Source organism: Gynurincola endophyticus, assembly GCF_003991195.1.
In the GTDB taxonomy this organism is placed as follows: Bacteria; Bacteroidota; Bacteroidia; order Chitinophagales; family Chitinophagaceae; genus Gynurincola; species Gynurincola endophyticus.
In genome coordinates, this window is record NZ_RCWL01000005.1 from 57,672 (window position 1) to 115,342 (window position 57,671).

Consider the following 57,671-nt stretch of genomic DNA (forward strand, 5'->3'; position numbering starts at 1 on the left):
AATACTCTTTTAGTAGTATTAATTTTGAGTAGTAGGTTTACGAAAAATTTCCAAGTTGAAGAAACGTAGTTTTACAAATATTGAGTTTACTTTTTATATAAAAATAATATAATATGTCGTGGAGTTTGGTAGATACACATAGCCACTTATACGTGGATGCGTTTAATGAAGATCGTTATGATATGCTGAAAAGATGTCTTGATGAAAAAGTTGAAATAGTATATCTACCGGCAATTGATAGCGAAACGCATCAGGCCATGTTTGACCTGGCGCATGAATATCCCGGATTTATGATTCCGATGATTGGCTTGCACCCCTGTTCGGTAAAAGAAAATTTTGCAGATGAGCTTAAAATTGTTGAAGACTGGCTCGAAAAGGAAAAAGTAGCGGCTATCGGAGAAATCGGATTAGATTTTTACTGGGATCGTTCTTTTGATGAACTGCAGTTGAAAGCTTTCCATTATCAATGTGCGCTGGCGTTACAGCATCAATTACCGATTGTGATTCATTCACGCGAAAGCACGCAGGAATGTATTGAAGCCGTGAAACAATATGCCATTCAGGGATTGACCGGTATTTTCCATTGTTTCAGTGGTTCGCTGGAACAGGCTCAGGAGATTACTGATATGGGCTTTTTGCTGGGTATCGGTGGGGTAGTGACTTATAAGAAGTCGAATTTGCCGGAAATCGTAGAAAAAATCGACCTGAAATATATTGTTTTGGAAACTGACAGCCCTTATCTGAGCCCGGTTCCTTACCGTGGAAAGCGTAATGAATCGGCGTATTTGAAGTATGTGGCGGAGAAAGTGGCTGAAATCAAGCAGTTAAGTATTGAAGAGGTGGCAAATATTACTTCACAGAATGCAAAAAATATTTTCGTAATCTAGGAATCGTTTTCCTATTTTTGCAACCCCTTGGGAGGGATGCAGGAGTGGTTGAACTGGCACGCCTGGAAAGTGTGTATAGGAGAAATCCTATCAAGGGTTCGAATCCCTTTCCCTCCGCAACAAAAAAAGACACCATTTGGTGTCTTTTTTTGTTCTAGCGCCAATTGTATACGTTGCTGATGAACCCCTTCTGGCGCCGGATTGCATCCGGTGCTAATGATAAATGTTTGGTATTAAAAAACTGCATAGAGGTGCTTCTTTTATGGATAAATAATTTAAAAAGAACCGCTCACAGCAGCGCCGGCAGGTAACGATATTTTGAAATATCAACTTTTTTTCGTATCTTAATAAGATAGGCATTTTATATTTTGCTCTTAAGATTAAGAAGCTCCTGCCGCTTCGCTTTGCATCATTCTATCTGATAATCACCATTTAAATTTGAAGATAATGAAGCTGAAAAGCGAATGAAGAATTCAAACCATCACTGAACAATCAGCGAATTTTTTGCTGAAGTAACAAAGTTACCTCCTCTTCATTTCCTTCATGTTTCAAATTGTATTTTCAAACACAGGAGAACCCTCGGTATTAAAGCTTCTGTTCCTGAATTCCTTAATAGTTACCACGCTATCACTATAATCAAACAACCACTTTCCTGAACTTCTTTTGTAACCTGCTCTCTTCAGCTTTGAAACCCATAATATGGCTCTCTATCGATTCTTCAATCGTAGAAGTGAGCAAGGATGCATTCTGCTGTGCTACTGCCTGTACAAAATCACGCATCATCAACCAGTCTCCACCACCATGTCCGCTTTTTTCATAACCCGCCACATCAGTGTATTTAGGCTGAAGTCTGGTTACTTTACCGGTGATAAAGTCTGTTACTACCAGTTCTTTCATGTCTCCCACCATATCACCCATTGAACCCATTACGCGGGTTCTTCTACCGGCATAGGAGGTAAATGCTTCCATGGAAAAACTGGCTGTTATATTGTCTTCAAACTGAATATTGGAGATATAATGATCCGGTTGGTCGTTTTCCATACGGTATACGCATCGGCCGTAGTTGGTTGTGTACATCCGCTGTTTAATTTCGGCTTCGTGTTTGGTTTTGTCTTCTGACAAGTCTAAGACCCTGTTTCTGCTGGTGCTTTTCGGCGTATAGATTTTTAATGCAGAGTAAGGACAGGTTTTTTCTACTTTACAACCATTAATACATCTGTCGGTACTTCCTTCCGGTGCATTTTCTTTTCTGAACCATTTCAGGTCACCCATCGCTGAAATTTCTGTACAACGTTTGTTGATTACCCATTTAATGATATCCAGGTCGTGGCACGACTTTGCCAGAATGATCGGCGTTGTTTGTTTCGAGTTGTGCCAGTTACCGCGAACATAGGAATGTGCCATGTGCTGAAACTCGATCGGCTCCAGATGTTGTACACTGATTACTTCACCGACTGCTCCTTCGGCAATCATTTCGCGCATCTTTACAAAATACGGCGCATAACGCAATACATGACAAACGGCTACGATCCTGCCTTTTTGCTGTGCCTTTTTTAAAATTGCACGGCATTCTTTTTCGGTTGGAGCGATGGGCTTTTCTAATAGAATGTCATACCCCATTTCCAAAGCCTGCATGCAGGGGCCGTAATGCAGATTGTCTGGAGTTGAAATGATAATCGCATCTGCAAATTTCGGACGTTTAAATACGTCTTCCCAGGTATTGAAACGGTTATCGTGCGGAATGTTATGTGAGGTTGTGTATTTCTGATTCCGGAAGGCAACGGGTTCTGCTACACCAACAATTTTCATATTTTGAGGAAATTGTAAAGCATAGTTACCATATACGGTTCCGCGTCCGCCTGCTCCTAATGTAATAGCAGTAACCGGTTTTTCAAGCACTATGTGGAAAGGGTTGTCAGGAAGTGTGTATTGCTGCACATCCGTGGTAATGGCAGCAATTGCTTCATTGGTGAGAATGGTTCCTCCCAGCCCCAGCCCCAGATTTTTTAATAATGTTCTTCTTCTCATGTGATGATAATTTATACGGTCAAAGACTACTTTTTGATTTCAAAACCGGCTAATACCGGAAGATGATCTGAACCGTAATGGTGCTCGGTGAGTACGCGACTGCTGATTAGCGAAACACGTGCATGTTTTTTATAAAAAATATAATCTATTTTTTTAGTAGGTTTTTTCACCGGTATGGTATACTCTTTTTCATTGCCGGCATCAACCAGTAATGAACTCATTTGTGTGATACTCTCGTCGTTTGGTGCCGCATTGAAATCACCGCCTATGATAATAATATCATTGGAGAATTCTTTTACTTTATTTATCAGGTCAGCGGTTTGACTGATTTTGATCGCTTTTGTTTTGTAATCGATGTGTGTACAGCCAACAACGATCTCTTCATTTTGATAAGCTATTGTGGCGAATAAGACTTTTCTGGGTTCCGTTCCTTCGGTATGTGGTAAACGGTAAGCACTGATTTTTTTAATGGGATGTTTCGATAAAATGCCGATACCGTATGATCCGCCTTCGTAAGGAATGGTTTGTTCGAAGTGATAAAACATATTCAATTTTTCAGCGAGTACTTTTAGCTGATAGGTTTTATGACTTCTGATGGTAACACTGTCCAGTTCCTGTATAGCCACTACATCTGCTCCGGAAAGTTGAATGGCTGCTGCAATACTGTCGAGATCAATATATCCCTTTGGCTGGGTAGGAGGGTTACCATGATGAATATTGTAAGTCAGCACGCTGAAGTTGCCGGTACCGGCCGTAGTCAGCTTTTTGGGCTGACTACATCCGATACATAACAAGGTTAAAATTGATATTGATAATAATTTTACCATTATGATTACTGTTATGGATAATTAAATAATGATTCAGGGTTGTATTTGGTACGCTGATCTTCCATCGGTACTTTAATATCGAGGGTAATTGTTCCGATACCATTTTCATTTTTGTAATCACGAACAATCACGATACCAAATGACTGATTCAGAATCGGTTCCCATCTTCCCCATCCGATATAGAAACCCTGACCTGGGTTAAATACGTTATTGGTACGTCTGTTGGTTTCGTAGATATTATAGTTCTCACCACCTTGTGCAGTAGGAGCGGCTACTCTCTTTTCAACGTGTTCCATTAACTGAGTGTCCCAATGAAGCGTATCATAAGATGTACTGTTAGCACTTGCCCTGTTGGCTGTAACAAGAGTATAAGGTGCTTTGTCAAAACCGACCATATAAGGAGCCAGTGCGTTGGCATAGGCGGCACCTGCCATAAATACGCCCGGAGGCATAATGTTGTTGCTGGTAGCGGTGTATTTGAAAAATCCTAAGTCGATCATTTCATCATACGGAGCTGCATTTTCAATACTGAAAAGGTGAGGAGCCTGATAAGCTGCAAAGAAGTTATTTTTACCCGGTCCGATTTCAGTGGTTAATACGACGTTTTTAAATTCCTTTAATGGATTATATACTTTACTAACTTTAAACTCGGCCATTCCTTTTTTACCACCTTCGTTTTCACCCTGTATGCGTATGGCTTCAATACTTCCTTCGCCCAGAATGTCGAATGAGAAGTTGAATTCATCGGCAGGGGTGCCGATATTTAAGGGTTGCTCTGCACCATAAATACCGTTGCGCTTAACCGCATAAGTGAAAGAGTTTATATAGGTTCCTGAGAAAACTGCTCCGCTGAAAGTATTGTTTACTGTAGTGTACAGCTTTTCGATCGGATTTTTATTATCTGCGATAGCAATTACAACTGCGTCTTCCTGTACGGATCCGATTTTAAAAGTATCAGTTACAAAAGCATCGTAGATGTTTTTTGTGTTAATGATAATTGCAGTGAGATCTTCCACTACATCTACATTAAACTGAAACGGCGTATTCTTTTTATTTTCGAAACTGATGGCTGTTTCAGCAGAAGTTACTCCGTTGATGGTTATCTGATATGTTAATGAACTCAGATCATACTCTGATACGATGTTTCCTTCAATTGATAATCTTTTACCGGCAAACACAGACGCTCTTTCTTTAATATTATCTTTAAAGTTTATTTTTTGAATCGCTCTGATATTATCAGTATCTATATGTATTTCGCTGTTATTGTGATTGATGTCGAATGCAATAATCACTAATTCTTTAAAATTGCTTTGCACGGTTACGCTAATGGTTTCTTCCATATTGTTAGGTGCATCGGTTCTGTCGAAGAAAACCGGATCTCCTGATGAAGTGCCATTCGATGTAGCGCTGATTACGTAGTAAGCCAGTCTCTTTAAGCCAATCGGTGAACTTACTTTTACCGGTACTACCAATTGCTGTCCTTCATTCAATCCTTCAATATTCTTGTAACTGTCATCAACGGTAATAACAGGAGCCGGGGCGTTTATTTCTGTTTTCTTACATCCTGTAATGATTACACCGAAGCATAATAATGCACAGGAGATATATAGAATGAACTTTTTCATTGTTAAAATTTATTAGAGTTATCTGTTTCTTTTTAGTTCGCTGACCACCGGAAAGTGATCAGAGGCATACGTTTCAACCACTACATTGTGCGATTGTATGGTGAATGCATCTGACGGGCGAAATGCCAGATAGTCAATTATTGAAGTGGCATTTCTTGAAGGGAATGTATTCGGACAGCCTCCGCCTGCACAGGTTCTGGTTAATGCACCATCAAACACATTAAAGAAATTGATGACTTCAGGCTTCTCGTTTAAATCAGCGCCAAGTACCATCGGTATATTGTTTGAAGAAACCAGGCGTGCCACTTCTCTTACCTGTAAAAGTCGTGAAACATCACTGTTATGTTGTAAGTGAGTAACGGTAGCTATTACAGAATCAACTCCGGGTAAATCAACCAGTGCCATACCGATTACACGTTGTTCTTCATCACTGTTTCCTTTTGGCAACAAATATTTTTGAATACTTCCTAAAGGATACTTCGATAAGATAGCTGTTCCGTAAAATCCTCTTCCTATGTTAGTAGCTGAAAAGAAAGCTACATTTCTTTGAGTGAGGTTTCCCAGTTCTGCTGCCTGGTCGCCATTGTACCCGTTTCTGGCAGTGTTTTTATCTACTTCCTGAAGAAATACAATATCAGGGTTTGCATCATTAATCACTCTTGCAATAGCAGCAAGGTCTACTGTTCCGGGTGATAAAGGCGGAACACCACCATGAATGTTATAAGTCATTATTTTAATGGTTGGTAATACCTGCTGACCATCATTGTCAAGACCATATTTATTTTCTGCCGTACCCAGCTCTATGTAAGTAGGCGGGTTATCGGGCATATAAGGTTTTTTATTGCAGGCGCTAACTGTTAACAGTAGCGCAGGAATAATTATATTTTTAATTGCTCGCATTTTCATTTAGAGTTTTAATCCCAGTGCGGATTTTGTTTTAAATTTTTGTTCAACTGAATGTCTTCGATGGGTAAAGGCCATAAGTAGTCTCTGTCTTCTCTGAAAGTTTTTCTGATATTGATATTGGTTACAATATTTCCTTTTCCTGCTCCGGATAGTTCGCTGCTGGGAATCTGATAAGGGCCAGTAGCCGGTGGTTTGGCTCCGTCATAAATTTCAACGTCGTTTCTTCCGTCTCTGTTGAGGTCAAACATTCCGGTTTTAGGGAAATACATTCCTCTGAAGGCACGGGTTAATAAATGGCCTTCTTTCCAGCGCATTAAATCATCCCAGCGGAAATTATTTTCCATTACCAGTTCAATTCGTCTTTCTCTTCTGATTTCAAGGATCACGCCTGTATTCGATCCGCTTACATTTTTATATTGCTCAGCGAGGTATTGATCGGGAGATGCATTGGCTGCTGCTAAATCCAGAGAAGGCATTCCTGCACGTGCTCTGAGTCTGTTCAATGAAATGTCAAGGTCTGTTTGAGAAAGCGTACCAAGTTCTGCTTTGGCTTCTGCGTAGTTTAAGAATACTTCACCGGTTCTGAATATTACCATATCGTGGTAAGATTGATTGTTACCGTCCATGGCTACGATATTCATCCATTTAATAGGTTGATAACCTGTCATGGTCGCTTCAAAGTCAGGAGCAAGGGAAGCGGTTTGTCCGATTCTGGTATATCCCGGTACGCGAATGGTTTGTGCCAGGCGCGGATCACGGTTTTGTACTTCCTCAAAATATTGTATGGTATCATAACCCTGTATATCGGTGAATCTGCTGCCGTCGGCCATGAGGTAACTGTTTACCAAAGATTTTTCAAGACCGGGTTTTCCCTGTGTTCTGGCAGTGATGTAGAATTGCAGGTTATGTCTTAATGCCAGTTCGTTTGAATAACGTCTGGTCAAAATTACTTCCTCTGCTACACCATCGGCGTTTAGTGTGGCGAACAGGTCCTGATAAGCTTTTCCTGAAGGACCGTTGGTTTGTGTGTATAACGTGTAACCGCTTTCATTAATGAAGCGCAGGGCTGCTTCCGCACTTAAATTCAGAAACTTTTCTGCATCGGGAAGATTAAATTCAGTATGATATTTACGCCAGGTTCCTTCATATAATGCGACTCTCGCTTTTAAAGCAAGTGCCGTCCATCTGGTTACTCTTTCTACATTTTTCTGGTTATCCAGGTGTTCAATAGCAAAATCCAGATCAGCCATGATAGAATCCATGATCAATACTCTTGAGTCGCGCGGCTTCATCAGATTTTCTATATCATTCGTTTCAATTACCACATTGTACCATGGAACGTCGCCGTACCATCTCACTTTTTCAAAGTAAAAAAACGCTCTGAAAAACTTAGCTAAGCCAAAGTATTTATTTCGAACGTTTTGGTCAGTATAGTTAATTGCAGTGGGGCTGTTCAGTAAAAAGTTGATATTTCTTAAAGCACTCCAGTTCCAGCGGCTGTCGGTGGTAGGAACGATTCTGGTACCACTTACTTCAGCTGCAACAGATGATTTTACAATGTTATCGGCTGATTCTCCGAATACATAGTTTGCATCTGGTAGTGCGGCGTAAAAAGAGTTAGTGTAAGCGGCAAAGTCATTTTCAGATTTAAAAAATGTTTGCGGAGAGATATCAGCTGTTGGGTATCTCTCTAAGAAATCTTTTGTACAACCTGTGAGCATCAATGCTACTGCGGGTATGATAATATGTTTGAGTTTCATAAAAATCTTTTTCGAATAAAATGATCGTAACTAGAAAGACATGTCGATACCAAATGAAATTGTTTTGCTGAACGGATAAACACGGCCATCGATTTGTGACATTGCCTGTTCAGGATCGATGTACTTACTTCTTAATTTAGTGAACGTAAACAGGTTTTCACCACTTACATATACACGCAGACCTTTTAATAAGGCTCTTTTAGTAATGTTGTTTGGAACTGTATAACCAATTGTCAGATTCTTTAACCTTAAATAAGCAAGGTCTTGTAAGTAACGGTTATTGGTAGCTCTCAACTCATTGTTTGCATTCAGGGCTACATATGCTAACAAATTCGGGAAGTAAGCATTGGTGTTATCCGGTGAATAAACGTCTTTTTCAAAATCATTCGGAATGAATGAAAAATAAGGACGGGAGTAAGGCCCCCAGAACCGGTCGGCGTTATTACCCGGATACCAGTCCATTTTTCCTAAACCCTGAAAGAAGAAGCTGATGTCGAAATTGTTCCAGTTTGCATTACCACCGAATGAATACATGTAACGCGGAGTACTGTTTCCGATTACTCTTTGATCACCCGGATCGTCGATCGTGTTTTTTCCCGCACTGATCACATTGTCACCATCTAAATCTAACCAACGTAAATCGCCTGCACGAATCGGAATGTTGTTGTCTCTTCTTACCCTGTTTAAGAATACCTGATCAACCGGGTATGTTCGGGCTTCTGCATCGGTCTGGAAGAAACCGTCTGTGATATATCCCCAGATTTCTCCTATTTCTTTTCCTTCGTAAAGAGAGTAGGTGAGTTTCGTTGGGTTGTTTATTTTTTTAACTACAGAATGGTTATCACTTAGAGCAACATTGAAACTGTATTTGAAAGGTTTGTTGAGTAACATGAAATGATCACGATAATTTACGGCTAACTCAAAACCTTTTGTTTGAATAGTAGCTACGTTTACAATCGGCTCACTGGCACCATACACACTTGGTAATTTAACATCGCTTGCTAAAATGTCTTCGGTGTTTCGGATATATTTATCAAAACTGATGTTTAATCTGTTTCTGAAGAAGGATACATCTATACCACCATTATAGGTAATCGCTGTTTCCCATGTAAAAGAACCGGAAACGGGGTTTGGTACGGAATAACTTCTGGCTTTTTCTCCACCCAGAATATAGTTCATTACAGAAGCTCTCATCGTCGGAATGTATGGATAGGCACTGGAAATCTGCTGGTTACCCAATGATCCGATAGATCCTCTGAATTTTAAATCGCTGATTACATTATTAAGAGGAAGGAAGAAGTTTTCTTCGCTGATTCTCCAGGCTGCTGATACAGAAGGGAAAAATCCTCTTCTTCTTCCGCTGGGAAAACGTGATGAACCATCGTAACGTCCGCTTGTTTCAAGAATATATTTTCCGGCGAAGTCATAGTTGAAACGATAGAATAAACCTGCTAATGCCACTTCACTTGAATTGCCGGATACGGTTTGTAAGCCTGTTCCGAGATTTAAACTGTTGAGCTCTTCTGAAGATAAATCGTCAATGGTAGCTCCGATTCTTTTTGCTTTGCTTAACTCCTGATTTAAACCTGCAAGAATTTTAAAATTATGATTATTGAATGATCTGGTATAATCAGAATAGAGATTCATTACGTGTACCTGATTGAACTGTTGTGATTCGCTGAGTTTGTCGATTGCATATTTAGGTGCTACTTCAACAGTTCCGGGATATAATGAATAAGTAGCCGCTGTTTGTCTGTAAAAGCTGGGGTCTGTATATAAATTGTAACTGTAGTTAGCTGTGATATTCCAGTTTTTAAGCGGTGTGATGCCTATTTCATTAATGGTAGTGAGTTCATATTTTCTATCTAAACCTCTGGTATTACCACTGATCAGCATTGCGAAAATACCGTCGCCGATATCATAGTTGTTTAAACCGGTTCTGTAACTGGCAGTTCCGTCCGGGTTGATCGGTGCATAGGCAGGAGATGCGTGTACGTTCACGTGGGTAAAGTTTGCAGAACCGCCACCATCTCTACCAAAGTAATCATAACTCATGTGGTAGAAGTTGGTGTTGTTTGAAATTCTTAACCACGGATTGATCTGTGCATTTACTTTTGTTCTCAATGTTTTTGAACCGTATTTGTCAGTGTTCATTCGCATAATCCCATCTTTCGATTTCAGGTTACCATTGATCATGTAGTTAACTGTTTCACTTCCTCCGCTGATAAATACGTTATGATTCTGAGATGCCTGCCATTTGGTAAACATGATATCCCACCAGTCGTAGTTGCCGTAATAAACATATTGGTCTCTGCCGTTTCTGTTTTGTACGGTTACCCATGGTCTGGAAGGGTCTTCTACTTTATCATTTCTTCTGGCGTATAATTCTTCATAGTCTCTTTCTGTGTAACCTGAATAACCACCTACGTGTGCCAGCGCTGCATCATTCAGTCGCATCCAGTCATAAGCGGTAGTCATGAAATCTGTGCTTACTGTTGGTGTTGAAGCACCCCAGTTATTGTTATATCTGATGGCTGTTTTTCCGGCTGTTCCATTTTTGGTAGTTACAAGAATTACCCCGAAAGCACCACGTGCACCATAGATGGCAGCGGCTGAAGCGTCTTTTAATACAGAAATAGTTTGTACTTCTTCCGGATTCAGGCGGTCTAAGGTTCCGGGTACTCCGTCAATGATCACCAGAGGGGCACCATTTACGGCATTGCTTCCGCTGATAGAAGTAATACCTCTGATATTGAGACTTCCCATTTGTCCGGGCATACCGCTGCTGACGCGGATATTAAGGTTGGGAATCGCTCCCTGTAAAAGAGACGTAATATTAGTAGCAGGACGGTCTCTTAATTCGTCGCCTTCTATTTGCTGAACGGCACCAGAAAGGTTCATTTTCTTTTGTGTACCATAACCAACAACTATCACTTCTTCAATTTCTCTGACATCAATTTTCATTTTAATCATCAGAGAATTGTTTTCTCCATCTTTAATGACAAAACGGTTGATTTGCTGTGTTTCGTAGCCAATGAATGAGGCTCTGAAGTTATAAGCAACACCGGGTGTCAGGTTAAGTCTGAAAATACCCTGAGAGTTCGTCATTGTTGACAATACTGCCGCAGTATCGTTTATTTTAAAAGCTTCTACGGTTACTCCCGACATTACTTTTGAGTTCTCATCGAGAATGGTTCCGATAAGCGGACGGGTCTGTGCCAATGCCTGTAACGACAAAATAGAGCACAGCAAGATACAGGCGCTCAATCGGCTTGAACGCTTCAGTTTTAATTTCATGATAATAAACGGTTTTTGCGTATGCGTTTATCGAATGGATAAATGCCTATGCATAATCATTGAATAAAATAAAGTTTTTGTATAAAGAACTAAATCTTGAATCAAGAGCCTGATTCGGATAAGGCAAGTGTGTCTGATAAGAAACTTCTACCGGTTGATTACCAGCAGATGAATCTTTATTTTTTTCATTCAGGATTGGTGAAGGGGTTTCCTTCGATGTATGTTGTTTGATTATTTTATAATTTCCATTCTCTTGTATAATATTCAGGTCGTTCATGTTGGCAATTACCTGTAATACCTGTGTAAGAGAGTCTTCTGTTGCAAAGGTTCCGGTGAAAAGCATTCCTCTTACGTCTTCTTCTTTATAAGCAATCGTGCAACTGTAGATATATTCGAGTCGTTTGAATACATTCGGTAAAGAAGTTTTATCGAAATCAAGTGATCGTGACAGTTCTTCATATTCTATTACAGGAATGTCAATTGTTTTAACGTCAGGAATAGCAGGTTTGGTGATTGGTTTTACAGGTATTAAAGTTACATATGCTTTTTCCTCAGCTGTATTGATAAAACATTGTTCACCGGCATTCAGGTATAACTCTTTAATTTTTTTCTTTTTGTCGCTGGCCGTTACCATTACTTTTCCTTCAAATAACTGAACATTGACTTTGTGTGCTGCCGTTTCTCCGTCAACGCTGAAGATGGTTCCCAAGGCTGTAGTAATAATGCCATTAGCTTCAACACTAAAAGGTCGGTTCTTATCTTTTTTAACATCAAATCTGGCCTTTCCTTTTAAAAGGATGTGGCGGCTGGTGGTCGACGACATTTCTACGTAGATACTGGATCCGGGCGATAATGTAATAACAGAACTGTCGGTTGTAATAATTTTTTTGGGCTTGTGAGAAGTATTGGTTTGCCATTCACCGGTTGATTGCTGTTGTACAATTTGTAACTCAGGTTGAAATATTGGGGTGGGTTGTTTGTTGAGTTGGTAGAACGACCAGGTACCGGCCAGTAACAGAATACCTGCCGCTACAGCCCATTTAACGCGTAAATGAATGAGTCTTTTCGCCGGTTGACGGTCGATGATTTTTTTGTTGGTAAGAATTCTATCCTGAATAGAAGCGAAGATTTTTGCTTCTCTGGCTATTTCCTGTGGAGTAGACTGCTGTTCTTCGAGGTTCTTTTGAAAATCCTGGTATAATGAAATACGCCAGTCATTTTCATTTTGCTGAAAATCACGCAAAAATGCTCTTAACTCTTCCGAGGTTAACCGGTCATTCCAAATTCCATTAATCCTGCTTTCAATATTCTTCATGTATGGTGTTTCTACGCCCTAAATACACGAGAATTGTAAAATGGGGATTCGGTTTAATGTTACGAAATTATTACCGATCCGGTTAAGCGGAAAAATAGCTCATTAAAAGTAGAAAAGAGGTTCCGTGCATTTCAGGATAACGTGCCTGAATATATTTTTTAATGAAACGTGTAGATTGTTTCAGGTAGTCTCTGACAGAGTTTTCAGAAATGTTCAGAATGCCTGCTACTTCGTTGGTGGTGCGCCCTTCAAAGCGGCACATCATCAGTACATCTTTTTTCCGTTTGGGAAGGTGATCAATGGCTTCTTCTAAAACCGAGAGGCGGAGGTCGAAAATAAACTCTTCTTCTTGCGGCGATTTGACCTCTTTATGTTGATTTTCTATATACGACTGTTCCTGATAAGCGACCTGTGCTTTGACTTTGTTTTTGAGATAATTAATTGATTTATTATAGCTTACAACAAATAGCCAACGATCAACTTTGTCGGCTTTCACATGATCTCTGTTATCCCAAAGAGCGATAAAAACTTCCTGCAACAGATCTTCTGCGGCATTTCCATCTTTCACCATTTTGATGATGTTCAGATAAACAGCACGGTTGTACTTATAATAAGTCTCATTAAATGCATCTAATTCATCCTGATAAATGAATACGTCATCCCTGTTAGCTTTATTCATTCTCTTGTGAATTTTCTGTCAATTACAATACCTGGTTTTATATGGTACTGAAATCAACACTTTCATTCGTAAATAGATCACAAAAGTAAATACCTTCTCAGAAGGTTCTATGTTATAAAATTGTAAACAAACTAATACAAATACAAAGCGCTGCTCAGAGAGCAGCGCCAGCAGGTAATGATATTTTGAAATCTCAACTTTTTTTCGTATCTTAATAGATAGACCTTTCTTTTAATTACTATATTTCTAATAGGTTAGAAAATTGGAAATCGAAAGTGTACAAAAACGTTTTGTAATTGAACACAGCAAATGATATTCAGATTAAGAACTGCGTACCCATTTTTAATTTTTAATTCTCAATTTATCTACGTAGCCGTTTTCAATCTTCCATTTTCACCTTTCAATTGCCCTCGTTATTCTTATGCTTTGTTATTGAATAATTAACCATTAAAGCGCGCGGCAAACTCTTTTGCAAACTCTTCCAATTTTGTTTTTCCCTCTACAGGTGCATTGTTTTTAATAAAATCTGCCTGTATGTTGCCTTTTCGTAAACCAGCACCCATATCAGTGTATAAACCTGCTATTTCAGCCGGCACACCTGCGTTGGTCATTCCTTCTAAAGCCTGTTCGTCTGTGAATTCAACCCAGGGTAATTCCGGTTTTCCCACAGCGGTTCCCAATGCTTTTGCAACCTCTTCCGCACTGCGGAAATCGCTTACGATGTAATGTATCTTTTCTCCTGCAGATGTTTTTTGTAAGAATGCTGCCGCTGCACTCGCAATATCACGTGGATGAACTAAAGGAATCCGGGTGGAGGCAGGTAAATTTGAACCTACAATTCCTGCACCTTTGATAACAGGAATATCATTGTAGTAGTTTGTATAAAAATAACCGGCTCTTAAAAAAGTGAAGTCAACATTTTTCACTTCGTTATAAATGTTTTCGATGTGGTATAAACTTTCGATCGGTCCATTCCCATTCGGTAAATCAGCACCGATACTGCTTAATAATACCACTCTTTGAATGCCTGCGTCAGTAAATGCTTTGGCAAAAGCTTTTCCGGCGGCAACCGTATTTTCTACAACATTTGAACCACCTAAATTGGGTGGAGTCATGGCAAAAACCGCGTCGGCATCCTTAAACGTTTCAGTTAAAAAAACGGCATCATTGACTGATCCGATGGCGGGTATCGCGCCGGTTGCTTCAATGGCGGCTTTTCTGTTAGAAGAACTGGTTACAACAATAACTTTATTACCAGCTTTAACTAATTGATTGGTAAGCTCTTTTCCGATATTTCCTAACGAACCTGTAACAACTATTTTCATTTGATTTGTTTTATTTGAAACACAAAGGTATTTTTGTACATACTTTTTAACAAGTACTTACCCTAAAGTATGTATTATGGCAGCCATTAAACCAAGCTCCACGATTCAGGAGAATAAACAATATGCATTAGAGCTGTGTCCGGTTACCTATGTAATGGAAAAAATTGGTAATTACTGGAAGCCGATTATTTTATTTCATGTTGCAAAAGGGCCTTTGCGTTACAGTGAAATCAAACGGGCTATTCCGGCGATTACCGAAAAAGTATTGATTCAGCATTTGAAGCAGTTAGAAGCAGACGGCCTGGTTATTCGCGAATCAAAACCTGTTGTTCCTCCTCATGTTACTTACCGTTTAAGTGCCTCGGGAAAGGGTCTTTATCCGGTGATAGAGGCGATGGCTGCGTGGGCATTCGAAGAAAGGGCAGGAAGGTTTGCATAAAATAAAAAGAGGTGATAGAAAATAAAGAATCAGAACGATTGTGATTAAAATCGCTTATATGGAAATAACTACTATTCAACCGTTTTTAGATTATTACAAAAGAATACGCCAGAGAACACTTCGTCTGCTGTCGGTGATTCCTGAAGAGTCGATGAACTGGTCATATAAACCTGGTAAATTTACCATTGCAGATCAGGTTCGTCATATTGCTGCTATTGAAAGATATATGTATGCGGAGACGGTTCAGGGAAAGCCATGTACTTACAGCGGTTGTGGAAAAGAGCTGGCAGACGGATATGAAAATGTGATGAAGTTTTTTAATGATATGCACGAAGAGTCGATCAGTATATTTAGCAGGCTCTCTGATACCGACCTGCAAGGGAAATGCAGTACTCCCGGAAATGTTGACATAACTATATGGAAATGGTTAAGAGCGATGACTGAACATGAAGTACATCATCGCGGAGAGCTTTATATTTATCTTAATTTACTGGATATAAAAACGCCGCCGATGTTTGAGTTGAGTTCGGAGGATATTATTCTGAATAGCAGAAAAGGTAAATAGTTATTGACACAGTATTTTTAAATTGTCAGATACTCAGCGTATGAAAGTTTTCGTTCAGATAATTGCACTCGAGAATGATTTTACCGCAAATGATTCCGATAGCTATTTCCTCTACTTCCTGCAGCCAGCTATGATTTATTAAAAAAGCGTTCTTAGGAGAATTTTTTTTTCTGTCAACATAAGCTGTGCTCATTATGCGTTGTTGTGCTTCACTGCGTTTTAGTTCAATTCTTCTGATCATATAAGCATCCATAACAAACCGTTGATTGTTTTCGCCGGCAGTTTGGTCTGATACGATTTCGTCTAATAATTTATCTATGTCAGGCTGTTTAAGTAATTCTTTTGCCTGAATAAGTTCGGCTTCGGAACAGCTTCCTTCAAGAAATTTTTGCAATAACAGTTTGTGTGGGTGATGCATATAGCGGTTATAGTGCTTTAATTCCGTATGAATGAGATAACAAGAATTTATGATTGTACCGGAACCTGGTTAATCGGTAGACAAATCCCGTTAGTACAAGATTATTGTATAAATAAAGTGTGAATGTTATGCGAGTATTAAGTTTTGATGAACTGACTGTTGAACTACAGCCGGCGGCAGAAACCGGGTAAGACCAGCAAAAGAGGTAATGTAGTACCTTATACGGATCGATTCGTCACAAAAATGGTGGCTTACATCACATTTGCCGGCTTTTAAAGCAACAGTTCAGTAATATTGTCTTCGAATTATCTCTTTATGACTGAATTACGAAAAAAAGAACTCTGGGGCTACTCCATTGTATCCTTTGCCTATCTGTTGTCATTACTATACATCCTGTTAGACAATCCATTTCATGTGGATGAAGCGATGTATTATCACCCGCGGTACCCGATTACACCATATACACCGGTCATTCATCTCTTCACATCCTTAATTTGTGTACTGGTGATCGGTCTGGTCTATTTTTATTTTTTGCCAAAAGTGATCAACGAAGTAATCACCAGCAGGTTTTTTTTAATTATAATACCGGCAGCGTTGATTATTCTGGCTGCTGCTACTTTCTATAACTTCGTCGCTTTCTCATCTTATGAGCCTCATGAATATTATCCGCGCAGGAGATTATTCTCGCTGGCTTTTAAAGAAGGCCTCACCGTAACGTTCATTATCAGTTTTATATTTGGTTTGTATGTGCTGGTAAGATACCTGCTTACCAGCCTTCACGACCGTGTATCGGGTGGCAGTAAAATAAAACAGGAGTTATTAGAGAGAACATTGATGGTATCGATTGGTAGTATACTGGCAGTAATCATTTTATTATTCTTTCAACAGTATATTCACCGGGTTTGGAGATTTTCATTAATCTTTCTGGTACCGCAATACATTATCCTGTTTATATTAGGTATCAATTATGTATATCCCGCTTTCAGTAAAGAAAAGAGTTTACTTAAACTATTCTTGAGGATCATTATTATTACTTTAGTGATCACATTGCCACTATATACACTCTTTCATGAAGCTGCCGGTATCAGAGATGGAGAAACGAGTGTTACATTTTTCTTAATATTTGCAGCGAGTATACCATTATTCTGGTTTTTTTTACGAATTTACTACAACGATATTGTAAGGAAATTTGGAGCAATGGATGCGCTTCAATTGCAGGTAGATACCAAAACGGCCAATATTGATTTTTTAAGGTCACAGATAAACCCACATTTCCTTTTCAACGCACTGAATACACTATACGGACTGTCCCTAACAGAAAAGGCTGAAAGAACAGCGGAAGGAATACAGAAGCTGGGAGATATGATGCGATTTGTCTTAACAGAGAATCAGCAGCAAACGGTTTCTATTGATAAGGAGCTAAACTATATATCACATTTTATTGATTTACAGAAATTAAGGACTCAGGCATCGGATAAGATTGTTATTACATTTAAGAAGTATAGCCATGATTGTAATCACTCTATCGCGCCGATGCTTTTGATTCCTTTAATAGAAAATGCCTTTAAGCACGGTATTAGTTTAACCCAGCCTTCCTGGATTACTATTCATCTCACTTGTGACGAAAAAAAGGTTTACCTGGATGTATACAATAGTGTACACCAGAAAACGGAAGGTGATACGGAGAAGTTTAGTAGTGGTATCGGTTTAAAAAATGTACAGCAACGACTTTCATTATTATATCCCAACAAGCATGAGTTACAAATCAGAAATACCCCCAATGAATACATCGTACACCTCACCATCGAACCTTGAGCCGGATGAGTATTCAGGCTGGCAAAAATTTTTATGGTGGCTGGCCGCGGCTGATCCTAAAATAATCGTTCATTGCGGACCGGATAAATTCCGCTTCTCAGTGATCGGTTATACGGTAATGGTGACCTGGATTTTTGCAACCCTTGCATGGGGATATTTTTTCTCGACCATTGCTGATGATCCTGTTGTTTATATTCCTGCAGCCTTGTTTTTCGGGTTTGTGATTTTGTCTATCGACCGTGCTCTGATTGCCGGTATTAACAGCAATGGAAAAGCAAAGTGGTTATCGGTCGTATTTCGTATGTCGCTTGCATTAACAATTGGTTTCTTTCTTTCGCAACCTGTTGTATTGATGCTGTTTAAGAAAGATATCGATGGTCATTTACCGCTGGTACAATCTAAACAGGCAGCTGCTTTTAATGAACAACTGCGCGAAGCACATAGCATAACATTGCAAAATGCAAAAACGGATATTGAAAGAATCAGAAATATTCAGAATGCCAAAGGGCAGGAAATTGCTGATCTGAAGAGTGCGTACATCAAGGAAACCGACGGAACCGGCGGCTCAGGAAAAATAGGAGAGTCAACGATCGCAAGAGTAAAGAAAAGCGAATACCTGAAAGCAGAGGAAGATTTAAAAACCTGGAAACGTAATATCCAGGCAGAGATGGACACTGCAGTAGCGCAGGAAAAAAGAACCGAAGCTTTGATTGCAGCAAAACAAGCAGAATTTCAAAAAAATCAAAGTGATGGTTTTTTAACGCGTATCGAAACGCTCGATGATTTAATGCTTCAACATCCACCTGTAAAATACCGATATAGAATTATACTGGTACTGATTCTGCTAATAGAATTGATGCCGTTACTCACAAAATTAATGATGCCTTCAGGGTTGTACGAAGAGCTGTTAAATGCTGCTTCGCAGGATGAAAAAGAACTTATAAAGCTTAGAAAACAATACGCTTCCGCAGTGGAGAAAGAATATTATCAACAGGCATTGGCTGCTGACAGAGAATTGCAGGAATCTATGCTTAAAGAAATTCATCAGGCAAGAAAAGAAATGGCTGAAGAATCATTGCAGGAATGGAAACAACAGAAGGGAACGGTGAGTGGTTTCTGGGACGGATTAAAGAAAAAAATATTGTACTTTACAAAGTAATAAAGTAGAATTGAAAGTTAAAAATGGAGAATTGAAATGAACGGTTGAATTCTTCAGTTTTAATTAAGGCCAGAAATATTATAACTGCATAGCTCGTTTTCCATTTGAACTTTCTATTTTCAATTCACTACGTATAATGATACACGCTATAGCAATAGATGACGAACCGTTTGCGCTGGAAGTAATAAAATCTTTATCAGAAAAAGTACCCTTTCTGAAAATGGAAGCGTACTTTACTGATGCGTTTCAGGCATTGGAATACCTGCGTTCCAAACCGGTAGACCTGGTTTTTCTGGATATTAAAATGCCCGATATCACCGGTATCGAATGGCTGAAGTCATTACCCGACCCGCCAATGATTATTTTTACTACTGCTTATAGCGAGCACGCTGTTGAGAGCTTTGAATTGAATGCACTGGATTATCTGTTGAAGCCTTTCTCATTGGCCAGATTTCTCAAAGCTGCTAACAAAGCAGAAGAAATGAAATCGATGAAATCTTACAGAACAGAAATCGGCTCTACACAATTCCTTTTTGTAAAAAGTGGAACCGAACAGATAAAATTATTATTGTCAGAAATATTATATGTACAGAGTGCGGGCAACTATGTACACTTTATCGATAAAGATAAAAAGATAACTACCCGCCTTACGATGGGCGAGGTAGAAGAATTGCTGCCCCTACCACAATTTACCAGAGTTCATCGTTCTTATATCATCGCCGATCATGCCGTTCGTAAAATAGATAAGAACTTTATCTATGTGGCAGATGAACAAATTCCTATTGGTACAGCGTATTTGCAAATCGTAGAGAAAAAATTCTTTTCTTAATTCCCTTCTTTTGGTACAAAACCTCATTTGTATAAGCCGGTTGAATAGTATTCCCGGATATTGTACACACATGCCTTAATTTTAACGATTATAAAACGATTAATTTCAATAAATTGCAATACAAATTATAAGCTTCTACAAATTTTTTATACTCCATAAGGTTAAATTGCGTTATAAAAACTGATAGCCACAATTTTATACCATATGAACAGGCGAAAACTTCTTAAAAATTTAGGCATCACCATTGGTGCTGCCGTTATCAGTGGAGATACACTTGCAGGTATCGGAAAAGACCGGTATCGTTATTCCATTTCTCCTAATCCATTGCATAAGTCTTTAGATAAACCAATCACAGCCATTGTGTTAGGAGCTGGTAGCAGAGGTAATACGTATGCAAACTATGGTATTCAATTTCCGGATCAGTTAGATATTGTAGGAGTTGCTGAGCCGATTCGTTTGCGAAAAGAACGTTTTGCCGAAAAACATTCTATTGCTGCCGAAAACTGTTTTGACACCTGGGAACAGGTTTTTACCCGACCGAAATTTGCCGACGCAATTATCATTTCAACCCCCGATGATGTACACTACAAACCTTGTATGAAAGCATTGGAAATGGGTTATGATATTTTGTTGGAAAAGCCCATTTCACCCAGTGAGCAGGAATGCCGGGATATTCTGAAAATGTCAAAGAAAACAGGCAAAATTGTAGCCGTTTGCCACGTGCTCCGGTATGCCCCGTATTTTGTAAAAATGCGCGAACTGATCAAAGACGGTGCTATCGGTGAGGTAGTGAGTGTTCAACATTTTGAACCAATAGAGCATATGCATATGGCGCATTCGTATGTACGCGGAAACTGGCATAACAGTGTCAAAACCACTCCGATTTTGCTGGCAAAGTCCTGCCACGATCTTGATATTATAAAATGGGTAGTTAACAAGCCCTCTAAACAAATTACCGCTATGGGTAATTTGAAATGGTTTAAAAAAGAAAATGCTCCTCAGAATAGTGCTGACCGTTGTATTGATTGTAAAGTAGCGAACGATTGTCCTTATGATGCGGTAAGATATTATCATGATCGCCGTCAGCGGAACTATGTTTTTGATTTGCCCGAAGATAAAACGCAGCAAGGTGCATTTATCATGGAGCAGTTAAAAACAACCAATTATGGCCGTTGTGTTTACCGGATGGAAAATGATCAGCCAGATCATTATATCTCCAACATTCTTTTTCAGGATGATGTAACAGCCAGCTTCTCAATGGAAGCTTTCACTTCTTATCATGGCCGCAGAACACGAATCATGGGTTCAATGGGTGATATGGTAGGAGATATGAATGAACTCGTAGTTACAGATTTTAAAACCGGTAAGTCTATAACATTAGTTCCCAAGGCAGAAGACGTAGGAGATTACAAAAACTCAGGACACGGTGGTGGTGACTGGTTATTGGTTCGCGACTTTGTACAAGCTGTCGGACAACAAAACCCTGCTATACTTACTTCTACGATAGAAGAATCGATAGAATCACACCTCATGGGCTTCATGGCCGAAAAAAGCAGAAAAACATCAAAATTTATGGCGATCAAAATGTAATGTAACACATATTTGACCGACTTATAATAAGGATTACTTAATTTTAAAAGTCTCAGAAAAAATCTGAGGCTTTTTCTTATTCAAAACTATCTCATGAGATATCTATCAATCACACTTTTAACACTTTTCTTTGGTAGCGCTCTTTTTGCACAAAAGAAGACCCTCACCGAAGATGATTATGGTAAGTTCCAGCTAATGGGTTATCCAAGTCTGGCGAAAGACGGAAATTGGTCAGCCTATGCTGTAATTACTACCACTTTTGACGATTCTGCATTTTTCAAGAATCTCTCTTCCGGAAAAGAATATGCTTTCGGAAAAGCAATGTCTCCACAGGTTGCTCCTTTAGGAAATTGGGGTGCCTATATTACGACTGTTTCTTTTACTGAAAAAGAAAAGCTGACAGAAAGTAAAAAACCTGTTCCGAGAGGCGTTGCAATAGTAGACCTTTCTACCGGTAACAAATCGGAAATTAAAGATGCTAACAGTTTTAGATTTTCTGATAACGGAAAATTTATTGTTATTGAGCTGGATGCTCAAAAAGAAAAATCACCCAACAAAGTTATCTTGTTAAGAAACCTTTCTACCGGTGAAACAAGAACGATTGGTAACGTAAAAGAATATGCTTTTAATAAGAAAGGAGACTTCCTGGCTTATATAGTAGGGGGAGAAAACACTTATGCAAATACGATTGAGTTGTTTGATCTCAGATCTTACGCTACTAAAGTAATTAACAGTGATACTTTAGGATATTCTTCTTTAACATGGAGCCCTAACGGTGAATCACTGGCTTTCTACAAAGAACTCAAAGATACTTTGTACGAAGACAAAGAAAAAGCAGCCAGTGTTCATTATTATTCAGGAATCTATAAAACACCTGTGTTGTATTCGTATACAGCAGCTCAGTTGAAACCTGGTTTTAGAATTCTGCCTGCTTCAAGAATTATGATTTCTGAAGATTTACAGATTGTATATTTCGGTATTAAGGAGTGGACAAAAAAACCTGAGAAAAAATCTCCTGCTAAAGATACTGCTGCAAAAGACTCTGCAAAAACAGCAGCTCCTGCAGCTCCTAAAAAAGAGAATGTGGCAGATGTAGATGTATGGCATTGGAAGGATAAGGATATTCAGCCTTACCAGAAGTTAATGCAAAATACTATTGCCAATGCTCATTACCTGGTAAGCTGGGTTCCGGCTCAGTCGAAAGCATTTCAGTTAACTGAAAAGTTAACAGATCGTGCAATGTCAAATTTTGAGAAAAATGCTGTAGTAGTACAGTCTGACGAAAAATACAAACCGGCAATGGTAGAAGATTTCGCAGATGTATATTATGTGGATGCATTGACCGGTAATAAAGTATCAGTTGCTGAAAAATTAGACCTTACAAGAAGAGGGTTAGCAATCAGCCGTTTAGGTAAGTATATTATTTACTTCAAAGATAAACATTGGTGGTCGTTTAATACACAAACAAAAAAGGTTACCAATATCACTGAGAAAATTGATGAACCGGTATGGGATACCAGAGATGATCATCCGGGGCCATTATTCTATTTCGGTGCTTCTATGTTCAGTAAAGATGAAGAAACCGTATTTATCAATACCGAATATGATGTGTACTCAGTTCGTTTAGACGGCAAATCACAACAACGTTTAACAAAAGGTAAAGAAGAAGGTAATATTTACAGAGTGTATGCTCAGTTCTCTAACAAAAGTTATTATGACCCGGCTTTACCGATTTATTTCAGAAAGTTCGGCGATTTAACTAAGAAAGCCGGACTGGTAAGTTATCAGAATGGAAAGTTTGATGAATTATTCTTTGAGGATATTCTTTTCGGCAACGTTGTTAAAGCTGAAGATGCCAATATGTTCTTAATTAGTAAAGAAACCAATCAGACTCCGATAGCGCTTTACAGTGGTACATCATTAAAAGCGTTAAAAAGCATTCACCAATCAAACAAATTTGCAAGTGAGTATGCTAACGGAAAAGTTGAGTTAATTAACTATACCAATAAGAACGGTAAAAAATTACAAGGTACTTTGTACTATCCGGTGAACTATACACCCGGAAAACAATATCCGTTGGTCGTTTATATTTATGAGAAATTAAGCGACGGGATAAACAGATTCCCGATGCCATCTCCAACCAGTGCATATAATACCGTAAACTTTACGAATGCAGGTTACTTTATCTTCCAGCCGGATATCGTTTATGATATGAATGATCCGGGTATCAGCGCAGTTAACTGTGTGGTGCCGGCGGTAGAAGAAGTATTAAAAACCGGTATGGTGAATAAAGATCAGCTCGGAATTATGGGCCACTCATGGGGTGCTTATCAAACCAGCTTCATCGTTACACAAACAGACCTGTTTAAGGCAGGTGTAGCCGGAGCTCCTTTGACAAACATGATTTCAATGTCATTGTCTATTTATTGGAACAGCGGTGTACCTGATCAGAAAATCTTTGAAACTTCTCAAGGTCGCTTTGACGGTCCATGGTATGAGCGTATGGAAGAGCATATGAGAAACTCTCCGATCTATGCTGCTAAGAATCTGAAAACGCCTTTGCTGGTAGCTTTCGGTGATAAAGATGGCGCAGTAGACTGGCATCAGGGTATCGAGTTGTACGGAACACTGAGAAGAATGCAAAAACCCCACGTTTTGTTGGTATATGCTAATGAAAACCATGGTTTAGCTAAAAAAGAAAATCGTATAGATTATATGAATCGTCAACGCCAGTGGTTCGATCACTTCTTATTGAAGAAAGAAGCACCAAAATGGATTGAAGAAGGTATGACTTACGACGAACGTGTGAAATTTGAAGAAAAGAATAAAAAATAGATCCTGTTCAATCAAAGCCCCGCTGTTTTAAAGCGGGGCTTTGTTATTTTATGCGATTTACTTTTTGTTCAGATAATACGAACAGATAGTTTTCTTATGTAAGCCGTAACTTCACAAACCAGGCGGCAAATGTATCCCACAACGGAAAGCTGACCTGGAAAATCATGAGACAATGAAATAATATGTAGAAAGCCAGCACCAAAGGAAAAATCCATCTTCCCCGTTGCTGTTTTCTTTCTCTGATAATAAGTGTAATCAACAACAGGTATATTATTAAGATGGTAACCATGAATGCCGCTAAAAAATATTCTTCAGTAAAAACCGATCTGATCAGAAAGCGGCCGAGCGTTGGTTCTATAAATACAATTCCAGTTGCAATCATTGCTCTGGCATGAACAGGTGTATTGTGTTTGTTGACAAGTGCTATAACATACATCACGCCGATAATAATAATATCTTTAGTTTGTAGCCACAGACCGGCTCCCAGATCTTCCGTTACAATTCCTCCAAGCGTATGGTGTTTTAATAGAATAACCGAGATAAGAAATAATGGAAGAATGATATAGCTGAATTTTCCGATCGTACGGTGTAATTGAATTTTCTTTTTTCTGATTAAGATAGGTTGTACAATCAGCAGAAATATCCAAAGCGTTGCTATCGCTCCATGAAAATGGAAATAGTAATTAAAGTTGGCGGTTCCGTCTATATACTTTGAAAAGAAAGAAGGCCAGAAGCCAAGAAGAGTGAGTACAATTAATCCAATAGCATAATAACCTGCATTTTCGAAGGTTAGTTTTGACGGTTGACTTTTACCGATAGATTCCATTATCTTCCAGATTAATTTTATCAAAACAAACCTTAGTGTTTCAGTCTTTTTAGGAAACAAAAAATAGAACACTACTTCTGTTCCGGTTTCTTTGAGCCTAAACTAATCATTATTTCTGATAGTGGATAGACGGGTACTATACCCTAAAAGAGGTAAATGTAGATCCGATTTTTACAAAACACTGATATACAATTGTATGTTTGTGAAAGAGCTGTCGAATGGTTACACATATGATAAATACCCGACAGCTACCTTAATATTGTTGAGTTAATCAGCAAAACTTCGTTCACTGAAAAACAGTTTATAATTATTCAAACAGGTCATTTCTGTTCAATCCGTTAATAGATTTTTTTCGGGCGTAGAGATAAAAGAAGAAGTGAATTAATAAGAATACCAGCCATATTAAAGCGGTGATATGAATTACCTGTACTTTTTCAAAGCGCGATTGAAATCCTGCTGCAAACCATAATTCAGAAATACCAACATGAATAAGAAAGGTCGTAAGATGGAAACGAAATCCAACATCAAAAATCGGCAGGTATTCTCCATCCTGTTTTCCGAAATGCCAGCCGGCTAATGCCATTAAACCTCCATAAAGTGCGGCGCTGATAATAATCATAGCAACTAAGCCGTGCTCTATGGTATAACTCAAACAGAATCTGAAAATTGTGGTGAGTATGATTGCTGCAGCGGCAAACTTCAGTAAATAAGGAGTAATCGATTTCATGGCATTAAGTGTTTAAAAGATTTTTAATAGAGGGAGAAAAAAACAGGTGAATGTTACGGCTTACAAACCGGTTAAATAAATCCTGCCCCAGACCGGTAAGGAAATAATACTTCCTGTCAGGCCCTTTGTTTCCCTTTTGTAACTCATGATCTACTATACCTACATGCTCAAATTTTCGAAGCACACGATAAAGACTTTGTTCTTCACAGGTCATTGTATGATTCGATTGTTCTTCAACAAATCGTTTGATCTCATCTACGTATTTCTGCTCTTCTTTGAGCGCCAGGAAGATCCATAGAGTTAGTTGCCCCTTTTTGTAGGTTTCCTCCCAGGAGGACAATAATTCCTGTAGTTTTTCTTCAGTCGTCATTATTGCATTACTTGTATTATACAATTTGTATAATACAAATGTAGTAAATTGTTTTTAATCTCCAAATTATTATGAATGAAAGAGGAATTTACCCGAAAAGTTCACCATATTCATTTATACTGAATTCAGTAAATTGTGTTGAGCAATAGTTACTAAAACGCTGAAAATCAAAATGAGTAAAAGAAGTGTAGAGATAACCAGTCAATATTTTGACTTTTTAGACCGGCATATTAGTGATGTGGTAAATGGTCGCGCTGCTGATTTTCTGGAGCTGAATCAGATTGCCGGTGAATTGTTTGTATCGCACAAACATCTGACAGATACGGTGCAAAAAGAAACCGGTAATCATCCTTGTCATTTTTATGATCTCAAAATAATTGATCAGGCAAAACGGATGCTGACAGATACCAGCAGATCCATCGCAGATATTGCTACAATACTCACTTATGATCCTTCCAACTTCTCTAAGTTTTTCAAAAAATTTGTTGGACAAACACCCGGTCAGTACCGGCAGAAAAATAAAAGTTCCGAAAAGTTCACCACAAAATAAATATACATACCAGCCATCTTTGTAATGTTCATTTTATAACATTTAAAAGAAAACAAAATGGCGAGAAACAATCTAAACGGAAAAGTGGTGCTTATTGCAGGTGGTGCTAAAAACTTAGGCGGTTTGTTAAGCCGGGATTTTGCAGCCAAAGGTGCAAAAGTAGTGATTCACTACAATAGTGACAGTACAAAAGCTGAAGCTGAAAAAACGTTGACTGCTATTAAAGAAGCAGGTGGAGAAGCGTTTTTGTTTCAGGCAGATCTGACTGACGTAAAAAATATTACTAAACTTTTTGATGCCGCAATAGAAAAATTCGGCGGTATTGATATTGCTATCAATACAGTAGGTAAAGTACTGAAAAAACCTTTTAAAGATACCACAGAAGAAGAGTACGATAGTATGAGTGATATCAATTCTAAAGTGGCTTATTTTTTTATTCAGGAGGCTGGAAAAAAGCTAAATGATAACGGGAAGATCAACACCATCGTCACATCATTACTGGCTGCTTTCACAGGATATTATTCTACCTACGCGGGTGCAAAAGCTCCCGTAGAACATTTTACACGTGCAGCTTCCAAAGAATTCGGCTCAAGAGGTATTTCTGTAACGGCAGTTGCTCCGGGACCAATGGATACACCTTTCTTTTACGGACAGGAAAGTGATGATGCGGTAGCTTATCACAAATCTGCATCTGATCTGGGAGGTTTAACTGATATTAAAGATATCGCTCCACTTGTTGAATTTTTAGTAACAGATGGCTGGTGGATTACCGGACAAACCATTTTTGCCAATGGTGGGTATACTACCAGATAGAAAATAAAAAATGGGTAATGAAAAGAAAATTTTCAATTACCCATTTTAAAATTCAATCACGAAAATCAAAAGATTATAATGGATTTATCAGTCATACCGAATGAAACCGTAAGAAGTGCTGTGGCGGCCCTGCAAAAAAATGACAAGAATACCTGGTTTTCTTATTTTGCTAAAGACATAGTGTTTACTGATGACGGAAATACGCTCAACTTCAAATCATTCTTTGAGAACGCCTTTGCTAAAAAGGAAAAATTTCTGCAAATTGAACGCATAGAAAACAACGGAAAAGATATCTATGGTGTTTTTTATGCCGGGCAATGGGGTACTTTCAAAGTGTATTTTAAGTTTCAATTGAATGATGAAGAAAAAATCATCAGATTGGATATCGGACAGATCAGGTAAAACATAGCATCTTCTGTATCCTTACAGACAACGGTTATTATCATATTATTGTGTGCTACCTCAAAATCGAAATGATATAGCCTCTTCAAACAGACAGGCCAGAAGGTTTTTCGAAAAAGACCAGGTTTTTGGCCGAAAACGCTCTTTTAAGCAGAAATAATTCAAAAAAAAGGAAAAATTTTTGTTAAACCGCATTAGTCTACCAAATAAGTAGAAAAATATTTTTGTAGTTTAATTTGAACACCTATTTTTGTTCTAACAAATCTGCTATGGTTTATTTTTCTTCCATATTCCCCATGTCTAAGATGATGGCAACCTGCTGTTGCTGTTAATCATCTTATTGTTGCCTGCCTGATTTTCAATCTTTTAAAAACATTACATGGAGCATCTGGAAACTTTTACTGAATTATCCTATCAAATTGATAGACTATCAATGAGTGAAGCATTGAAGCTTTTGTCGGACAAGTTTCCCGGCGAAGTGGTATTTTCTACCAGTTTCAGTTATGAAGATCAGGTAATCACGTATCATATTTTTTCGCAACAGTTATCTGTAAAAGTATTTACACTTGATACGGGGCGACTGTTTCCAGAAACCTATTCGGTATGGAGCAGTACGCTGGAAAGATATCAGCAACCTATTGCAGTATACTATCCCGATGCAAAAGATATTGAAAGTTTTGTAACTCAGAACGGACCGAATGCCTTCTATGAATCCACTGAACTCAGACAAAGTTGTTGTCAGATCAGAAAAGTGCAGCCCTTAAAGCGAGCGCTAAATGGTCAGTCTGTCTGGATCACAGGTCTGCGCGCCGAACATTCTCCCAACCGGTCGAACCTGCAGGTGCTGGAATGGGATGATACCAATCAGATTATTAAGTTTAATCCACTGCTGCATTGGACTACAGAAGAAGTGAAAGAGTGTATCAATAAATATAATATTCCTTACAACTCATTACATGATCGCGGTTTTATCAGCATTGGTTGTGCGCCGTGTACCAGGGCTGTTCGGGAAGGAGAAGATTTCAGAGCCGGGCGCTGGTGGTGGGAAGATAAGAGTAAAAAAGAGTGCGGATTGCACGTGCATCGTTAATCAATCAGGTAGATTTTATGGAAACATATTCATTGGATTATTTAGATCAGTTAGAATCAGAGGCCATACATATATTCAGAGAAGTAGCCGGGCAATTTGAACGGCCTGCTTTATTATTCTCCGGAGGTAAAGATTCAATTTGTTTGGTACATCTGGCATTGAAAGCTTTTCGTCCCGGTAAATTCCCTTTTCCGCTGGTGCATATAGATACCGGCCATAACTTTCCTGAAGCACTGGTGTTTCGTGACCGTTTAGCCGAGCAGCTGGGTGAAAAACTGATTGTCAGGAAGGTGGAAGATACTATAAAGGCAAAAGGGTTAACTGAACCCAAAGGAAAATTTGCCAGTAGAAATGCATTACAAACCTATACTTTATTAGATACGATTGAAGAGTTTGAGTTTGATGCCTGTATTGGTGGTGCAAGGCGCGATGAAGAAAAAGCACGTGCTAAAGAAAGAATTTTTAGTGTGAGAGATGAGTTCGGGCAATGGGATCCAAAACTTCAGCGTCCCGAATTGTGGAATATCTATAATGGGAAAATTCATAAAGGAGAGAATGTGCGCGTATTTCCGATCAGTAACTGGACGGAGCTGGATGTATGGAATTACATCAAACGTGAAAACATAGCATTACCCAATATCTATTTTTCTCACGAAAGAGAAGTCATCTGTCATCAGGGACAATTGGTAGCTGTATCAGATTTTATTCAATTAGAGGAGTCGGATACAGTGTTAAAGAAAACCGTACGATACAGAACGGTAGGAGATATGACTTGTACCGCAGCAGTTGAATCAACTGCCAGTCATATTGATGATATCATAAATGAAATTATTGCAACGAAAACCAGTGAAAGGGGAGAAACAAGAATTGACGATAAGGTTTCAGAAGCAGCGATGGAAGACCGCAAGAAAAACGGTTATTTCTAATTAACTATTACTATTACAAAATTAAGCTATGGATATTTTGCGTTTCATAACAGCAGGAAGTGTGGATGATGGAAAGAGTACACTAATCGGTCGCTTATTATACGATTCGAAAAGTATAATGATCGATCAGTTGGAAGCTATTGAAAAGCAAACGAGGAATAAGTTGGCTGGAGAAATAGATCTGGCATTGCTCACCGATGGTTTAAGGGCAGAGCGTGAACAGGGTATTACCATTGATGTTGCTTATAAATATTTTTCTACCAATAAACGGAAATTTATTATAGCAGATGCACCCGGTCACATTCAGTATACGCGAAACATGGTTACCGGTGCTTCTAATACAGACCTCGCGATTATTCTGATTGACGCCCGTAACGGTGTAGTTGAACAAACAAGAAGACACTCCATTATTACTTCGTTACTGAAAATACCGAAAGTGGTAGTAGCTGTTAATAAAATGGATCTGGTAGACTATTCGGAAGATATCTATAATAATATTGTAATTGATTATCAAAAAGTAGCGACATCTCTTGGTATTAAGGAAATAACTTTTATTCCGCTTTCCGCTTTAAATGGTGATAATATAGTGGAAAAGTCTGAACGTTTATCATGGTATGATGGAGATTCATTACTTACGTTTCTTGAGAATGTGGAAACACATCAGTCGGTAAATCTGGATATCGCACGTTTTCCCGTTCAATATGTAATCCGCCCTCAAACAGAACACTTACATGATTACAGAGGATATGCCGGAAAAATAATTTCGGGTATATACCGGAAAGGTGACCAGGTTATTATTCAACCCAGCGGAACTACTTCTACGGTTGAAAAAATTGAACTTGGAGGCAAAGAAGTAGAAGTAGCAGTTGCTCCACAAAGTATAGTGCTGCATTTAGCTGATGACGTTGACGTAAGCAGAGGGGATATTATCGTACCTGCCGGTCAACCTTGTAAAACAGCGCAGGAATTAGACGTGCTTTTGTGTTGGATGGATAGCAAAAAATTACAAACCGGTAATAAATATATTTTACAGATAAACAGTAAAACCGTTAGATGTGCAGTTAAGCATATTGCTTATCGATTAGATGTAAATACATTACAGAAAGATGAGCAGGTTAGCACAGCCGCTCTGAATGACATTGTCAGAGCAACCATTAAAACAGCCGCGCCTTTGCCACATGATGCGTATGAAACGCTTCGGTCGAATGGAGGTGCAATCCTGATTGATGAAACAAGTTGCGTAACGGTCGGAGCTTGTATGATTCAATAATTTATCATTCACCTGTTAATCTGATTTATCATGAGTTTTTATGAACAATTGTACAAAGAAAAAAGTAACACGAAAACAATTTATCCAGACAAAGAAAGTGTTACCCAGTTTGTTGACCAGTTAATTGGTTTTCTCTTTTCGCCGCAACAAAACAAAATTGAAAGTTTGGCAGAATATCAGTACGCATACGAAGGCCTTGAAAGCCAGTTGACGAATCTGGTATATGAGATTACTAAAGACGAGTTTTTGTCTCAGCAAATAACCAGTCATTTTTTTGAGCAACTTCCGGCTGTTCATCAATTGTTATTGAAAGACGCTGATACTATTTTGCAGCATGATCCGGCAGCAGATAGTATTGAAGAAGTAACGCTCACATATCCCGGATTTTATGCTATTTCGGTTTACCGTTTTGCGCATGTACTATGGAAAAAGTCAGTAAAAGGATTACCCCGTTTGCTGACTGAATACGCCCATAGTAAAACCGGTATAGATATTCATCCCGGTGCTATTATCGGAGAATCTTTTTTTATTGATCACGGTACAGGTATTGTAATTGGTGAAACAGCAGTGATCGGTGATCACGTGAAATTATACCAGGGGGTAACTTTAGGCGCTATTCACAGCGATGCAGGCAGAAAAAAAATACACCGCCATCCCAGTATCGGTAATAATGTTATTATATACTCCGGCGCAACACTTTTAGGAAATATTCATATCGGCGAAAATTCCATTATCGGCGGAAATGTCTGGATTACTTACAGTGTTCCGGGTGGTTCTTTAGTCTATCATAAATCGGAAGTTATAGCACGAAAAGACTTCGATTTTGATTCTGCTGTTCATGAAATTTTGTTCAGACAGTAGGGAGACATTTTTTTAATTTATTAATCTACTAAAACGGTAGACAAATATGCAAAAAAGAATAGAACCATTCGGTAAAGTCGTATTCATTGGGGCTGGTCCCGGTGATCCGGAACTGATTACCGTCAAAGCAATAAAATATCTGCAGAAAGCAGATATTATTTTAACCGACAGATTGGTGAGCAGGGCGATCCTGGAAGAATATGTACATCCGGGTGCAGAAATCATTTACGTAGGAAAACAATGCAGAAAAAAACAATCAACTCCTCAGATATCTATTAATGAACTACTGGTAGAGAAAGCCAAACAATTTCCACTGGTGGTACGCTTAAAAGGGGGAGATGTTTCTATTTTTTCAAATATACTGGATGAGCTGGAAACACTCGTAGAGCATCATGTTGATTATGAAATTATTCCGGGAGTAACTGCAGCGCTCGGTGCGGCAGCTTATGCCGGTATTCCTTTAACCGCACGTAATTACGCTAACGGTGTTAGATTCATTACTTATTATAAAGCTGATGTAATTAATCAGCATTACTGGAATGAACTCGCGTCTACGAGTGATACATTGGTATTCTATATGTCAAGTGAAACATTACCTGAAGTGGTAAAACATCTGAAGGATGCAGGTATTGATGAGGAAAAAGAAATTGCTGTAATAGAACAGGGTACAACACCTTATCAAAATGTTTATACTTCAACATTTAACGATTACAATAGAATTCTCGGCACCAGACAGTTTGTAAGTCCATCTATTATTATTATCGGTAAAGTGGTACAGTTGCACGATGAATTTATCTGGATGACGAATGCCGGTTCTACAGAGTCATACTTTCCGGAAGTAAATCTTTCACCAGAAAAAGAAGTGAACAATGTTACCAGAGCCTAAACTAAATATATTAAACGATCTGTTGCGTTCGGCCAGTAAAGAAGAGCTGATCTGGATGAATGGGTACATGAGCGGCTTACTGGCTCAACAGCCGGCTGTTCCGGTAAATACAGTTGTACAAACAGCTGTAAAGAAAATTACCATCGTTTATGGTACAGAAACAGGTAATGCTAAAAAGGTAGCCACTGAGTTTGCCTCTTTTGCCAAAAAGAAAGGTGTTGTGGCAAAACTACAAGGTTTAGATCAATACAAGTTGAATGACCTGCAGAAAGAAGAATATCTCTTTGCAGTAATCAGTACACAAGGAGATGGGGAAGCTCCGGCAGGTGCTAAAAAATTTTACGATTTTATTCACGCACAACCACTTCAGTTGAACAGCCTGAAATTCGGCATTCTGGCATTAGGAGATTCTTCCTATCCTCTTTTTTGTAAAGCCGGTGAAGATGTAGATCAACGGTTATCCCAATTAGGCGCAACAGCTATTTTGCCACTTGAAAGGTCAGATGTTGATTTTTCAGCAGTAGCTCAAAAATGGTTTGATGAAGTATTGAATGTACTATCGAAACAACACGTAGTTAATACACCAGTAAATACTGCAACAAGTATCAAACCTAAAAGCGGTAAACAGTTTTACAAAGGAACAATACAACAGATTATTAATCTGAACGACCGGGGTTCTGCAAAGTCAACTTTTCATATTGAAATAGCAGTAACTAACAGTAATATATATGAAGTGGGTGATTCGTTAGGCGTTATTCCTAAAAATTCGGTTGCATTAGTACGTGAAATTATTTCATTGATTGGTGTCAATGAAGAAGAGTTACTTGATTTCAGAGGAGAACAGTTTACTGTTGGCGCATTCTTAAAAGAAAAGGCCAATATTGTTTATTTGTCTTCCAGGGTAATACGTCAGTATGCTGCGATTACTAAACAGGAAATTCCTGATACAAGAATGGGGTTGTTAGAGTTGTTGAAAATATATCCTTCAAACGATTTGTCGCATTATTGTGAATTGATAAAGTGTCTCGAACCGAATGCTCCCAGACTGTATTCGATATCCTCGTCTCCTGAAGCTCATTCAGGAGAAATTCATCTGACAGTTGCCTTAGATACTTTTAAAGTAAACGGAGAACTGAAGAAGGGGTTATGTAGCGCACAATTAAGTGATTGGAAAATTGATGAAACGGTAGAGTTTTATATCCAACCTAACCATCATTTTAAACTACCCGATAATAACCGACCGGTGATAATGATCGGCCCCGGAACTGGCATTGCTCCGTTCAGAGCCTTTCTCTCACACCGTGACGCTATTGGTGCTGAAGGTAAAAACTGGTTGTTTTTTGGTGAGCAACATTTTGTTTCAGACTTCTTGTATCAAACCGAAATTCAAAACTGGTTTGATACGGGGCTATTGCAAAGCGTGAGTGTTGCTTTTTCAAGAGACCAGTCGTACAAGATATATGTTCAGCACCGTATACTGGAGCATGCAAAAGAATTCTGGCAGTGGATAGAAGAGGGTGCAATTATTTATATCTGTGGTGCTAAAAATCCGATGAGTACTGATGTATTAGAAGCAATTGCAAAAGTAATTGAACGTTTCGGCGGCAAAGCTGAAGCCGAATCTATACAATATCTCGATGAATTGAAATCATCCGGTAGATTATTACTGGATGTTTATTAATAAAGAAACCTCATTCTATGAGTAAAGATAAATTATCACCCGTAGAAGGAATTAAAACCTCCAGTGACGGATTAAGAGGAACCTTGAAAAAAAGTTTACAAGACGGGTTAACCGGAGCATTGCACACGGATGATCAGTCTTTGATAAAGTTTCACGGAATGTATCAGCAAGACGACAGAGACCGTCGTCAGGAAAGAACTGATAAAAAGCTCGAATGGTTGTATTCATATATGGTACGTTTACGCCTGCCAGGTGGAAAACTTAGTTCTGATCAATGGGTTGGACTAAACCATGTAGCCGGAGACTACTCTACCGGAATTATTAAAATCACTACCCGGCAAACAGTGCAGTTACACGGAATTATCAAAAACCACGTAAAACCTACACTGAAAGCCTTTAATACTTTTGCTCTGGATGCAATAGCTGCTTGTGGTGACGTGAATAGAAATGTAGTGTGTTCCGCACACCCACAGCATTCGGCGATACACGAAGAAATATTTCAATACGCTGATAAAATATCTCAATTGGCACTACCTAAAACCAGAGCTTATTATGAGATATGGTTAGATGATGCTCCGCTTACCACTGAAAAGAAAGAAGAAGTTGAAAAAGACCCTTTGTATGAAGATAGATATCTCCCCAGAAAATTCAAAATTGGCATAGCCATACCACCTGATAACGATGTGGATGTATTTTCAAATGATATCGGATTAATTGCCATGGTGGAAAACAATCAGCTTAAAGGGTTTAACATCGCTGCCGGAGGTGGGCTGAGTACTACACATGGTAATGAAAATACGTATGCAAGATTAGCGTCCTTGTTAGGATTTGTAGATACGGAAGAAAAATTGTTGAAAGCTGTTTATGAAATCATCACCATTCAAAGAGACTATGGTAACCGGTCGGATAGGAAACAAGCCCGTTTAAAATATACGATTGACAGAATGGGTTTAGATGTATTTAAGAAAGAGTTGCAAAACAGATGTGGTTTCGCATTGTCGCCAGTTGAGGCATTCGAATTTAAATATCGTTCGGATCATTACGGTTGGCACCAGAACCATGAAGGATTGTGGTATTATACTGTATTTGTAGAAAACGGCCGGGTGTTGGATGTTGGTGAAACGAAGATAAAAACCGGGTTGCTTAAAATAGCAGAAACAGGTAAGGCCAGTTTCAGGTTCACCTGTAATCAGAATCTGATTGTGGGTGACGTTCCGGATAAAGATAAAAATACTGTAGAACGGTTATTGAAGGAATATGGAATTTACCAGCATACAGAACAACAATCTCCTTTCAGAAAAACAGCTATTGCTTGTGTAGCATTCAATACATGTCCTTTAGCATTAGCAGAAGCACAACGATACTTACCTGAATTGATAACTAAGATTGAACCGCTGTTGAAGAAATATGCATTAGAGGAAGAAGATATTTCTATCCGGATGACAGGTTGCCCGAATGGTTGCGGAAGGCCTTATGTGGCTGAAATCGGTTTAATCGGAACGGCTTATGGTGAATACAACCTGCATATTGGCGGAGACAGGCTTGGTTTCAGACTGAATACAAAATATCAATCGGGGCTGAAAGAAGATGAGATTCTGCACACACTTGATGATTTGTTCAATGATTATTCAAAAGAGAAAACTGAAGGAGAAACTTTCGGAGATTATTGTAATAGAGTAAAAATTGCAAAACCAGTATAAGAATGTCGTCGGTAGAAACTTTAAGTATAAAAGATAAAAATCAGTTGTTCCCGGTTTTTCTCAAAATAGAACGGTTAAATATATTAATCGTTGGTGGAGGAAAAGTGGGAGCAGAAAAGTTAAATGCATTATTACAGAATTGCGACACCTGTCAGATAACTGTTGTGTCTGAGTTTTTTACACAGCAAACAGAAAGCCTGATCAATACGCATGAAAATGTAAAAGGCATACAGAAAGTATTTGATACCGGCGACTTGTTGAATGCACATCTGGTGATTGTAGCTGTGAGTAATCAGTTACAAAGTACAGCGATTGCAGAAGAAGCAAGAAACTACGGATTGCTGGTAAATGTTGCAGATCAACCTGAACTTTGTGATTTTTATCTTGGTTCGATTGTACAGAAGGGTCAATTGAAAATTGCTATTTCTACTAATGGAAAATCGCCAACAGTTTCAAAAAGATTAAAAGAGATTTTAAATCAGTCAATTCCTGAACATATCAATATTTCACTGGATAATATCCATAAAATAAGACATCATCTCAATGGAAATTTTGAGGATAAGGTTCGGCAGTTAAATAAAATTACGAGTGTGCTGGTAGAAGAGGAGGAGGCGAGAAAAGAACGCAGGTGGAGAAAGATTGCTTCTTATTCAGTGATTGCTTTTGCACTGATGTTGATAGGTCATTTTATTTTCTCTTACATACCGCTGGATGTAGTTGGTCATTCTCTGACGGAATTTTATCATTCATTAGATCAGAATTTCGGAATCATGTTGCTGGCCGGCTTTCTGGCACAATTGATAGATGGTGCATTGGGAATGGGATATGGCGTTACATCCGCTACCGTTTTATTAAGTGCGGGTGTGCCTCCGGCTGCTATCAGTGGTAGTATACATACCGCCGAAATGTTTGCCAGCGGTGCTTCGGGATATTCACATTACAAGTTTGGAAATGTAAATAAAAAGCTATTCAAAGTATTGGTTATTCCAGGTGTGATCGGTGCTATTGCGGGTGCCATATTGTTGGTGAAGCTGGGAGAAAAACATGTTGATTATATACGGCCCCTTTTAGCTTGTTACACATTATTTCTGGGTATAAAAATACTTTGGGGCGTATTTTATAAACGAACTTTTCAAAAGAAGTTCAAAAACTACAAAACACTCGCCGGAGTGGGTGGTTTTCTGGATTCTTTTGGCGGTGGTGGCTGGGGACCTATTGTTACAACTACGCTGATTAATAAGGGTAGGCATCCTCGTTATGTTATAGGTTCTGTTAGTTTAACTGAATTTTTTGTAACCCTTGCCAGCGCCGTTACTTTTTTCATTTTTTTAGGAGTTCAACACTGGCAAACTATTACCGGTTTGATTGTGGGTGGTCTTATTGCCGCTCCGATAGCAGCAAAACTTGTGGGTAAACTTCCTAAAAAAACGGCTATGATACTTTTAGGAATTCTGGTAATTTTCTGGAGTATCCGTATACTGGTTAAACTGTTTTAAAAACCCGAAAGGGTTTTTTATTAATCATATAGTCTACTAAAATTGTAGACAATTAAATTATGAGAAAATGAAACATTACCGTTTTCATCAACCAAAAATAACATTCACTTTTATTCTTGTTTTATTTACAGTGCTGGCATATGCTCAGGAAACCCGGATTATTGAAGTGAGTGGAAAAGTACTCGACGAATTCAGAAACCCTTTAACGGATGTATCGGTTCAGGTAAAGAATTCAGTTTCCGGTACAACCACTAACAAAGAAGGTAATTTTCAGTTACGAACACGTTTAAAACTTCCTTTCACTTTAGTCTTTAGCTCTATCGGCTTTAGGTCACAGGAGTTTGTGGTAGAGCGACTGGGTGCTCATCTTGAAGTACAATTAGAAACTCAATCTGTGTTGGGCGATGCAGTTGTTGTAACCGCATCGCGGGTAGCAGAGAGTATCTTAAAATCACCGGTGGCTATTGAAAAACTTGATATCCGTGCAATACGTGAAACACCCGCTCCGGGTTTTTATGATGCGCTTGCTAATGTAAAAGGCGTGCAAATGACAACTTCCAGTTTAACATTCAAAGTACCTAATACGAGAGGGTTTAATATACCCAATAACTTTCGTTTCATGCAAATGGTTGATGGAGTAGATATGCAGGCGGCTACTTTAGGTGTGCCTTTGGGAAATGCTATCGGCCCCACCGAACTGGACATCGCTTCTGTTGAAATTACTCCCGGAGCCGCCAGTGCTTTATATGGCATGAATGCTATTAATGGTATGGCCAACCTGCTTACAAAAAGCCCGTTTACCAGTCAGGGTTTAAGTGTTTATCATAAATCAGGTGTCAATCATGTTGATAATAAAGACAGAAATGCCAGTATTCTGACGGAAACGGCTATCAGATATGCTAAAGCCTTTAATAATAAATGGGCCTTTAAAGTAAATGCCAGCTTCTTACGTGGAACGGATTGGGTTTCTAATACAGGTACTGATCAGAATTCTAACAATCTCAATACAGCTAATCCGGCTTATCCTGAATTAAATGGAACGGGTAATGTTGCGGCTGATCTATGGAATAAATATGGAGATGAAAATAATAATGCTGTAACAATCACCGGTGTTAATTATCAGGGTAGAAGTAATACATTTATTTTAAGAAGAACAGGATATTGGGAAAAAGATCTTGTTAATCCCATTGTTGAGAATGTTAAGTTTGATGCAGCCCTGCATTATAGAATACATAGTAATGCCGAAGTGAGTTATAGTTATCGCTTCGGAAAAATGGATGGTGTTTTTCAACGTGGAAATAAAATTCAGTTAGATGATGTAAAAGTTCAGAACCATAAATTTGAAGTAAAGGGAAACAATTATATTTTCAGAACTTATTTAAGTGTTGAGAATACCGGTAATTCTTATAATATAAAACCGCTGTCAGATAATCTTCAATTAACACATTTATCCAATAACGCCTGGGGTACCCGTTTTAAAGCTGCTTTACAGGAAGCATTAGACAATCAGATTGATCTTTCTACTGCAATGCAATCGGCCCGTCTGATTGCTGATCAGGGAAGAGTTGAGCCTGGTACCGCAGCATTTGATCAGCTAAAACAAACGATCATCGGTATTAATAACTGGGATCATGTGAATGCCGGTATTGCAGATGCTCCTGCTACGGGCGGTGCCTGGCTGTTACAGAAAAGCAGAATGTACCACTCCGACTTTCAATGGGATTTCTCTAATGATATTAAATGGTTTGATTTACTGGTGGGGGCAGATTTACGAATTTATGAAGTGATTCCTGATGGAAATAATTTCGTTGACTTTTCGCGTCCGGTTGCCGAAAGAAATAAACCTATTGGTAACAGTACAACTGATTTTGGCAAAAATGTTCTTTATAAAAAGTACGGTGCTTTTGCACAGGTAACCAAAACATTCTTCGATGAGAAATTAAAAACTTTTTTTTCATTGCGGTTCGATCATAATCTTGAGTTTACCCCGAAAGTAAATCCCCGTATTGCAGTGGTATATACTTTAGCAGAGAAACATAACCTGCGTTTGTCATATCAGAATGGATTCAGATTTCCGGCTTTATTTGAAGCGATTTCTTTTGTGAATAACGGAAATGTAAGGAGAGTAGGAGGGTTGTCTTATATTAATGAAGGATTGGGATACCTGGATAACTCTTATACACTGTCTTCAGTAAATAATTTTAATGCAGCTTATAACAGAGATAGAGATCCTGCACTGGCTTCAGGTGTGGTGGATGAAGCAGCTGCCTTAAAAAACAAAAATTTGTTGGAGGTAACAAACCTGGCCGCTACCCGGCCGGAAAGAATTAACTCGTTTGAATTCGGTTATAAATCTGTTCTGCTGAATAATAAACTTGTTTTTGATATCGATGTGTATCTTAATAGATACGATGGTTTTTTAGGTCAGGTAGAAGTAGCAGTTCCTTCTACGGATAAAATACTCACAGACGGCGCTGTAATAGATATGGTACAGGCCAATAGAAGTAAACAAACCAGATACCGTGTATATACTAATGCAAAGAATGTTTATGAAAATTATGGCTTTGCGCTGGGTACTACTTATATCATACACAAAACCTATACTGTTTCAGGAAATTTAAGTTATAATGATATCGCTGCTCAAAAGAACGATGATATTTTTATCAATGCCTTTAATACACCGAAATGGGTAACGAATATCAGTTTCGGCAATAGAAAACTTACAGAGCATGTCGGATTTAATGTGGTGTGGAGATGGCAGGATGCTTTTGAATGGTTTAGCCCGCTTGCTAACGGAAAAATTGCTGCATTCAGTACGGTAGATGCACAGGTTTCTTTCGCAGTACCCCAATTATTTTCCACTATAAAAGTTGGTGGTAGCAATATATTGAACCATCGTTATGTGCAGTATGCAGCCGGCCCTACTATCGGTGCACTGTATTACGCATCCATTACGGTAGATGGTTTATTAAAATAGTTCAAGGATAGGTACGTTTGGCAAATTGGAATCTTGTTCTTGTACTTGTTGTTTAGTTAGTAAATGCAAAGGCCCCTCAATTCTTTGAGGGACCTCTTGTATTTTTTAAATTAAGAATGAATAATGTCAAAATTCAGACTCTTAATGATTAACTTTTAATTCTTACTTTCTTCTACTCCATTCTCTGATTATTTTTGTTATAGCTTTTGCTTCAACAATAAATCCATCATGACCATAAGTTGAGTCGATAATATGCAGGTGTGCCTGTGGGATATATTTCGCCAGAAACTCCTGTTCGGTAACCGGACATAAAATATCGGAACTGATACCTATTACTAATGTTTTTGCTTTAATAGATTGTAATCTTTCTGCAATAGATTGTTCTGTTCCTCTTGCTATTTGATGTGTATCCATTGCCTTCGTGAGATGCCAGTAGCAGTAGGCATTAAAACGTTTTGATAGTTTATCGCCCTGATAAATCATATAACTAGAAGCTTTAAAGTTATCAAGCTTGTTGTTGTCGTTGTCACTTTGTTTTTCTACCAGCAGTTGATAATTTCTATAAGTGAGCATGCCTATGGCACGGGCAACTTTTAGCCCGTTTGAACCGGCTTCCGGGCTGGCGTTGTTCCATAAAGGATCATTTTCCAATGCCATTCTCTGTGCGGTATGGATAGCGATTCCCCAGGCACTTTCAGTAGCTGAAGTAGCCAAAAGTATTAATTCATCAAAAAGTTCAGGTTCGGCTAATATCCACTCCAGTGCCTGATAACCACCCATACTGCCACCCACCAAACAATGAATTTTTTCTATTTGCAGTGCTTTTCGAAGTATTTGATGTGCATTTACCATATCACGGATGGTAATCATTGGAAATGTTTCGTAATAGGGTCTGTTTAACACAGGATTAAGGCTGATAGGACCAGTAGTACCATAACAGGATCCTAATATATTGGCACAAACAATGAAATCATGGGCCGGGTCAAAAGCCGCCTGCGCTCCGACCATTCCGGTCCACCATTCAGCTACATCAGCGTTGGCGGTTAATGCATGACAAACCCAAACCACTCTTTTGGCAGTGGCTAAATTGCCATAGGTTTTATAGGCGATGGATAATTCCGGCAAAACTCCTCCCCGTTCTAACTGAAATTCTTCTTTCAGATGAAAATAATTCATGCTAATTTTATTAAACTGTATTGCAAAGTAAATGTAAGCATGAATTACATTTGTAAAAATCTTTTATTATGATTTCAATCAATTTAAAGCGTGTAGCGGGAGATTATGGCTTTGAAGCAACAGATGCGCAAGGTAAAGTAGTAAAAATTGACAATAGTCCTGATGGTGGCGGAATTGACTTCGGTGCCCGTCCTATGCAGTTGTTATTGATGGGTTTAGGTGGATGTAGTGGAATCGACATTGTATCTATTCTCAAGAAACAACGTCAGGAAATTACAGATTTTGAGATGAGTATTGAAGGCGAGCGCGAAGCGGGAAAAGAACCTTCTCTATGGAAAGAAATTAATATTGTATTTAGCTTAAAAGGTGAAATAGAGCCAGGTAAAGCACATCGTGCGTGTGCTTTGTCGATGGAAAAATATTGTTCAGTTGCTGAAACATTGCGTTTGGCAGGTGGAAATATCCAATGGAAATTGATCGTAAACGATGTGCCGTTTCAAGTAGATTAGGCACGCAAAATTAATAGTATGTCTGAGCATCCGATTACGAGGGCCGTTCGTACCCGTGTTGAAAGAACAAATGAAATGGAGCATTCTTCTCCTTTGTTTTTAACCAGTAGTTTCTGTTTTGATAATGCAGAAGATATGCGGGCTGCTTTTGCTGATGAAACTGATGACAATATCTACAGCAGATTCAGTAATCCGTCTGTGCAGGAGTTTATTGATAAAGTATGTGCCTTAGAAGGAGCGGAGGCAGGTTTTGCCACTGCTTCAGGAATGAGTGCTATTTTCTCCACCTTTATGACATTGCTGAGTGCCGGTGATCATATGATTTCGTTCAATGCGATTTTTGGTTCTACTCATACAATTATAACGAAGTACCTGCCGAAGTGGGGAATCACGCATGATTATCTTGCGGTAGATCAGGTTGAAAGTTTGAAAACACTGATCAAGCCTACTACAAAACTGATTTATCTGGAAACTCCCACAAATCCGGGGTTGGATGTGGTGGATATGCAGCGGGTAGTGGATATCGCACATGAGCATGGTGTGATTGTGGTGGTAGATAATTGTTTTGCTACACCGATTTTTCAAAGGCCGATAGAGTTCGGCGCTGATCTTGTAATTCACAGTGCTACTAAGTGGATCGATGGCCAGGGAAGAACCTTAGGTGGTGTGATTGTGGGTAAACCTTCTTTAATTAAAGATATTTATACGTTTTGCAGAAGTTCTGGTCCTGCGTTATCACCTTTTAATGCATGGGTATTGAGCAAAAGCTTAGAAACACTGGAAGTAAGAATGGAGCGTCACGCTCAAAGCGCGCTGACTGTAGCACAGGCATTAGAAGGACATGAAAAAGTGAGTTGGGTGAAATACCCCCATCTGAAAAGTCATCCGAACTATGAAATTGCTAAAAGGCAAATGAGTAGTGGCGGTGGTGTGGTTTGTTTTGAAGTGAAAGGTGGTATTGAAAGCGGTAGAAACTTTTTGAATGCTTTGAAACTATTTTCAATGACTGCCAATCTGGGAGATGCAAGAAGTATAGCTTCGCACCCGGCCAGTACTACACATGCTAAACTTTCAGAAGCTGAACGCCAGCAGGTAAACATTACGCCGGGCCTGATCAGGTTATCGATTGGGCTTGAGAAAGTTGATGATCTTATTGCAGATGTAGTACAGGCTTTAGAGAAAGCATGATAATTAATTGAGAATGGAGAATGAAGAATTAAAAATGAGATATGTGAAATTGCTAGTTCAGAATATCTAAGATCATCGTTCTGCATGCGGTATCAGTAATTCTTCATTCTCAATTCTTCATTCTCAATTATGAAATAATCTTTTCCATTTCCTGGCTTCTGCTACCTTTTACAAGAATATAAGCTCCTGCCCAGTCAATATTTTTAAACCATTCTTTAGCTTCTTCCGCATTTTTGAAGTACATGAACTCACTTGAATAAGTGGCAAAATGTGGTCCTACCAGTACCACATGATCCCATTTGGCGGTTCTTATGAGTTCTATAATATTTTGATGTTCCTGCGAGGTAGCGTCGCCGAGTTCTGCCATCGAACCGATCATGAGAACTTTTCTGTTATGAGGGATTTTGATGAGGTTTTCAATGGCGGTTTTCATACTGGAGGGATTTGCATTGTAGGCGTCAAGTATTATTTTAGCACCATATTTTTCTACCAGCTGAGAACGTGAATTGGTAGGAGTGTAAGCTTCGATAGCTTTTTTTATGTTCTCTAATTCAATTCCGAAAAATCGTCCTACGGTGATAGCGGCCAATACATTCGGTAAATTATACTGACCGATTAATTGGGTATGAATGATTGTTTTTTCGGCATTGTTCAGTTGAATAGATAACTTTTCTTCTGCACCATAAATATCTCCGCTGATAGCGCAGGAAGGGGATACTCCATAGGTAATAATAGATGCGATTCCACGGGCCATATCTCTCAGATACGGAGCTTCATTGTAAACGAAAACGCCGCCCATGTGTTCGCGTAAGTAATCGTATAATTCTCCTTTGCCTTTTCTGACTCCTTCTTCACTGCCGAAACCTTCGAGGTGTGCCTTGCCACAGTTGGTAATAATACCGTAATCAGGTTGAACAATGCTACAGTAAGAGGCTATTTCTCCCAGGTGGTTTGCACCCATTTCAATAATCACAAATTCTGCGTCAGATTTTACAGATAAGATAGTTAAGGGGATACCAATGTGGTTATTAAGATTTCCTTTAGTCGTGTAAGTTTTGAATTTTTGAGAAACTACTACGTGGATTAATTCTTTAGTAGTGGTTTTTCCGTTAGACCCGGTAATGGCCAGAATAGGAACTTTAAACTGTTCTAAATGGAATTTGGCAAGTTCCTGTAATGTTTCCAGCACATTGTTAACCTTGATGAGCTGATGGTTTTCTTCAATCGTTTCATCTACAATGGCGAAATTAGCCCCGGCATTTAGTGCTGATAAGGCAAACTCATTGCCGTTAAAATTTTCTCCTTTGAGTGCAAAAAACAAATTTCCTTTATCAATCTTTCTGGTGTCTGTGGTAATTCCGGTAGAGGATAAATATAATTTATATAAAGCCTGAATGTTCATTGAAATAATTTGAATCGAAGTTACAAAGAACGGGGAGATTGCAAAAAACGTAGGGTGATTCAAAATAAATTACTTCTTGATAAGATACCAGTCAATTTTTTTTTAACAAGATATATTAAAAATTTGGCATTAAAAGTATGTTAACTCTTTATGATTCAGTTAGATGCGTTTAATTTGTATATGGAAATTGATAGTTTTTAGCATATACTAGTCGCAAAACGAACTTATTTGCTTAATTTTAATTAGATGAAATTCAGTAATATAGTACTTTAAATGATAATCTGATGACAGAATGAGGTTCGGAAGAGAGTGAGAGATTTTGATTCAAAGAAAGGTCAATTTTTGCGAAAAAAGTTGATATTAAATAAGTATACTGTTTTTTAATTATATATATTTGTTAGTAAATAATTAACATACGTGTAAAGTTTAAGTAAAAATTCAGTTAAACCCTGAACGCTCTTCAAGAGTTGTAAATGTTAAACTTTTATGTAATATAAGCTTAAAATGTGCGAAACCTATCCTTGCGAACAACTCTACTTACATTAACATTAATCACCATCCGATGATCATTGCATATTAATATTTATTAATATGTGGGATCGTTTATGATAAATTTTTTAGGGTATGCAAACTTGTACCCTAATTTTTTCAATTAAAAAACCAAGAAAATGAGAAAACTTGTCTGGCTTTTTCTAATTACTCTTACTTCTCTCGGAAGTTTGATGGCCCAAGGAAGAGTAATTACAGGTAAGGTAACAGATGAAGCAGGAAGCCCTTTGCCTAATGTTTCCATTACCATCAGTGGTTCTACCACTGGTACCTCAACTAAACCTGATGGTACTTATTCTATCAACGTAACAGGAGAAAACGTATCACTGGTTTTCTCGTCTGTTGACAAAGAACCGCAAACTGTTAGGGTTGGTACTACGAATGTTCTGAACATCGTATTATTGGCAAAATCTGATGACCTTGATGAGGTGATCGTGGTTGCTTATGGTACTGTTAAGAAAAGTGCTAACGTGGGTGCTACTGCACAGATCGGTGCAAAAGACCTTGCTGAGCGTCCGGTAACCAACGCATTAAACGCGTTAGTGGGTTCTGCTCCTGGTATCCAAACAACTGTATCAAGTGGTGCTCCTGGTAGTTCGCCAAACATCCGTTTAAGAGGTTTTACTTCTTATAACTCTGACAACTCTCCTTTAATTGTTGTGGATGGTGCTCCTTTCAGCGGATCTTTAGCAGATATCAACCCTGATGATATCGCTACCATTACTACAATGAAAGATGGTCCTTCTGCTGCCTTATACGGTTCTCGTGCTGCGAATGGTGTTATAGCCGTTACCACTAAAACCGGTACTAAAGCAGGCGGGTCTATGAACATTAAAGTATTAAAAGGTATTACCTCAAGAGCAGTTCCTGATTATGATAAAGTAAATGCTTTTGAATATTATCCTTTAATGTTTGAATCTCTGGCAAACGCTACTTACAATACCAGTGCAAGTGCGCCTGTACCAATGGATATTGCACGTCAATTAGCTGCCGGTACATGGGGTAACAGAAACAGTAATGGTTTGCAGGTTTATAACGGCCGTACTTATAATGACGTTTACCGTTCATTAGGCAGATACAATCCGTTTGTTGGTATTGCAAATGATGCTATCGTAGGCGCTGACGGTTTATTAAACCCGAACGCTACACAATTAAAATATGACGATTTAGACTGGTATGATGCTTTCTTCAGAAACGGTAACCGTGATGAAGTTTCATTCCAAGCGGGTGGAAAAGCAGGTAAGTCTGACTATACCTCCTCTTTCAACTACTTAAAAGAAAATGGTTTTGTTGACAAAACTGACCAGAAAAGATTTACCGGTAGAGTAGGTGTTAATACTCAGGTGGTAGATTGGTTAAAAACAGGTATCAACGTGAGCTATGCCAGATCAAATGGTAACTCAGCTCCAACTTCAGGTATCGTAAACCCGTTTTATTGGGGAAGATATGCCGGTCCTATTTATCCGGTATACTTACACGATGCTAATGGTGGATATGTTTTAGATGCAGACGGAAACAAACAATTCGATCCGGGTGATGCGGGTGGCGGTGCTGCTCGTCCGTTTAACTTAGGTCGCCACGGTTTGTGGGAACATGAGTTGAACTCAAGATTATTTTCGCGTGAATTGATTACCAGCAGAGGCTATATAGATGTATACTTAATGCCTGGTTTAACTTTCACCAGTACTTTAAGTGCTGATATGAACAGCAACAAAAACAATGTGAGAGAAAATACTCAGGTGGGTGATGGTGCTCCGGCAGGCCGTGCTTCTCAAACCTGGACTAAAACTCAAACTTATACTTTCAACCAGTTATTGAAATATAACAAACAGTTCGACTTACATAATCTGGATCTGATGGCAGGCCATGAGAACTACGATTATAAGTATAACTATATCTATGGTTTCAAAAGTGGTGAAATCTTCAGTGATGGTAACGTAGAATATCCAAACTACTCTACTATTACCAGCATGAACTCATATGAAGATAATTATAGAATTGAATCTTACTTAGGTAGAGTGAACTATGACTATGACTCTAAATATTTCTTGTCAGTTTCATTAAGAAGAGATGGTAACTCTCGTTTCCATAAAGACCACCGTTGGGATAACTTCTACACAATTGGAGCTTCATGGAGAATTGACAGAGAAGAATTTATGACAAACATCAATTCTATCAGTACTTTAAAATTACGTGCTTCTTACGGTAAAACCGGTAACGATAGAATCGGTAGCTACTATGCTTACCAACGTTTATTCGATTTAGGATATAATAACCAAAACTTTCCTGGTGTATTGTTGGCTTCTTTAGGTAACGACAAATTAACCTGGGAAACTTTGAAGCAGTTTAACGTAGCGTTAGATTTCGGTTTATTCAATAACCGTATTTTCGGTACTGTTGAATATTACGACAGAAAAACCGACGGTATGATCTTTGACGTGCCACAGCCTTATCAGGCAGGTGGTACTCCAGGTAATAACTATTCAATTCCAACGAATATCGGTTTATTGCTAAACAGAGGTATTGAGATTGAACTAGGTGCTGATATCATCAGGTCTAAAGACTGGGGCTTAAACGTAACTGTAAATGCTACAACTTTAAGCAACGTTATGAAAACAATGCCAGATGCTACTCCTAAAATTCAGAACGGTACTAAACAATTGGAAGTAGGGTATTCAATTTATGAGTATTATTTGCGTCAATGGTATGGTGTTGACCCTTCTGATGGTGCTCCTTTATTCTATGCAGGTAATACTACTGCAACCGGCGTACGTTATGCTGCTAATAGTAAAGGTGGTACAGATACTTTAACGACTGATATTGCAAATGCGAAATGGGATTATGTCAATAAATCAGCAATTCCAGATGTATACGGTGGTGTAAGAACTTCATTAAGATACAAAGCACTTACTTTGAATGTAGTAATGAACTATCAGATCGGTGGATGGATGTATGATGGTGAGTATGCAGGTTTAATGCACGGGGGTGTTTACGGAACAGCATCACATGTAGACGCGTTGAACAGATGGACTACTCCTGGTCAGATCACTAATGTTCCTAAATTCAACAACGCTAATACAACTAATATCGCAGCAGGTACTTCTACAAGATGGTTAATTGATGCGAGTTATTTCAACTTAGCTTCTGTTGCTTTGAATTACAACTTTAGCTCTGCTTTCACTTCTAAAATCGGTGCTAAATCAGCGAACGTATTTGCTTCAGCTGAAAACTTAGCATTCTTCAGCAGAAGAAAAGGCTTGATGTCTAACGAATCATTCAACGGTACAGTGGGTAATGGTTATCCAATGGCCAGAGTGGTTACTGTAGGTTTAAACTTAGGATTCTAAAAAATTACGACAATGAAAAGATTTAAAAATAAACTCCTTACAGCTGTTGTTGCTGCAGCGCTATTAGGGTCTTGTTCTAAAGATTATTTAGAAACCAAGCCTACAGATGCCGTACTTCCTGAAGCGGTTTTTGCAACAGCTACAGATGCCATCAAAGTGGTTGATGGTATGTATAGAATGTTTTATGCTCAGATTCAAGGTAGCCAGGCCTTAGGTGGTATTGGTGGCCACATGATTTATATGGAAGTTCTGGCTGATGATGTAGTTATGACCGGTCAGTCAAACGGTTGGTTTATCTCTGATTACAGATGGGTAAATCACAGGGTACCTACCAACTCATCTGTTAAATACCATTATCTATATCCGTATACCTTTATTATTAATGCGAACTATTTGTTAGAAAATATTGACGCTGCAGAAGGTACTACAACTGATAAAGACTATGTAACAGCACAAGCGAAAGCTTTAAGAGCGTTCTCTTATTTTAACCTCGTACAGGTTTTTGGTAAGAGATATGATCCGCTGAATGTTCCAAACGAACAATTAGGCGTTCCCCTTAAAACATCCAGTAATGAAAAAGAAATTCTTCCAAGAGCCAGTGTTGAAGATGTATATGGGTTAATCGTGAAAGATCTTGAAGACGCTATCGGCCTTTTCACTACTACGCGTAAAGACAAGTCACACATGAACGTTAGAGTTGCTCAAGGTCTTTTGGCCAGAGTTTACTTAACAATGGGTAAATGGCAGGAAGCTGCTGATTTAGCAAATGCTGCCCGTCAAGGTTTCACTTTAATGAGTGAAGATCAATATATGAGTGGTTTTAATGACTATTCAAATCAGGAATGGATGTGGGGTACTCACCAGATTGCTGAGCACAATACCTACTTCTATAACTTCTTTGCTTATATGTCAGCAAACTTTAACTCTACTAACATCCGTACAAACCCGAAAGCTATCAGTGAGAGACTGTATAATATGATGTCTCCTACAGATTTCAGAAGAAACTTATGGGATCCTACAGGAACCAACACTGCGTTTCCTATCCCGGCGAGTACTGCTGAAAGAAAGCCTTATATGAACAGAAAGTTCTTAGTGCCTGATGTGAATATGTCTAATGCAGATTATCCTTTAATGAGAGCTGCTGAAATGTATCTGATCGAAGCCGAAGCTTTAGCTCATTTAGGTTCAAGAGATGCTGATGCTGCACAGGTTTTATTTGAATTAGTTTCTATGAGAGATCCGGGTTATACCCTTTCTACTAACACAGGAACTGATTTACTGGAGGAAATTCTTGTTCAACGCAGAATTGAACTTTGGGGTGAAGGTTTCCGTTTCAAAGATTTGAAGCGCCTGAATCTTCCTCTTGACAGAAACAACTCTAACCATAATGCCAGCCTTGCTGCGAATATCTTTGATGTTCCTGCCGGTGACATCAGATGGGAGTTCCTTATTCCTCAGGCAGAAATTAATTATACTGCCGAAATTGTTGTTCAAAACCCTCTTTAGTAGTTTATTCTGATTACTATATAAAAATGTCCTCCCGACCGGAGGACATTTTTTTATGCATTAATACCGCGATCATTTCTTGTTGCGTAAGTAAGAAACGAGTATTTCTTCAGAAGCGGATGCCGGGATTGCGATTTTCCACTCTCTGTTGAATACTTCTCTTTTCTTTTCATGAATTACACCGTTGATTTTAGTATCAGGTTCGCTGATTCTGCAGGAACTGTTTTACTATAGGCGGCTATACTATTCAATACAGATAGTTTTTCAATACAAATCACTGTAGTATTCTCTCTTGTAACAATACTATAAAGTATGAGTCTGCAATCTTTATCAACTTATCTGTGCAAGCGGGGCCGTTTTGTATAGATAAGTTGATATTGCCTGCTTGAATCAGGTGTTAAGTAGTGCCAAAGTAAAATATATCTGTAGCTACTATAACAATGATAACAGGTATACTGCATAAAAAACACTCTCTGTTATCAGAGAGTGTTTTTAAATATATTGTCAGAGATAAATTATCCTTTACGTTGGTTCTGGCGACGTTCCTGGTATTTGATACCAGTTCCTCTTCCATTTCCTTCAGGTGAACCTACTCTGTCCATTGCACAGCGGAAACCTACAGTAGCACTAGCCTGATCTTCTTCTAAGAATCTTCTGGTGCCGGGAGATAACCAATAAGCTCTGTCATTCCAGCTACCACCTTTAATTACTCTTGATTTATCGCTGATTAAAGTGGTTAAACCATATCCGTATCCAACGCCAGCTACTAATGAGTCACCATCGAGATAGTTGATTACGTTAGCTTTTTGATAGTTTCTTCTGTTTTTGCTTTCTTCATCAGTTGCGTATACTTTCACTACTCTGCCTAAGCTGTCTTTTTCAAATTCACCGTCCTGATTTTTAACGTAGTTTTCAAAGTAGTTACCACGAACCGGAGATACATCATCACCGTCAATGGCAGTCATCGGACGATAAACGTCAAATACCCACTCACTTACGTTACCTGACATATTGTATAAACCGAAAGCATTTGGATAGTATGAATCAACCGGAGCAGTATATACAGCGCGGTCGTTTAAACCACCCGCAACACCCATGTTATCACCGTTACCGCGTTTGAAGTTTGCTAAGAAGTTTCCTTTGTTAGCACCTTTTCTAGGATCACGTAAACCATTGGCATTTACACTCCAGCTATACACTTGTTTATTTGTAATCAACTCGTCACCTCTTCCCCCTTCTTTGCGTGAAGGATTAGGATTCTGACCAATTAAACCAAGGGCAGCATATTCCCATTCAGCTTCTGTTGCTAAGCGGTAATTCGGTAATAAGATACCATCTTCAAAAGTTACATTTGTTCTTGGTGAACCGTTTGGATTCTTAAGAGGATTTTTCTTAGAACGTGCCGCATCACCGGCAGTTGGAGTAGTTAATCCTAATAAGTATGATTTTGTATTGAACGATTCAGATGCCTGACCTGAAATGTTTCTTAAAGAGTTTTTATTGATATATCCTAAGTCGATCAATGCTTTCTCGTTTACACGATCTGATCTCCATAAGCAGAAATCATAAGCCTGACGCCAGGTAACACCTACCACAGGATACATATTATAAGAAGGGTGGCGGAAATAATATTCAACCATCGGTTCGTTATAAGCTAATTCGCTACGCCATACCAATGTATCAGGCAGAGCGTTCTGACGAACTTCCAGATATTCATCGCCATCAAATACATTATTGATCCAGTACAAATATTCACGATAGTGAACGTTTGCTACTTCTGAACGGTCAATATAAAATGAGTTTACAGTTTTACGTGTGGGTACATTGTTCCAGTCGCCCATAACATCCTCTTCAGTAGCACCCATGGTAAAGGTACCACCCTGAACAAATACCAAACCCGGGCCGGTATGTTGTTCCGCTGCGGTAGCTACCTGGAAACCACCCATTTCACGGTCGTTATAATTCCATCCTGTTACAGATGATGTCTCCGGTTTTTTCTTGAATAAACTTCCGTTTTTACAAGAAGTAACAACTGCTGTACAGGAAAGCAGGATTAAAAGGTTTTTCAAATTCATTTTGTAAGCTTTTGCCTTTGGTTCAATTTCTCTAAACGTAGTATTAATGCAAATATTGTACTTGTTTTACTATGTTTACATAATACCTTGCGAATATAATTATTTTTAACGTTGAATGCTCTGTCATCAATGTATATATTGCGTTAAAATTGCGCTATTTTTTGAATAGGTTATGACTGTCAAAAAGCTTCTTTTCCTTTTCCTTTTTTTGATTGGTATTTTGAATAATGCTGATTCTCAGACTATTGTACAACCTGTTCTGGATTCTCAGACCGTTTTTCGTGTTGGGGTTTCTAAAAACGGTGTTTTTCAGCTTACCGGTCGCCAGCTTGAAGCCATGGGATGGAACCTTCCGGTGCCCAGCCAGCAAATTCAGGCTTTTGGTACTGGCAGCGATTTTCCAAAGTTCACTACTACTTCATTCACCATTCCGCCGTTGCAGGAAATAGCACTTCAGGTGCTTGACGGAGGCGATGGTATGATTGATTTTAATGATCAGATACGCTGGTATGCAAATGCTTACGAAGGATATCAGATAAGTGCATCCGGTCCTTTGTTTTTTAAGAATAATTATGATACTCTTCAGTATTATTATTTTCAAAAAACTAATCGATCGCTGAATATCAATTCTTTAAATCATTCTCCCGCTCCGGCTACAGAACTTCCGTTCGTATACACCGCTCATAAACATGAAAAAGACAGTTTTAACCTGTTGAGTTCAGGGCGGGACTGGTGGGGCGACTTTTATCCATCTCTCAATCAGCAACCGTCTGAAAAGCTTTTCTTGTTACAGGGAAGCTTACAGCCGGATGCTCCTATATATTTACGATGCCGCACAGCGTCGAGATCATTTGGCGCAGAAAATATTTTTACATTCCGTTATCAGCAGCAAACTCATCAATTTGCAGCGGCTGCTGTTTCCGGTTCACCATATGAATTGTTTGCACAGATTAATGAAGAAGTGTTTTCTTTTACAGGAGCAGAAAGTACCAATCAATTGCAATTATCGATTCTGTCAACCGGTATTAATGCACAGGCATGGATAGATTATATAGAGTGGGAAACGCCCGTAAAGAATTCTTCTTTACAAAGTAATCAGTTGTTTTATATTAATAAGCAAAACCAACAACAAACGATAAAACTGAATTTTCCCCAATGGAAAAATCAATGGAAGCTCTGGAACGTTACAAGTTTACAGGAACCTGTAGAATATATCGTTGCCGATGCTTCTGCTTATGTTGCAACTACACGTACTGAGCTGTTTTATGTTTTTGATGCCAGCCTTGTATCCACCCCCGACATTGTAGAGAAAGTAAAGTATAAAAACCTTTTTGAGCCGTTGAATAGCAATTATATTATTATAACTACCAAAGAACTCAGAGAAGAAACGGAGCGTATCGCAGCTTTTCATAATGAACGAAATACCGTTACTGCTATTGTGGATATCGATGATATATATTGTCAATTCGGTAATCATGTAAGTGCTGTAAGAAATTTTATCGGTTATCAGTATCAGTTATCTCCGGAAAGATTGAAGTATATTTTACTGGTTGGTAGCGGCAGCTTTGATCCTGTTGATAAAATGAAGTATGGTAAAAACAGTATTCCCGCTTTTCAAACAAAAAACAGTGTAGATCCCCTGGCTACTTATACTGCAGACGATTACTTTGTAAGCTTGCGGCCGGGGGCAGATTTTGATCAGGGGAATAATTTAGGCCTGCAACTTTCAATAGGGCGTTTGCCTGTAAAAAATGCAGCTGCTTTAAATGCTTACATAAATAAATTTTTAGAATATTACAGTGAAAATAGCCGGGGAGCCTGGAAGCAAAAAATGGTATTTGTGGCTGATGACGGAGATCAATTTCTGCACTTTGATGATGCTGAAGCAATCGTAAATAAATTGCCCCAGAATATACCTTACTGGTTGCATAAAATTTATTTTGATGCATACAACAGTGTTCAGCAGAATGGTATTAAAACTTATCCTGCTGCCGTAAATGAAAATATAAATTTATTGAACAAAGGTGTGTTGTTGTGGAATTACAGCGGGCACGGAGGATACTCGAAACTTGCGGATGAAAATCTGTTGGATGCAGCTATCATACAACAGTTAAAAAACAGGTATCGTTTACCTTTAATGATTACGGCTACCTGTAACTTTGCTCCTTATGATCAGGTACAGTACTCATCTATCGGTGAGCAATTGTTATTACAACCTCAAACGGGTGCAATAGCTGTTTTGAGTACCACCAGAATTGTGTATGCCAATAGTAACCGAAGAATGAATGAAGCATTTATTGAAGCCTTGTTCGACCAGTCGGTACCATTAACTGAGCGTACCGTAGGGCGTTCACTGATGCGGGCTAAAAATAAATTGTATGCAGAAGGCGATATTAATAACAACGCAAAGTTTACTTTACTGGGTGACCCTGCATTGCAGCTGCTGATGAGTGAAACCGGCAATTTTACTGATAGTATTGTTTTTAATAATCAGTCGGTCGACACATTGAAAGCAACGAACGAATATACTTTGAAGGCCGGCAGCAGCCTCAATAACGGTACTGCAAATTTGTTGATCTTAAACAAGCCTGTTCTACAGAAAACAATTGGCAGCAACGGCAGAACTTTTCAACAACAATCAGGTATTATTTATCAGGGATCGGCAGTGTTGAAAGACGGTAAATTCAGTGCTTCGTTTGTAATACCAGCTGATGCGCAGTACGAATATTCCCGTTCTAAAATTCTATATTACTTATATAACGCAAATGAACAATTGGCCGGTATTGATCAAACGAAATGGATCGGAGGTAAAGGAAATGGTGCTGCGGATAATGCTGGCCCGGACATAAAGTTATATCTGAATGATGAAAAATTTGTGAGTGGGGGTATTACGAATAATCAACCGATGCTGATTGCTAAAATAAAAGATAGTACAGGAATTAATTTGCTGGGTACCGGTTTAGGGCATGATATTCAGTTGACGATTAATAATGATCCTCAGTATGTTTATACCCTGAATAAGTTTTTTGAGCCGGAAAGAGAAGGAAATAAGGCAGGAGTGGTACGGTTTCAACTACCGCAATTGCCTGCAGGTATGCACCGTTTAAAGATACGGGCATGGGATGTATATAATCAATGGAGTGAAAAAGAATTGGATTTTCAGGTGGTGGAGAACGGTGAATTTGTGATCAGAAATGTTTTAAACTATCCCAATCCGTTCACTACCAATACCAATTTTTGGTTTGAGCATAATCGCCCGGGTGAAGAACTACAGGTAACCGTTCAAATTTATACGGTAACCGGTAAGTTGGTGAAAACAATCAGGGAAACAATAATCACCGAGGGCACACGTTCTAATGAAATGCCGTGGAATGCCAAAGACCAATTTGGAAATACTTTGGGTAGGGGAGTGTATATTTATAAGATAACTGTAAAAACCCGCGAGAAACAAGAAGCTATGAAGTTTGAGAAATTATTTATACTTTAGCAAATCTTTTAAATTGTTGTTTTTTTATATATAAGGCCTATCGAATCAACTCTACTTTGACAATCAACATACCTCTTATAATGCAGTACGTTTTGGTACTGAAAAAATTATTATCTTGGAGGTAGACCTTAAAACAGCAAAATTTATTATGAAAAAAATTGCCTTAACGATTTCTTGTGCATTGACGCTCGCAGGAGGAGGTTTATATGCTCAAGATAATGTACAACCGCTTAATATTGTTACGACATCTGTTCCGTTTCTTAGAATTTCACCGGATGCAAGAGCCGGTGCAATGGGAGATTTGGGCGTAGCTACCAATCCTGATGCTAACAGTGCTTTCTATAATCTGGCAAAAACACCCTTTGCAAAAACACCCTCTGCTATTGCAGCTACATATACACCCTGGTTAAAAGACCTGGGTTTGAATGACGTTTATTTACTGGCAGCAACCGGTTATTATAAATTAGATGAATTGCAGGCCCTCTCGGGAAGTATACGTTATTTCAGTTTAGGTAATATTACCTTCACTGATTTCAATGGTAATATCTTACAGGATACAAGACCACGTGAAATGGGAATCGATGTTGGTTATTCACGTAAGTTGTCAGAGCGTTTAGGTTTGGGTATTGCGCTCAGATATATTCACTCAAACCTGGTAGGAAACTATGCAGGTGGTCAGTATAAGGCTGGTAACGCAGTTGCCGGTGATATCTCTGTATTTTATACTGCGCAAAATGAAGCAGGTCAGGGATGGAATTTAGGTGCTGCTTTAAGCAATCTCGGTACCAAAATCGGTTATACTTCAGATGATTCGCAGAAAGATTATATTCCCGCTAACCTGAGTATAGGTACATCATATACACATGCTTTCGACGATCAGAATAAAATTATGGTAGGTTTAGATCTTCATAAATTGCTGGTACCAACTCCTCCGATTGCAACAGGAGACCCTGCCGTTGATCAGGCTGCTATCAATGATTATCGCAATAAAAGTGTATTGGGTAGCTGGTTTAGTTCGTTCGGAGATGCTCCTGGCGGATTTAGTGAAGAGTTGAAAGAATTTACTGCCTCAGTAGGTGCTGAATATTCATACGACGACTTATTTTTTGCCCGTGCAGGTTATTTTTATGAAGACAGAAATAAAGGAAATAGAAAGTTCTTCTCTGTAGGGGTTGGATTAAAATATAATTTCGTAGGATTAAATTTCTCCTACCTTGTTCCTTCTGGTAGCGGAATTAGCAGAAACCCATTATCAAATACCCTGAGATTAGGAGTTGTATTTGATTTGGGAATGCAAGAATAATGCATAGCATATCTATTGTTTTAATATATTTGAAGAGGCCGGCCCCTGTTCTGTGGGGACCGCCTCTTTTTTATTTTATTTAATCTGAGATGTCATGTCATTAAGAATTGGTTTTGGGATTGATTTTCATCAATTGGTAGAAGGTCGAAAACTGTGGATAGGTGGTATTGAAATTCCACATCATAAAGGTTCATTAGGGCATAGCGATGCTGATGTATTATTGCACGCAATTTGCGATGCAATGCTGGGGGCACT

The 57,671-nt window shown here is 38.7% G+C and carries 43 protein-coding genes and 1 tRNA gene (1 of these 44 only partly in view); 28 read left to right on the top strand and 16 right to left on the bottom strand.

The annotated features are described in order from the left end of the window. The first annotated feature begins 113 nt into the window (after positions 1-113). Together D9O48_RS10775 and D9O48_RS10780 are read left to right on the top strand one after the other, a co-directional pair. A complete protein-coding gene (locus D9O48_RS10775; RefSeq protein ID WP_126972985.1) occupies positions 114-887 on the top strand; it encodes a TatD family hydrolase in 774 nt (257 codons plus the stop codon). Positions 888-917: 30 nt separating this feature from the next. Continuing rightward, positions 918-1,004, top strand: a tRNA-Ser gene (locus D9O48_RS10780). Positions 1,005-1,523: 519 nt separating this feature from the next. Here D9O48_RS10780 and D9O48_RS10785 read toward each other — a convergent pair. From D9O48_RS10785 to D9O48_RS10825, 9 genes are all read right to left on the bottom strand, one after another. Continuing rightward, entirely contained in the window at positions 1,524-2,915 is a 1,392-nt protein-coding gene (locus D9O48_RS10785; protein ID WP_126972986.1) for a Gfo/Idh/MocA family protein, read from the bottom strand. A gap of 26 nt (positions 2,916-2,941) precedes the next feature. Next, the gene (locus D9O48_RS10790) at positions 2,942-3,742 is read right to left on the bottom strand and encodes an endonuclease/exonuclease/phosphatase family protein (RefSeq protein ID WP_126972987.1); all 801 of its coding nucleotides are present in this window, start codon (positions 3,740-3,742) and stop codon (positions 2,942-2,944) included. 11 nt (positions 3,743-3,753) lie between these two features. Further along, positions 3,754-5,367, bottom strand: a complete 1,614-nt coding sequence (locus tag D9O48_RS10795; protein ID WP_126972988.1) for a hypothetical protein — start codon at positions 5,365-5,367, stop codon at positions 3,754-3,756. Positions 5,368-5,385: 18 nt separating this feature from the next. Further along, on the bottom strand, positions 5,386-6,267 hold the full coding sequence (locus tag D9O48_RS10800; RefSeq protein WP_158624869.1) for an endonuclease/exonuclease/phosphatase family protein: 882 nt from the start codon (positions 6,265-6,267) through the stop codon (positions 5,386-5,388). Between the two features lie 14 nt (positions 6,268-6,281). Continuing rightward, the gene (locus D9O48_RS10805; protein WP_126972990.1) at positions 6,282-8,033 is read right to left on the bottom strand and encodes a RagB/SusD family nutrient uptake outer membrane protein; all 1,752 of its coding nucleotides are present in this window, start codon (positions 8,031-8,033) and stop codon (positions 6,282-6,284) included. A 30-nt stretch (positions 8,034-8,063) separates the two neighbouring features. Next, positions 8,064-11,330, bottom strand: coding sequence for a SusC/RagA family TonB-linked outer membrane protein (locus D9O48_RS10810; RefSeq protein WP_126972991.1), 3,267 nt, complete (start codon positions 11,328-11,330; stop codon positions 8,064-8,066). A gap of 46 nt (positions 11,331-11,376) precedes the next feature. Further along, complete coding sequence (locus D9O48_RS10815) at positions 11,377-12,645, bottom strand: FecR family protein (protein WP_126972992.1); 1,269 nt, start codon at positions 12,643-12,645, stop codon at positions 11,377-11,379. Positions 12,646-12,727: 82 nt separating this feature from the next. Continuing rightward, positions 12,728-13,324, bottom strand: coding sequence for an RNA polymerase sigma factor (locus D9O48_RS10820; RefSeq protein ID WP_126972993.1), 597 nt, complete (start codon positions 13,322-13,324; stop codon positions 12,728-12,730). Between the two features lie 440 nt (positions 13,325-13,764). Beyond that, positions 13,765-14,649, bottom strand: coding sequence for an NmrA family NAD(P)-binding protein (locus D9O48_RS10825; protein WP_126972994.1), 885 nt, complete (start codon positions 14,647-14,649; stop codon positions 13,765-13,767). A gap of 76 nt (positions 14,650-14,725) precedes the next feature. Here D9O48_RS10825 and D9O48_RS10830 point away from each other — a divergent pair, with 76 nt between their 5' ends. Then, positions 14,726-15,088, top strand: coding sequence for a winged helix-turn-helix transcriptional regulator (locus tag D9O48_RS10830; RefSeq protein ID WP_126972995.1), 363 nt, complete (start codon positions 14,726-14,728; stop codon positions 15,086-15,088). Positions 15,089-15,146: 58 nt separating this feature from the next. Then, entirely contained in the window at positions 15,147-15,653 is a 507-nt protein-coding gene (locus D9O48_RS10835) for a DinB family protein (protein ID WP_126972996.1), read from the top strand. A 25-nt stretch (positions 15,654-15,678) separates the two neighbouring features. Here the strand turns inward: D9O48_RS10835 and D9O48_RS10840 are convergent, their stop codons facing one another. Further along, on the bottom strand, positions 15,679-16,071 hold the full coding sequence (locus tag D9O48_RS10840; protein ID WP_126972997.1) for a hypothetical protein: 393 nt from the start codon (positions 16,069-16,071) through the stop codon (positions 15,679-15,681). Positions 16,072-16,386: 315 nt separating this feature from the next. On the opposite strand from D9O48_RS10840, the gene D9O48_RS10845 reads away from it, so the two are divergent. From D9O48_RS10845 to D9O48_RS10865, 5 genes are all read left to right on the top strand, one after another. Further along, positions 16,387-17,886, top strand: coding sequence for a sensor histidine kinase (locus D9O48_RS10845; RefSeq protein WP_126972998.1), 1,500 nt, complete (start codon positions 16,387-16,389; stop codon positions 17,884-17,886). Beyond that, positions 17,852-19,045 carry a DUF4407 domain-containing protein gene (locus tag D9O48_RS10850; protein ID WP_158624870.1) on the top strand — a complete coding sequence of 398 codons (1,194 nt, stop codon included), beginning with the start codon at positions 17,852-17,854 and terminating at the stop codon, positions 19,043-19,045. Before D9O48_RS10845 ends, D9O48_RS10850 begins: the two co-directional genes overlap by 35 nt. A gap of 136 nt (positions 19,046-19,181) precedes the next feature. Beyond that, the gene (locus tag D9O48_RS10855) at positions 19,182-19,874 is read left to right on the top strand and encodes a LytR/AlgR family response regulator transcription factor (protein ID WP_233589235.1); all 693 of its coding nucleotides are present in this window, start codon (positions 19,182-19,184) and stop codon (positions 19,872-19,874) included. Between the two features lie 204 nt (positions 19,875-20,078). Beyond that, entirely contained in the window at positions 20,079-21,464 is a 1,386-nt protein-coding gene (locus tag D9O48_RS10860) for a Gfo/Idh/MocA family protein (protein WP_126973000.1), read from the top strand. Positions 21,465-21,557: 93 nt separating this feature from the next. Beyond that, positions 21,558-24,299, top strand: coding sequence for a S9 family peptidase (locus D9O48_RS10865; protein WP_126973001.1), 2,742 nt, complete (start codon positions 21,558-21,560; stop codon positions 24,297-24,299). Between the two features lie 94 nt (positions 24,300-24,393). Here D9O48_RS10865 and D9O48_RS10870 read toward each other — a convergent pair whose 3' ends face one another. The 3 genes from D9O48_RS10870 to D9O48_RS10880 form a co-directional block, all read right to left on the bottom strand. Next, entirely contained in the window at positions 24,394-25,125 is a 732-nt protein-coding gene (locus tag D9O48_RS10870; RefSeq protein WP_126973002.1) for a hypothetical protein, read from the bottom strand. A 307-nt stretch (positions 25,126-25,432) separates the two neighbouring features. After that, entirely contained in the window at positions 25,433-25,852 is a 420-nt protein-coding gene (locus tag D9O48_RS10875) for a hypothetical protein (protein WP_126973003.1), read from the bottom strand. A gap of 4 nt (positions 25,853-25,856) precedes the next feature. Further along, positions 25,857-26,222: a PadR family transcriptional regulator gene (locus D9O48_RS10880; RefSeq protein ID WP_126973004.1), complete on the bottom strand. Its 366-nt coding sequence runs from the start codon at positions 26,220-26,222 to the stop codon at positions 25,857-25,859. Positions 26,223-26,394: 172 nt separating this feature from the next. Between D9O48_RS10880 and D9O48_RS10885 the strand changes: the two genes are divergently transcribed. The 12 genes from D9O48_RS10885 (at position 26,395) to D9O48_RS10940 (ending at position 40,874) form a co-directional block, all read left to right on the top strand. Beyond that, positions 26,395-26,772 carry a helix-turn-helix domain-containing protein gene (locus tag D9O48_RS10885; protein ID WP_126973005.1) on the top strand — a complete coding sequence of 126 codons (378 nt, stop codon included), beginning with the start codon at positions 26,395-26,397 and terminating at the stop codon, positions 26,770-26,772. Positions 26,773-26,829: 57 nt separating this feature from the next. After that, the gene (locus tag D9O48_RS10890; RefSeq protein ID WP_126973006.1) at positions 26,830-27,585 is read left to right on the top strand and encodes an SDR family oxidoreductase; all 756 of its coding nucleotides are present in this window, start codon (positions 26,830-26,832) and stop codon (positions 27,583-27,585) included. Positions 27,586-27,663: 78 nt separating this feature from the next. Beyond that, positions 27,664-27,987 carry a hypothetical protein gene (locus tag D9O48_RS10895; RefSeq protein ID WP_126973007.1) on the top strand — a complete coding sequence of 108 codons (324 nt, stop codon included), beginning with the start codon at positions 27,664-27,666 and terminating at the stop codon, positions 27,985-27,987. Between the two features lie 379 nt (positions 27,988-28,366). Continuing rightward, the gene (locus D9O48_RS10900; protein WP_126973008.1) at positions 28,367-29,077 is read left to right on the top strand and encodes a phosphoadenylyl-sulfate reductase; all 711 of its coding nucleotides are present in this window, start codon (positions 28,367-28,369) and stop codon (positions 29,075-29,077) included. 17 nt (positions 29,078-29,094) lie between these two features. Beyond that, positions 29,095-30,003 carry a sulfate adenylyltransferase subunit CysD gene (gene cysD / locus D9O48_RS10905; RefSeq protein ID WP_126973009.1) on the top strand — a complete coding sequence of 303 codons (909 nt, stop codon included), beginning with the start codon at positions 29,095-29,097 and terminating at the stop codon, positions 30,001-30,003. Between the two features lie 28 nt (positions 30,004-30,031). After that, the gene (locus tag D9O48_RS10910; RefSeq protein ID WP_126973010.1) at positions 30,032-31,273 is read left to right on the top strand and encodes a sulfate adenylyltransferase subunit 1; all 1,242 of its coding nucleotides are present in this window, start codon (positions 30,032-30,034) and stop codon (positions 31,271-31,273) included. 30 nt (positions 31,274-31,303) lie between these two features. Beyond that, entirely contained in the window at positions 31,304-32,134 is an 831-nt protein-coding gene (gene epsC / locus D9O48_RS10915) for a serine O-acetyltransferase EpsC (protein ID WP_126973011.1), read from the top strand. A gap of 46 nt (positions 32,135-32,180) precedes the next feature. After that, positions 32,181-33,020, top strand: a complete 840-nt coding sequence (gene cobA, locus D9O48_RS10920; protein ID WP_126973012.1) for a uroporphyrinogen-III C-methyltransferase — start codon at positions 32,181-32,183, stop codon at positions 33,018-33,020. Then, positions 33,004-34,701 carry a diflavin oxidoreductase gene (locus tag D9O48_RS10925; protein WP_126973013.1) on the top strand — a complete coding sequence of 566 codons (1,698 nt, stop codon included), beginning with the start codon at positions 33,004-33,006 and terminating at the stop codon, positions 34,699-34,701. Before cobA ends, D9O48_RS10925 begins: the two co-directional genes overlap by 17 nt. A 17-nt stretch (positions 34,702-34,718) precedes the next feature. Continuing rightward, on the top strand, positions 34,719-36,401 hold the full coding sequence (locus D9O48_RS10930) for an NADPH-dependent assimilatory sulfite reductase hemoprotein subunit (protein WP_126973014.1): 1,683 nt from the start codon (positions 34,719-34,721) through the stop codon (positions 36,399-36,401). A gap of 2 nt (positions 36,402-36,403) precedes the next feature. After that, on the top strand, positions 36,404-37,897 hold the full coding sequence (locus D9O48_RS10935; protein ID WP_126973015.1) for a TSUP family transporter: 1,494 nt from the start codon (positions 36,404-36,406) through the stop codon (positions 37,895-37,897). A 67-nt stretch (positions 37,898-37,964) separates the two neighbouring features. Continuing rightward, a complete protein-coding gene (locus D9O48_RS10940) occupies positions 37,965-40,874 on the top strand; it encodes a TonB-dependent receptor (protein ID WP_126973016.1) in 2,910 nt (969 codons plus the stop codon). Positions 40,875-41,036: 162 nt separating this feature from the next. Here D9O48_RS10940 and D9O48_RS10945 read toward each other — a convergent pair whose 3' ends face one another. Further along, positions 41,037-42,050, bottom strand: a complete 1,014-nt coding sequence (locus tag D9O48_RS10945; protein WP_126973017.1) for a homoserine O-acetyltransferase family protein — start codon at positions 42,048-42,050, stop codon at positions 41,037-41,039. A gap of 68 nt (positions 42,051-42,118) precedes the next feature. Here D9O48_RS10945 and D9O48_RS10950 point away from each other — a divergent pair, with 68 nt between their 5' ends. Both D9O48_RS10950 and D9O48_RS10955 read left to right on the top strand, forming a co-directional pair. Beyond that, positions 42,119-42,559, top strand: a complete 441-nt coding sequence (locus D9O48_RS10950) for an OsmC family protein (protein WP_126973018.1) — start codon at positions 42,119-42,121, stop codon at positions 42,557-42,559. A gap of 18 nt (positions 42,560-42,577) precedes the next feature. Next, positions 42,578-43,747 (top strand): trans-sulfuration enzyme family protein, encoded by a 1,170-nt coding sequence (locus tag D9O48_RS10955; protein WP_126973019.1) that lies wholly within the window; start codon positions 42,578-42,580, stop codon positions 43,745-43,747. 127 nt (positions 43,748-43,874) lie between these two features. Here the strand turns inward: D9O48_RS10955 and D9O48_RS10960 are convergent, their stop codons facing one another. Then, positions 43,875-45,149, bottom strand: coding sequence for a UDP-N-acetylmuramoyl-tripeptide--D-alanyl-D-alanine ligase (locus tag D9O48_RS10960; RefSeq protein WP_126973020.1), 1,275 nt, complete (start codon positions 45,147-45,149; stop codon positions 43,875-43,877). A gap of 668 nt (positions 45,150-45,817) precedes the next feature. Here D9O48_RS10960 and D9O48_RS10965 point away from each other — a divergent pair. Together D9O48_RS10965 and D9O48_RS10970 are read left to right on the top strand one after the other, a co-directional pair. Beyond that, a complete protein-coding gene (locus tag D9O48_RS10965; RefSeq protein WP_126973021.1) occupies positions 45,818-49,045 on the top strand; it encodes a SusC/RagA family TonB-linked outer membrane protein in 3,228 nt (1,075 codons plus the stop codon). 12 nt (positions 49,046-49,057) lie between these two features. Beyond that, positions 49,058-50,551: a RagB/SusD family nutrient uptake outer membrane protein gene (locus tag D9O48_RS10970; protein WP_126973022.1), complete on the top strand. Its 1,494-nt coding sequence runs from the start codon at positions 49,058-49,060 to the stop codon at positions 50,549-50,551. A 515-nt stretch (positions 50,552-51,066) separates the two neighbouring features. Here D9O48_RS10970 and D9O48_RS10975 read toward each other — a convergent pair. Then, positions 51,067-52,626 (bottom strand): SUMF1/EgtB/PvdO family nonheme iron enzyme, encoded by a 1,560-nt coding sequence (locus tag D9O48_RS10975; protein ID WP_126973023.1) that lies wholly within the window; start codon positions 52,624-52,626, stop codon positions 51,067-51,069. 172 nt (positions 52,627-52,798) lie between these two features. Here D9O48_RS10975 and porU point away from each other — a divergent pair, with 172 nt between their 5' ends. The 3 genes from porU to ispF form a co-directional block, all read left to right on the top strand. After that, on the top strand, positions 52,799-56,113 hold the full coding sequence (gene porU / locus D9O48_RS10980; protein ID WP_126973024.1) for a type IX secretion system sortase PorU: 3,315 nt from the start codon (positions 52,799-52,801) through the stop codon (positions 56,111-56,113). A 148-nt stretch (positions 56,114-56,261) separates the two neighbouring features. Next, on the top strand, positions 56,262-57,416 hold the full coding sequence (gene porV, locus D9O48_RS10985) for a type IX secretion system outer membrane channel protein PorV (RefSeq protein ID WP_126973025.1): 1,155 nt from the start codon (positions 56,262-56,264) through the stop codon (positions 57,414-57,416). A 94-nt stretch (positions 57,417-57,510) separates the two neighbouring features. Further along, positions 57,511-57,671, top strand: partial view of a 2-C-methyl-D-erythritol 2,4-cyclodiphosphate synthase gene (gene ispF, locus D9O48_RS10990; protein ID WP_126973026.1) — the beginning only. The gene runs 319 nt beyond the window's last position; 161 of the gene's 480 nt are visible here — the first part of the coding sequence; the start codon lies at positions 57,511-57,513; the stop codon falls past the right edge of the window.

What these genes read in the sequence shown, in the direction of transcription:
- D9O48_RS10775 (WP_126972985.1), top strand. Translation starts at nt 114, where the DNA reads ATGTCGTGGAGTTTGGTAGATACACATAGCCACTTATACGTGGATGCG.
- D9O48_RS10785 (WP_126972986.1), bottom strand. Translation starts at nt 2,915, where the DNA reads ATGAGAAGAAGAACATTATTAAAAAATCTGGGGCTGGGGCTGGGAGGA.
- D9O48_RS10790 (WP_126972987.1), bottom strand. Translation starts at nt 3,742, where the DNA reads ATGGTAAAATTATTATCAATATCAATTTTAACCTTGTTATGTATCGGA.
- D9O48_RS10795 (WP_126972988.1), bottom strand. Translation starts at nt 5,367, where the DNA reads ATGAAAAAGTTCATTCTATATATCTCCTGTGCATTATTATGCTTCGGT.
- D9O48_RS10800 (WP_158624869.1), bottom strand. Translation starts at nt 6,267, where the DNA reads ATGCGAGCAATTAAAAATATAATTATTCCTGCGCTACTGTTAACAGTT.
- D9O48_RS10805 (WP_126972990.1), bottom strand. Translation starts at nt 8,033, where the DNA reads ATGAAACTCAAACATATTATCATACCCGCAGTAGCATTGATGCTCACA.
- D9O48_RS10810 (WP_126972991.1), bottom strand. Translation starts at nt 11,330, where the DNA reads ATGAAATTAAAACTGAAGCGTTCAAGCCGATTGAGCGCCTGTATCTTG.
- D9O48_RS10815 (WP_126972992.1), bottom strand. Translation starts at nt 12,645, where the DNA reads ATGAAGAATATTGAAAGCAGGATTAATGGAATTTGGAATGACCGGTTA.
- D9O48_RS10820 (WP_126972993.1), bottom strand. Translation starts at nt 13,324, where the DNA reads ATGAATAAAGCTAACAGGGATGACGTATTCATTTATCAGGATGAATTA.
- D9O48_RS10825 (WP_126972994.1), bottom strand. Translation starts at nt 14,649, where the DNA reads ATGAAAATAGTTGTTACAGGTTCGTTAGGAAATATCGGAAAAGAGCTT.
- D9O48_RS10830 (WP_126972995.1), top strand. Translation starts at nt 14,726, where the DNA reads ATGGCAGCCATTAAACCAAGCTCCACGATTCAGGAGAATAAACAATAT.
- D9O48_RS10835 (WP_126972996.1), top strand. Translation starts at nt 15,147, where the DNA reads ATGGAAATAACTACTATTCAACCGTTTTTAGATTATTACAAAAGAATA.
- D9O48_RS10840 (WP_126972997.1), bottom strand. Translation starts at nt 16,071, where the DNA reads ATGCATCACCCACACAAACTGTTATTGCAAAAATTTCTTGAAGGAAGC.
- D9O48_RS10845 (WP_126972998.1), top strand. Translation starts at nt 16,387, where the DNA reads ATGACTGAATTACGAAAAAAAGAACTCTGGGGCTACTCCATTGTATCC.
- D9O48_RS10850 (WP_158624870.1), top strand. Translation starts at nt 17,852, where the DNA reads ATGAATACATCGTACACCTCACCATCGAACCTTGAGCCGGATGAGTAT.
- D9O48_RS10855 (WP_233589235.1), top strand. Translation starts at nt 19,182, where the DNA reads ATGATACACGCTATAGCAATAGATGACGAACCGTTTGCGCTGGAAGTA.
- D9O48_RS10860 (WP_126973000.1), top strand. Translation starts at nt 20,079, where the DNA reads ATGAACAGGCGAAAACTTCTTAAAAATTTAGGCATCACCATTGGTGCT.
- D9O48_RS10865 (WP_126973001.1), top strand. Translation starts at nt 21,558, where the DNA reads ATGAGATATCTATCAATCACACTTTTAACACTTTTCTTTGGTAGCGCT.
- D9O48_RS10870 (WP_126973002.1), bottom strand. Translation starts at nt 25,125, where the DNA reads ATGGAATCTATCGGTAAAAGTCAACCGTCAAAACTAACCTTCGAAAAT.
- D9O48_RS10875 (WP_126973003.1), bottom strand. Translation starts at nt 25,852, where the DNA reads ATGAAATCGATTACTCCTTATTTACTGAAGTTTGCCGCTGCAGCAATC.
- D9O48_RS10880 (WP_126973004.1), bottom strand. Translation starts at nt 26,222, where the DNA reads ATGACGACTGAAGAAAAACTACAGGAATTATTGTCCTCCTGGGAGGAA.
- D9O48_RS10885 (WP_126973005.1), top strand. Translation starts at nt 26,395, where the DNA reads ATGAGTAAAAGAAGTGTAGAGATAACCAGTCAATATTTTGACTTTTTA.
- D9O48_RS10890 (WP_126973006.1), top strand. Translation starts at nt 26,830, where the DNA reads ATGGCGAGAAACAATCTAAACGGAAAAGTGGTGCTTATTGCAGGTGGT.
- D9O48_RS10895 (WP_126973007.1), top strand. Translation starts at nt 27,664, where the DNA reads ATGGATTTATCAGTCATACCGAATGAAACCGTAAGAAGTGCTGTGGCG.
- D9O48_RS10900 (WP_126973008.1), top strand. Translation starts at nt 28,367, where the DNA reads ATGGAGCATCTGGAAACTTTTACTGAATTATCCTATCAAATTGATAGA.
- cysD (WP_126973009.1), top strand. Translation starts at nt 29,095, where the DNA reads ATGGAAACATATTCATTGGATTATTTAGATCAGTTAGAATCAGAGGCC.
- D9O48_RS10910 (WP_126973010.1), top strand. Translation starts at nt 30,032, where the DNA reads ATGGATATTTTGCGTTTCATAACAGCAGGAAGTGTGGATGATGGAAAG.
- epsC (WP_126973011.1), top strand. Translation starts at nt 31,304, where the DNA reads ATGAGTTTTTATGAACAATTGTACAAAGAAAAAAGTAACACGAAAACA.
- cobA (WP_126973012.1), top strand. Translation starts at nt 32,181, where the DNA reads ATGCAAAAAAGAATAGAACCATTCGGTAAAGTCGTATTCATTGGGGCT.
- D9O48_RS10925 (WP_126973013.1), top strand. Translation starts at nt 33,004, where the DNA reads ATGTTACCAGAGCCTAAACTAAATATATTAAACGATCTGTTGCGTTCG.
- D9O48_RS10930 (WP_126973014.1), top strand. Translation starts at nt 34,719, where the DNA reads ATGAGTAAAGATAAATTATCACCCGTAGAAGGAATTAAAACCTCCAGT.
- D9O48_RS10935 (WP_126973015.1), top strand. Translation starts at nt 36,404, where the DNA reads ATGTCGTCGGTAGAAACTTTAAGTATAAAAGATAAAAATCAGTTGTTC.
- D9O48_RS10940 (WP_126973016.1), top strand. Translation starts at nt 37,965, where the DNA reads ATGAAACATTACCGTTTTCATCAACCAAAAATAACATTCACTTTTATT.
- D9O48_RS10945 (WP_126973017.1), bottom strand. Translation starts at nt 42,050, where the DNA reads ATGAATTATTTTCATCTGAAAGAAGAATTTCAGTTAGAACGGGGAGGA.
- D9O48_RS10950 (WP_126973018.1), top strand. Translation starts at nt 42,119, where the DNA reads ATGATTTCAATCAATTTAAAGCGTGTAGCGGGAGATTATGGCTTTGAA.
- D9O48_RS10955 (WP_126973019.1), top strand. Translation starts at nt 42,578, where the DNA reads ATGTCTGAGCATCCGATTACGAGGGCCGTTCGTACCCGTGTTGAAAGA.
- D9O48_RS10960 (WP_126973020.1), bottom strand. Translation starts at nt 45,149, where the DNA reads ATGAACATTCAGGCTTTATATAAATTATATTTATCCTCTACCGGAATT.
- D9O48_RS10965 (WP_126973021.1), top strand. Translation starts at nt 45,818, where the DNA reads ATGAGAAAACTTGTCTGGCTTTTTCTAATTACTCTTACTTCTCTCGGA.
- D9O48_RS10970 (WP_126973022.1), top strand. Translation starts at nt 49,058, where the DNA reads ATGAAAAGATTTAAAAATAAACTCCTTACAGCTGTTGTTGCTGCAGCG.
- D9O48_RS10975 (WP_126973023.1), bottom strand. Translation starts at nt 52,626, where the DNA reads ATGAATTTGAAAAACCTTTTAATCCTGCTTTCCTGTACAGCAGTTGTT.
- porU (WP_126973024.1), top strand. Translation starts at nt 52,799, where the DNA reads ATGACTGTCAAAAAGCTTCTTTTCCTTTTCCTTTTTTTGATTGGTATT.
- porV (WP_126973025.1), top strand. Translation starts at nt 56,262, where the DNA reads ATGAAAAAAATTGCCTTAACGATTTCTTGTGCATTGACGCTCGCAGGA.